The 55,964-nt window shown below is 55.2% G+C and carries 59 protein-coding genes and 1 other RNA gene (1 of these 60 running past the window's edge); 35 read left to right on the top strand and 25 right to left on the bottom strand.

The features are described from left to right. The 5 genes from truA to BUB60_RS18105 form a co-directional block, all read right to left on the bottom strand. A protein-coding gene (gene truA / locus BUB60_RS18125; RefSeq protein ID WP_073082583.1) for a tRNA pseudouridine(38-40) synthase TruA crosses the window boundary here: on the bottom strand, nt 1-150 show its beginning. The gene continues 618 nt to the left of window position 1, outside the view; 150 of the gene's 768 nt are visible here — the first part of the coding sequence; its start codon is at nt 148-150; its stop codon lies beyond the left edge, outside the window. Nucleotides 151-173: 23 nt separating this feature from the next. Continuing rightward, nucleotides 174-980, bottom strand: a complete 807-nt coding sequence (locus BUB60_RS18120; protein WP_073082580.1) for an energy-coupling factor transporter transmembrane component T family protein — start codon at nt 978-980, stop codon at nt 174-176. Further along, nucleotides 973-1,839, bottom strand: coding sequence for an energy-coupling factor transporter ATPase (locus BUB60_RS18115; protein ID WP_073082577.1), 867 nt, complete (start codon nt 1,837-1,839; stop codon nt 973-975). The genes BUB60_RS18120 and BUB60_RS18115 overlap by 8 nt, the downstream gene beginning before the upstream one ends. A 167-nt stretch (nt 1,840-2,006) precedes the next feature. Then, the gene (locus tag BUB60_RS18110) at nt 2,007-2,867 is read right to left on the bottom strand and encodes an energy-coupling factor transporter ATPase (RefSeq protein WP_073082574.1); all 861 of its coding nucleotides are present in this window, start codon (nt 2,865-2,867) and stop codon (nt 2,007-2,009) included. Nucleotides 2,868-2,886: 19 nt separating this feature from the next. After that, entirely contained in the window at nt 2,887-3,747 is an 861-nt protein-coding gene (locus BUB60_RS18105) for a class I SAM-dependent methyltransferase (protein ID WP_073082569.1), read from the bottom strand. 186 nt (nt 3,748-3,933) lie between these two features. Between BUB60_RS18105 and vanR the strand changes: the two genes are divergently transcribed. From vanR to BUB60_RS18030, 14 genes are all read left to right on the top strand, one after another. Next, complete coding sequence (gene vanR, locus BUB60_RS18100) at nt 3,934-4,632, top strand: VanR-ABDEGLN family response regulator transcription factor (RefSeq protein ID WP_073082566.1); 699 nt, start codon at nt 3,934-3,936, stop codon at nt 4,630-4,632. Then, nucleotides 4,625-5,713: a vancomycin resistance histidine kinase VanS gene (gene vanS, locus BUB60_RS18095; RefSeq protein ID WP_073082561.1), complete on the top strand. Its 1,089-nt coding sequence runs from the start codon at nt 4,625-4,627 to the stop codon at nt 5,711-5,713. Before vanR ends, vanS begins: the two co-directional genes overlap by 8 nt. A 152-nt stretch (nt 5,714-5,865) precedes the next feature. Continuing rightward, on the top strand, nt 5,866-6,918 hold the full coding sequence (gene vanG, locus BUB60_RS18090; RefSeq protein WP_073082604.1) for a D-alanine--D-serine ligase VanG: 1,053 nt from the start codon (nt 5,866-5,868) through the stop codon (nt 6,916-6,918). Beyond that, nucleotides 6,915-7,655 carry a D-alanyl-D-alanine carboxypeptidase family protein gene (locus BUB60_RS18085; RefSeq protein ID WP_073082558.1) on the top strand — a complete coding sequence of 247 codons (741 nt, stop codon included), beginning with the start codon at nt 6,915-6,917 and terminating at the stop codon, nt 7,653-7,655. The genes vanG and BUB60_RS18085 overlap by 4 nt, the downstream gene beginning before the upstream one ends. After that, nucleotides 7,652-8,881: a serine racemase VanT catalytic subunit gene (gene vanT, locus BUB60_RS18080; protein ID WP_084726602.1), complete on the top strand. Its 1,230-nt coding sequence runs from the start codon at nt 7,652-7,654 to the stop codon at nt 8,879-8,881. Before BUB60_RS18085 ends, vanT begins: the two co-directional genes overlap by 4 nt. A 97-nt stretch (nt 8,882-8,978) precedes the next feature. Then, complete coding sequence (locus tag BUB60_RS18075) at nt 8,979-9,470, top strand: hypothetical protein (protein WP_073082554.1); 492 nt, start codon at nt 8,979-8,981, stop codon at nt 9,468-9,470. A 237-nt stretch (nt 9,471-9,707) separates the two neighbouring features. Further along, nucleotides 9,708-10,178, top strand: a complete 471-nt coding sequence (gene smpB, locus BUB60_RS18070) for an SsrA-binding protein SmpB (RefSeq protein WP_073082550.1) — start codon at nt 9,708-9,710, stop codon at nt 10,176-10,178. 30 nt (nt 10,179-10,208) lie between these two features. After that, entirely contained in the window at nt 10,209-10,700 is a 492-nt protein-coding gene (locus BUB60_RS18065) for a peptidylprolyl isomerase (RefSeq protein WP_479725503.1), read from the top strand. Nucleotides 10,701-10,805: 105 nt separating this feature from the next. After that, nucleotides 10,806-11,164: a transfer-messenger RNA gene (gene ssrA / locus BUB60_RS18060) on the top strand. A gap of 423 nt (nt 11,165-11,587) precedes the next feature. After that, complete coding sequence (locus BUB60_RS18055) at nt 11,588-12,694, top strand: helix-turn-helix domain-containing protein (RefSeq protein ID WP_073082543.1); 1,107 nt, start codon at nt 11,588-11,590, stop codon at nt 12,692-12,694. Nucleotides 12,695-12,707: 13 nt separating this feature from the next. Then, on the top strand, nt 12,708-12,914 hold the full coding sequence (locus BUB60_RS18050; protein ID WP_073082538.1) for a PLD nuclease N-terminal domain-containing protein: 207 nt from the start codon (nt 12,708-12,710) through the stop codon (nt 12,912-12,914). Beyond that, nucleotides 12,914-13,831 (top strand): ABC transporter ATP-binding protein, encoded by a 918-nt coding sequence (locus tag BUB60_RS18045; protein ID WP_073082535.1) that lies wholly within the window; start codon nt 12,914-12,916, stop codon nt 13,829-13,831. The genes BUB60_RS18050 and BUB60_RS18045 overlap by 1 nt, the downstream gene beginning before the upstream one ends. Continuing rightward, nucleotides 13,828-14,592 carry an ABC transporter permease gene (locus BUB60_RS18040; protein WP_073082531.1) on the top strand — a complete coding sequence of 255 codons (765 nt, stop codon included), beginning with the start codon at nt 13,828-13,830 and terminating at the stop codon, nt 14,590-14,592. Before BUB60_RS18045 ends, BUB60_RS18040 begins: the two co-directional genes overlap by 4 nt. A gap of 422 nt (nt 14,593-15,014) precedes the next feature. After that, a complete protein-coding gene (locus tag BUB60_RS18030) occupies nt 15,015-15,638 on the top strand; it encodes a hypothetical protein (protein ID WP_073082503.1) in 624 nt (207 codons plus the stop codon). 26 nt (nt 15,639-15,664) lie between these two features. Here the strand turns inward: BUB60_RS18030 and BUB60_RS18025 are convergent, their stop codons facing one another. The 3 genes from BUB60_RS18025 to BUB60_RS18020 form a co-directional block, all read right to left on the bottom strand. Then, nucleotides 15,665-16,228, bottom strand: a complete 564-nt coding sequence (locus tag BUB60_RS18025; protein ID WP_143162413.1) for an ATP-binding protein — start codon at nt 16,226-16,228, stop codon at nt 15,665-15,667. Between the two features lie 154 nt (nt 16,229-16,382). Beyond that, a complete protein-coding gene (locus BUB60_RS19920; protein WP_143162412.1) occupies nt 16,383-16,970 on the bottom strand; it encodes a matrixin family metalloprotease in 588 nt (195 codons plus the stop codon). 87 nt (nt 16,971-17,057) lie between these two features. After that, on the bottom strand, nt 17,058-17,783 hold the full coding sequence (locus BUB60_RS18020) for a hypothetical protein (protein WP_143162411.1): 726 nt from the start codon (nt 17,781-17,783) through the stop codon (nt 17,058-17,060). Nucleotides 17,784-18,036: 253 nt separating this feature from the next. Between BUB60_RS18020 and BUB60_RS18015 the strand changes: the two genes are divergently transcribed. Then, nucleotides 18,037-18,468 carry a hypothetical protein gene (locus BUB60_RS18015; RefSeq protein WP_073082490.1) on the top strand — a complete coding sequence of 144 codons (432 nt, stop codon included), beginning with the start codon at nt 18,037-18,039 and terminating at the stop codon, nt 18,466-18,468. Nucleotides 18,469-18,620: 152 nt separating this feature from the next. Here the strand turns inward: BUB60_RS18015 and BUB60_RS18010 are convergent, their stop codons facing one another. After that, on the bottom strand, nt 18,621-20,135 hold the full coding sequence (locus tag BUB60_RS18010; RefSeq protein WP_073082486.1) for a B12-binding domain-containing radical SAM protein: 1,515 nt from the start codon (nt 20,133-20,135) through the stop codon (nt 18,621-18,623). A gap of 321 nt (nt 20,136-20,456) precedes the next feature. Here BUB60_RS18010 and BUB60_RS18005 point away from each other — a divergent pair, with 321 nt between their 5' ends. Together BUB60_RS18005 and BUB60_RS18000 are read left to right on the top strand one after the other, a co-directional pair. Next, nucleotides 20,457-21,263, top strand: coding sequence for a hypothetical protein (locus tag BUB60_RS18005; protein WP_073082482.1), 807 nt, complete (start codon nt 20,457-20,459; stop codon nt 21,261-21,263). 227 nt (nt 21,264-21,490) lie between these two features. After that, entirely contained in the window at nt 21,491-21,958 is a 468-nt protein-coding gene (locus BUB60_RS18000) for a hypothetical protein (protein WP_073082478.1), read from the top strand. A gap of 17 nt (nt 21,959-21,975) precedes the next feature. Here BUB60_RS18000 and BUB60_RS17995 read toward each other — a convergent pair whose 3' ends face one another. Then, nucleotides 21,976-23,301 (bottom strand): right-handed parallel beta-helix repeat-containing protein, encoded by a 1,326-nt coding sequence (locus tag BUB60_RS17995; protein WP_073082474.1) that lies wholly within the window; start codon nt 23,299-23,301, stop codon nt 21,976-21,978. A gap of 150 nt (nt 23,302-23,451) precedes the next feature. Between BUB60_RS17995 and BUB60_RS17990 the strand changes: the two genes are divergently transcribed. Further along, nucleotides 23,452-23,985, top strand: a complete 534-nt coding sequence (locus tag BUB60_RS17990; protein ID WP_073082471.1) for a cysteine hydrolase family protein — start codon at nt 23,452-23,454, stop codon at nt 23,983-23,985. Nucleotides 23,986-24,042: 57 nt separating this feature from the next. Here BUB60_RS17990 and BUB60_RS17985 read toward each other — a convergent pair whose 3' ends face one another. Further along, nucleotides 24,043-24,483: a lipocalin-like domain-containing protein gene (locus BUB60_RS17985; protein ID WP_073082467.1), complete on the bottom strand. Its 441-nt coding sequence runs from the start codon at nt 24,481-24,483 to the stop codon at nt 24,043-24,045. A 211-nt stretch (nt 24,484-24,694) separates the two neighbouring features. Here BUB60_RS17985 and BUB60_RS17980 point away from each other — a divergent pair, with 211 nt between their 5' ends. Together BUB60_RS17980 and BUB60_RS17975 are read left to right on the top strand one after the other, a co-directional pair. Next, a complete protein-coding gene (locus BUB60_RS17980) occupies nt 24,695-24,994 on the top strand; it encodes a DUF2089 family protein (RefSeq protein WP_073082463.1) in 300 nt (99 codons plus the stop codon). A 1-nt stretch (nt 24,995) separates the two neighbouring features. Next, complete coding sequence (locus tag BUB60_RS17975) at nt 24,996-25,316, top strand: hypothetical protein (protein ID WP_073082458.1); 321 nt, start codon at nt 24,996-24,998, stop codon at nt 25,314-25,316. Between the two features lie 19 nt (nt 25,317-25,335). Here the strand turns inward: BUB60_RS17975 and ku are convergent, their stop codons facing one another. Further along, nucleotides 25,336-26,157 carry a non-homologous end joining protein Ku gene (gene ku / locus BUB60_RS17970; protein ID WP_073082454.1) on the bottom strand — a complete coding sequence of 274 codons (822 nt, stop codon included), beginning with the start codon at nt 26,155-26,157 and terminating at the stop codon, nt 25,336-25,338. Between the two features lie 97 nt (nt 26,158-26,254). Between ku and ligD the strand changes: the two genes are divergently transcribed. Then, the gene (gene ligD, locus BUB60_RS17965) at nt 26,255-28,690 is read left to right on the top strand and encodes a DNA ligase D (protein WP_073082452.1); all 2,436 of its coding nucleotides are present in this window, start codon (nt 26,255-26,257) and stop codon (nt 28,688-28,690) included. Nucleotides 28,691-28,816: 126 nt separating this feature from the next. Here the strand turns inward: ligD and BUB60_RS17960 are convergent, their stop codons facing one another. Next, nucleotides 28,817-30,805: an acyltransferase family protein gene (locus BUB60_RS17960; protein ID WP_073082448.1), complete on the bottom strand. Its 1,989-nt coding sequence runs from the start codon at nt 30,803-30,805 to the stop codon at nt 28,817-28,819. Between the two features lie 413 nt (nt 30,806-31,218). On the opposite strand from BUB60_RS17960, the gene BUB60_RS17955 reads away from it, so the two are divergent. Further along, nucleotides 31,219-31,680: a GreA/GreB family elongation factor gene (locus tag BUB60_RS17955; protein WP_073082443.1), complete on the top strand. Its 462-nt coding sequence runs from the start codon at nt 31,219-31,221 to the stop codon at nt 31,678-31,680. A gap of 15 nt (nt 31,681-31,695) precedes the next feature. Here BUB60_RS17955 and BUB60_RS17950 read toward each other — a convergent pair whose 3' ends face one another. The 3 genes from BUB60_RS17950 to BUB60_RS17940 all read right to left on the bottom strand — a co-directional run bounded on the left by BUB60_RS17950 (nt 31,696) and on the right by BUB60_RS17940 (nt 36,884). Beyond that, nucleotides 31,696-32,850, bottom strand: a complete 1,155-nt coding sequence (locus BUB60_RS17950) for a YibE/F family protein (protein WP_073082439.1) — start codon at nt 32,848-32,850, stop codon at nt 31,696-31,698. Between the two features lie 147 nt (nt 32,851-32,997). Continuing rightward, complete coding sequence (locus BUB60_RS17945) at nt 32,998-35,007, bottom strand: metallophosphoesterase (RefSeq protein ID WP_073082435.1); 2,010 nt, start codon at nt 35,005-35,007, stop codon at nt 32,998-33,000. A gap of 218 nt (nt 35,008-35,225) precedes the next feature. Continuing rightward, nucleotides 35,226-36,884: a hypothetical protein gene (locus BUB60_RS17940; protein ID WP_143162410.1), complete on the bottom strand. Its 1,659-nt coding sequence runs from the start codon at nt 36,882-36,884 to the stop codon at nt 35,226-35,228. A 388-nt stretch (nt 36,885-37,272) separates the two neighbouring features. Here BUB60_RS17940 and BUB60_RS17935 point away from each other — a divergent pair, with 388 nt between their 5' ends. From BUB60_RS17935 to BUB60_RS17905, 7 genes are all read left to right on the top strand, one after another. Then, on the top strand, nt 37,273-37,992 hold the full coding sequence (locus BUB60_RS17935) for an acetyl-CoA carboxylase carboxyltransferase subunit beta (RefSeq protein ID WP_207650778.1): 720 nt from the start codon (nt 37,273-37,275) through the stop codon (nt 37,990-37,992). 8 nt (nt 37,993-38,000) lie between these two features. Continuing rightward, on the top strand, nt 38,001-38,810 hold the full coding sequence (locus BUB60_RS17930) for an acetyl-CoA carboxylase carboxyltransferase subunit alpha (protein WP_073082424.1): 810 nt from the start codon (nt 38,001-38,003) through the stop codon (nt 38,808-38,810). Nucleotides 38,811-39,054: 244 nt separating this feature from the next. After that, on the top strand, nt 39,055-39,978 hold the full coding sequence (locus tag BUB60_RS17925) for an SDR family NAD(P)-dependent oxidoreductase (protein ID WP_073082421.1): 924 nt from the start codon (nt 39,055-39,057) through the stop codon (nt 39,976-39,978). A 233-nt stretch (nt 39,979-40,211) separates the two neighbouring features. After that, complete coding sequence (locus BUB60_RS17920; protein ID WP_073082418.1) at nt 40,212-40,874, top strand: amino acid ABC transporter permease; 663 nt, start codon at nt 40,212-40,214, stop codon at nt 40,872-40,874. Further along, the gene (locus BUB60_RS17915; protein WP_073082414.1) at nt 40,855-41,532 is read left to right on the top strand and encodes an amino acid ABC transporter permease; all 678 of its coding nucleotides are present in this window, start codon (nt 40,855-40,857) and stop codon (nt 41,530-41,532) included. Before BUB60_RS17920 ends, BUB60_RS17915 begins: the two co-directional genes overlap by 20 nt. Nucleotides 41,533-41,553: 21 nt before the next feature. Then, on the top strand, nt 41,554-42,300 hold the full coding sequence (locus tag BUB60_RS17910; protein ID WP_073082410.1) for an amino acid ABC transporter ATP-binding protein: 747 nt from the start codon (nt 41,554-41,556) through the stop codon (nt 42,298-42,300). A 204-nt stretch (nt 42,301-42,504) separates the two neighbouring features. Then, on the top strand, nt 42,505-43,383 hold the full coding sequence (locus BUB60_RS17905) for a transporter substrate-binding domain-containing protein (RefSeq protein ID WP_200796652.1): 879 nt from the start codon (nt 42,505-42,507) through the stop codon (nt 43,381-43,383). 58 nt (nt 43,384-43,441) lie between these two features. Here the strand turns inward: BUB60_RS17905 and BUB60_RS17900 are convergent, their stop codons facing one another. Further along, nucleotides 43,442-43,807 (bottom strand): winged helix-turn-helix transcriptional regulator, encoded by a 366-nt coding sequence (locus BUB60_RS17900; RefSeq protein WP_073082402.1) that lies wholly within the window; start codon nt 43,805-43,807, stop codon nt 43,442-43,444. A 119-nt stretch (nt 43,808-43,926) separates the two neighbouring features. Between BUB60_RS17900 and BUB60_RS17895 the strand changes: the two genes are divergently transcribed. Then, on the top strand, nt 43,927-44,232 hold the full coding sequence (locus tag BUB60_RS17895; protein WP_073082399.1) for a pyridoxamine 5'-phosphate oxidase family protein: 306 nt from the start codon (nt 43,927-43,929) through the stop codon (nt 44,230-44,232). Nucleotides 44,233-44,430: 198 nt separating this feature from the next. Next, nucleotides 44,431-45,159, top strand: coding sequence for an S-methyl-5'-thioadenosine phosphorylase (mtnP, locus tag BUB60_RS17890; protein WP_073082396.1), 729 nt, complete (start codon nt 44,431-44,433; stop codon nt 45,157-45,159). Nucleotides 45,160-45,186: 27 nt separating this feature from the next. Here the strand turns inward: mtnP and BUB60_RS17885 are convergent, their stop codons facing one another. The 6 genes from BUB60_RS17885 to BUB60_RS17865 form a co-directional block, all read right to left on the bottom strand. Further along, nucleotides 45,187-45,672: a hypothetical protein gene (locus BUB60_RS17885; RefSeq protein ID WP_073082393.1), complete on the bottom strand. Its 486-nt coding sequence runs from the start codon at nt 45,670-45,672 to the stop codon at nt 45,187-45,189. 71 nt (nt 45,673-45,743) lie between these two features. Further along, entirely contained in the window at nt 45,744-46,556 is an 813-nt protein-coding gene (locus tag BUB60_RS19915; RefSeq protein ID WP_143162409.1) for a hypothetical protein, read from the bottom strand. 242 nt (nt 46,557-46,798) lie between these two features. After that, a complete protein-coding gene (locus tag BUB60_RS17880) occupies nt 46,799-47,872 on the bottom strand; it encodes an alanine/ornithine racemase family PLP-dependent enzyme (protein ID WP_073082390.1) in 1,074 nt (357 codons plus the stop codon). A gap of 13 nt (nt 47,873-47,885) precedes the next feature. Continuing rightward, nucleotides 47,886-48,485 carry a GNAT family N-acetyltransferase gene (locus tag BUB60_RS17875; RefSeq protein ID WP_073082388.1) on the bottom strand — a complete coding sequence of 200 codons (600 nt, stop codon included), beginning with the start codon at nt 48,483-48,485 and terminating at the stop codon, nt 47,886-47,888. Between the two features lie 382 nt (nt 48,486-48,867). After that, on the bottom strand, nt 48,868-51,219 hold the full coding sequence (locus BUB60_RS17870; RefSeq protein WP_073082385.1) for a heavy metal translocating P-type ATPase: 2,352 nt from the start codon (nt 51,217-51,219) through the stop codon (nt 48,868-48,870). Between the two features lie 22 nt (nt 51,220-51,241). Continuing rightward, nucleotides 51,242-51,607, bottom strand: coding sequence for an ArsR/SmtB family transcription factor (locus BUB60_RS17865; RefSeq protein ID WP_073082381.1), 366 nt, complete (start codon nt 51,605-51,607; stop codon nt 51,242-51,244). Between the two features lie 204 nt (nt 51,608-51,811). Here BUB60_RS17865 and BUB60_RS20255 point away from each other — a divergent pair, with 204 nt between their 5' ends. The 4 genes from BUB60_RS20255 to BUB60_RS17850 all read left to right on the top strand — a co-directional run bounded on the left by BUB60_RS20255 (nt 51,812) and on the right by BUB60_RS17850 (nt 54,020). Beyond that, nucleotides 51,812-51,970, top strand: coding sequence for a hypothetical protein (locus tag BUB60_RS20255; protein WP_159435462.1), 159 nt, complete (start codon nt 51,812-51,814; stop codon nt 51,968-51,970). Nucleotides 51,971-52,200: 230 nt separating this feature from the next. Further along, nucleotides 52,201-53,133, top strand: a complete 933-nt coding sequence (locus BUB60_RS17860) for an SDR family NAD(P)-dependent oxidoreductase (protein ID WP_159435461.1) — start codon at nt 52,201-52,203, stop codon at nt 53,131-53,133. A gap of 79 nt (nt 53,134-53,212) precedes the next feature. Next, on the top strand, nt 53,213-53,527 hold the full coding sequence (locus tag BUB60_RS17855; protein WP_073082373.1) for a carboxymuconolactone decarboxylase family protein: 315 nt from the start codon (nt 53,213-53,215) through the stop codon (nt 53,525-53,527). A gap of 100 nt (nt 53,528-53,627) precedes the next feature. Next, a complete protein-coding gene (locus BUB60_RS17850) occupies nt 53,628-54,020 on the top strand; it encodes a pyridoxamine 5'-phosphate oxidase family protein (RefSeq protein ID WP_073082371.1) in 393 nt (130 codons plus the stop codon). 70 nt (nt 54,021-54,090) lie between these two features. Here the strand turns inward: BUB60_RS17850 and BUB60_RS17845 are convergent, their stop codons facing one another. Beyond that, nucleotides 54,091-55,191: a mandelate racemase/muconate lactonizing enzyme family protein gene (locus BUB60_RS17845; protein WP_073082367.1), complete on the bottom strand. Its 1,101-nt coding sequence runs from the start codon at nt 55,189-55,191 to the stop codon at nt 54,091-54,093. Nucleotides 55,192-55,232: 41 nt separating this feature from the next. After that, the coding region (locus tag BUB60_RS17840; RefSeq protein ID WP_073082364.1) for an ABC transporter ATP-binding protein at nt 55,233-55,964 on the bottom strand (732 nt) is incomplete at its 5' end.

The raw sequence follows: 55,964 nt of genomic DNA, 5'->3' as shown, positions 1-55,964 counted from the left end.
CCGGCCGCAGCCGACGGCCTTCACGGGGTGGCCGCAGACGCGGGTCAAAGCCTTTTGCAGCGTCGCGGCGACGGTGACGTCGTTTTTCTGTTCCTGCCAGCCGTGGTATCGCGTCCCGTCATAGCGCAGGCGCAGGGCGATGTTTCTCATATCGTTTGCACTCCCGCCGTCTCTCAAAGCCCGAAGGACATTAAAACCATGACGCCGGCCAGGACCAGGGCCCCCAGAATCAGCGCCGTGACGTCCCGCCGCTGCAGCTTCAGCTGCTTCATGCGGGTCCGCCCCTCGCCGCCGTGGTAGCAGCGGCTCTCCATCGCCACGGCCAGCTCGTCGGCCCGCCGGAAAGCGCTGATGAAGAGGGGCACGAGGATCGGCAGCATCGCCTTGGCCCTGCGGATCAGATTGCCCGATTCAAAATCGGCGCCGCGGGCCTTCTGGGCGCTGATGATCTTATCCGTCTCCTCGATGAGCGTGGGGATGAAACGGAGGGCGATGCTCATCATCATCGACAGCTCGTGCACCGGCACGCGGATTTTCTTCAGCGGGTTCATCAGGTGCTCCAGCCCGTCCGTCAGGGCGATGGGCGACGTGGTGTAGGTCAAAAGAAACGTCCCGATGATGAGCATGACGAGGCGGATGATCATCGTCACGGCGACCCGGATGCCCTCATAGCTGATGTTGAATATCCAGAAATGGGCGATCGGATGCGCCCCGCTCGTAAACAGCATATTCAGAATAAACGTAAAGAGTATCACGATGATGAGAGGCTTCACGCTGCGGAGGATCGTTTTGAAGTTGATCCTCGACAGCAGGACGCTTGCCACAAGGGCGAAGAGCATCAGCGCGTATGAATAATAGCTCTTGGCCGAAAACAGCGCCACGATATAGACGAGCGTCAGGATGAGCTTCGTGCGCGGGTCGAGCCGGTGCACCACGGAGTCGCCGGGGAAAAACTGGCCGAGGGTGATATCCTTAAGCATGCTCCCGACCTCCCCTGAGCGCCGTCAGCACGCTTTTCAGCTGCTCTATGGTATAGATGTCGCCGGGAACAGGCAGCCCCAGCGCCCGCAGGCGATTGGCCACCAGCGTGACCTTGGGGACCGTGAGGCCGACGGCCGTCAGCTCCCCGCTTTTTGAAAACACCTGCGCGGGTGTCCCATGCATGAGGATGGCGCCCTTGTTGAACACCAGGAGCCTGTCCACGGTGCGGGCGATATCCTCCATGCTGTGGGTGACCATGATGACGGTGGAGTTCGTCGAGCGCTGGTACTGCCGGATATTCAGGATGATCTCATCCCGGCCCTTGGGGTCGAGGCCCGCCGTGGGCTCGTCCAGGATGAGCACCTCCGGCCGCATGGCGATGACGCCGGCGATGGCGGCGCGCCGCTTCTGGCCGCCGGAAAGCTCGAACGGGGACTTCTGGAGCACCTCGTCACCGAGCCCGACAAAGCCGGCCGCCTCGCGGACACGCCCGTCGATCTCCTTTTCGTCCAGCCGCATGTTCTTCGGCCCGAAGGCGATGTCCTTATATACCGTCTCCTCAAAGAGCTGGTATTCCGGGTACTGGAAAACGAGTCCGACCTTGAATCGGACGCCGCGGGTGAGCTCCTTTGATTCGTGAATATCGCGCCCGTCGTAAAAAACCGTGCCGGAGGTGGGCTTTAAAAGGCCGTTGAGGTGCTGGATAAAGGTCGATTTCCCCGAGCCTGTCTGGCCGATGATGCCGAGGTATTCGCCCCGTTCGGCCTCGAAATCAATATTTTCGATCGCGACATGCTCAAAGGGCGTGTCCACGCTGTAGATATGCGTCAATTTTTCTGTTTTCAAGAGTGGAGCCAAGTTGTACCATCCTTTATGGTTGGTGCATCTCGCCGTCGGCGGCGATGACGCCCTTAAAAAGCGAAGCTGCTTTCATCGTTATGTCAGGCGCCGGGTTAAAGCATATCAGAGCTTACGGCGGCCGCCTGCTTTTTCTCTACAATAATACGCTGCGCGGAATTGACCGGTCACTGCAGCGCGGCGTAAATCTCCTGCGCGCATTCCTCCACGGAGAGCGCGTCCAGCCGCAGGTCGAAGCCGCTCTGGTTGAGCTCGTACAGGAGGCTGACCGTCTCCGGGACGTCGAGCCCCGTCCGGCGCAGCTGTTCGACATTCTTGAAGACCTCGCGGGGGGCGCCGTCCATGATGATGCCGCCGTCGGACATGACCACCACCCTGTCGGCGTCGATCGTCTCGTCCATGTGGTGCGTGATCAGCACGACGGTTACGCGGCCGCTGTCCCGCAGCTGGCGGATGATGTTGACGACGCTCTCGCGGCCGATGGGGTCCAGCATTGCCGTCGGCTCGTCGAAAACGATGCACTCGGGCCGCATGGCCAGCACCCCGGCGATGGCGATGCGCTGCTTCTGGCCGCCGGACAAAAGGTGCGGGGCGTGGGTCTTGTACTCGTACATGCCCACGGTTTTGAGCGCCTCGTCCACGCGGTGCCGGATCTCCTCCGGCGGGACGCCGAGATTTTCCGGGGCGAAGGCCACGTCCTCCTCCACCACGTTTGCCACGATCTGGTTATCCGGGTTTTGGAATACCATGCCGACGCGGCGCCGTATCTCCAGCAGGAGCTCCTCGTCGGCGGTGTCCATGCCGCCCACCAGGACGCGGCCGCCGGAGGGCAGCAAAATCGCGTTGAAGTGCTTGGCCAGCGTCGTCTTCCCGGAGCCGTTGTGCCCCAGGACGGCGACGAACGTGCCTTTTTCGATCTCCAGGTCGACGCCGTTCAAAACGATTTGAGGGAGCTCTCCCTCCGCCGGCCTGTAGGCATATGTCAGTTTTTCCGTTTTTATGATCTTTTCGGAATATTCCGTATTCATTGTTCTTCCTTTAAAATATTCAGCGTTCCCAGCGGCAGGTGGCGCCGCAGGGCAGCACGAGTCCGCTTTCGGTGACGGGTAAGCCCAGCTCCCCGCTCTCCGCCCGTCCGCCGAAGCGCTTTGAAAAAACCGTCTCGGCGATATAGGTGAGCACCGACGGGGACAGGCCCGTGGTGTAAGCGTTGATGACGGCGAAGAGGGGATCGTCGCTGAGGGCGCCGGCGCAGAGGCTGACGAAAGCGTAAAGATCGTCCTCCAGCTTCCAGACCTCGCCGGAGGGGCCCCGGCCGTAGGAGGGCGGGTCCATGATAATGGCGTCGTACCTGCGCCCGCGCCGGATTTCCCTGTCGATAAATTTGGCGCAGTCGTCGACGATCCAGCGGACCGGCCTGTCCTCAAGGCCGGAGGCCTTTGCGTTTTCCCGCGCCCAGGCCACCATGCCGCGGGCCGCGTCCACATGGCAGACGGCGGCGCCGGCTGCGGCGGCCGCGACGGTCGCCCCACCCGTGTAGGCGAACAGATTGAGGACGCTCACCGGCCGGCCGGCCGCTTTGATCCTGCCGGCGATATAGTCCCAGTTGACCGCCTGCTCGGGAAAGAGCCCCGTATGCTTGAAATTCATAGGCTTTATGTTGAACGTCAGGTCCCCGTACCCCACCTGCCAGCTTTCGGGCAGGGAATTTTTCTCCCACTGCCCGCCGCCGGAGGCGGAACGCGCGTAGCGCGCGTCGGGTTTGCGCCAGCCGGGGTGCGTTTTCGGCGTGTCCCAGATCGCCTGCGGGTCCGGCCGGACAAGCAGATATTTCCCCCAACGCTCCAATTTTTCGCCGCCGGAGCAGTCCAAAAGCTCATAATCCGCCCATTTGCCGGAAATCCACATTGCGCCTGTCTCCCATGAAAGTACTATAAATTAATGCATTATATCATTGCCGGGCCATTCCGTCAATCTGACAGCCCGGCACGTAAAATACCATTTTTTGTCGATTTTGGGTTGTATTGCGGCGCTTTTTGTCGGATAATATGGTATAATGAATGTCGGGTATCAAATCATCGCGCGAGGTGGCTTATGAGCGCAAATATTCTGATCGTTGACGACGAGCGGGCGATTGCCGACCTCGTCGAGATTTATCTGAAAAACGAAAACTACAACGTCTACAAATTCTACTCGGGCAGGGACGCGCTGGACTGCGTTTACTCGGCGCCCCTGGACCTGGCGATCCTGGATGTGATGCTGCCCGACATCGACGGGTTTTCCCTGTGCCAGAGGATCAGGGAGAAGTACTTTTTCCCTGTCATCATGCTCACGGCCAAGGTGGAGGACATGGACAAGATCACCGGGCTCACCATGGGCGCGGACGACTATATCACCAAGCCCTTCAACCCCCTGGAGCTGTGCGCCAGGGTGAAGACGCAGCTGCGCCGCTACACGAAGTACAACCACGGCGAGGCCGCCCGGGAGGAATCGAAAGCGGAGCACGATTTCCGGGGACTGTATATCAATAAGGAGACGCGCAGGTGCGCCCTTTACGGGCAGGCACTCAATCTGACGCCGACGGAGTTCTCCATCCTCTGGCACCTGTGCGAGAACAGGGGCCGGGTGGTTCCGGCGGAGGCGCTGTTCGAGGCCGTCTGGGGAGAGAAATATCTCGACAACAACAATACGGTCATGGCCCATGTGGCGCGGCTGCGGGAAAAGATGAACGAGCCGTCCCGGAAGCCGAAGTTTGTCAAAACGGTATGGGGGGTGGGCTACACCATTGAATGACAACCGCTACCATCAAAAGCTGACGCGGCGGATTTTCACCCGGTTCTTCCTGGCCTTCGTCATCTACAGCATGGCGCTGCTCGTTTTGTTCGTGGCGGCGCGGTATTTTCTTTCGGGCTTCATCTGGCATACCTACGACGTTCTCTATCCCGCTTTAAAGCTCATCGACAACAACGCCGTCACCTTCCTGTTCGTCTGCTGGCTGATCGGCGCCCTCGTCATCTTCCTGCACTACTGGCGGAAGACGCTGAGCTATCTGGACACCATCGTGGACGCCGCCGAGATCCTGGTGGGGCCTGAGGAGGAGTTTGTCCATCTCGCCCCCGAGCTCATCGACATCGAGGAAAAAATGAACCGGGTCAAAAGCGGCGCCAGCCGGAACGCGCGGCTGGCCCGGGAGGCGGAGCAGCGGAAAAACGACCTGATCGTCTATCTGGCCCACGACCTGAAGACGCCGCTCACCTCCGTGATCGGCTACCTGTCGCTCCTTCGGGACGAGCAGGAGATCAGCGAGGAGCTGCGGGTGAAATACCTCTCCGTATCCCTTGAGAAGGCGCAGCGGCTGGAGGACCTCATCAACGAGTTCTTCGAGATCACCCGCTTCAATCTCAGCCAGCTGACGCTGGAGGCGGGCAAGGTCAACCTCTCCCGTATGCTCGAGCAGCTCACGTATGAATTTTTCCCCCTGTTCTCGGAGAAAAATCTCACCTGCTCCCTCAAGGTGCCGCCCGACTTTGAAATCAAATGCGACGTGAACAAGATGGAGCGCGTGTTCGACAATCTGATCCGCAACGCCGTCAGCTACAGCTATCCCGACAGCGTCATCAACATCATTGTGGAGCAGCAAAGCGATTTCATTACCATCTGGTTTATCAACGAGGGCAATACGATCCCCAAGGAAAAGCTGGACCGCATTTTTGAGCGCTTTTACAGGCTGGACACGTCGCGCGCGTCCAACACGGGCGGCGCGGGGCTGGGGCTGGCCATCGCCAAGGAGATCGTCCAGCTGCATGGCGGCACGATCACGGCGGCCAGCCATCAGGAAAAGGTCATATTTACGGTAACGCTGCCGCTAATGTAAGAAAATCGTCAGGTTTTTTTCATAATTACGTCATTTTAATTCAATGAAAACCGAAAACCCCGCGCTCTTTGTTCTGGTAGGCTTTAAGCACCGGAACAAAGAGCGCTCTTTTGTCCGTTAAAATATCACAAAAGGGGATCGGTGAGCTGCGCATGAAGAAAAAGAAAGTCGTCGTCGTTTTCGGGGGCTGTTCCCCGGAATACAGAGTATCCCTGCAGTCGGCCTACGCCGTCATGACGAATATCAGCCGCGAAAAATACGAGGTGCTCGCCCTCGGCGTCACACGGAACGGCAAATGGTACAGGTATGGGGGGCCGCCGGAGAGAATCCTGGACAACACTTGGTTTTCGGACCGTGAGCATTGCCGGCCGGCCCAGATTTCCACGGACAGGCCCTCCCATCACCTGCTGGAGTTTGACGGCGCCGCCGTCCGGAAGACCGCCATCGATATCGTCTTCCCCGTCCTGCATGGGAAAAACGGCGAGGACGGGACGATCCAGGGCCTGTGCGAGCTGGCCGGCATCCCCCTCGTTGGCTGCGGGACGCTCAGCTCCGCCCTGTGCATGGACAAGGACATCGCCCACCGGCTGGTGTCCGCTCTCGGCATCGCGGTGCCGAAATCCTTCCGCTTTGACGGCCTCCCGTCGGCGCAGGCGCTGGACGAGCGCACGGCGGCGCTCTCTCTCCCGCTGTTCATCAAGCCCGTCCGGGCCGGCTCGTCCTTCGGCGTTACCAAGGTCGCCGGCCGCGCGCCGCTGGCCGCCGCCGTGCAGCGCGCCCTGTCGTATGACAGCGCCGTACTTGTGGAGGAAGGCGTCGACGGCTTTGAGGTTGGCTGCGCCGTCATGGGCAACGACGAGCTCACCGTCGGCCGGGCGGACGAGATCGAGCTTGCGGGCGGCTTTTTCGACTACGAGGAAAAATATACGCTCAGAACCTCGAAGATCCACATGCCGGCCCGGGTGAGCGCTGAGACGGAAGCGCGCCTGCGGGAGGCCGCGGCGCGCATCTATCGGGCGCTGGGCTGCGCCGGCTTTGCCCGGGTCGACATGTTCCTGACGCCGGCGGAGGAGATCGTTTTCAACGAGGTGAACACCATCCCGGGCTTTACGGCCCACAGCCGCTTTCCAAATATGATGAAGGGCGCCGGCGTGGACTTCCCCGCGCTGGTGGACAGCCTGATCGGGCTGGGGCTCCGCCGATGAGAACGATCGCCTTAAGCGAAGAGAACGTCTATGAGGGACCGCTCCTGCTGGTGAACGCCGGCCATCCCATCAGGACGGGCGGGCACATCACTCTTGTGCCGCTGGAGGAGGACGGCGAGGTCTATCTCGAGAAGAAAGCCGCGTCGCTGCTGGGCCAGCTGTTCGAGACGCTCCGGTGCGCCGGCCTTATCGTCCCCGTCAGCGGCTACCGCAGCGGCGGGGAGCAGCAGCGCATCTACGCCGACGCGCTGCGCGACAACGGCGCGGCCTTCACCGAAAAATTCGTGGCGGCGCCCGGCTGCAGCGAGCACCAGACGGGACTGGCCGTGGACCTGGCGCAAAGCGCCGAAAGCATCGATTTCCTTCGCCCGTCGTTTCCCCGCGAGGGCATCTGCGGGGACTTCCGGAGCCGCGCGCCCAAATACGGCTTCATCGAGCGGTACGGCGAGAAAAAGGAGGCCCTGACGGGCATCTCCCACGAGCCGTGGCATTTCCGTTACGTGGGCTACCCCCACTCCCAGTTCATGCAGGACAATAACCTCTGCCTGGAGGAATACGTTGCCCATCTGCGCTTTTACCCGTATCGCGGCGAGCATCTCCATATCGGCGACACCGAGGTGTTCTACGCCGACGCCGGGCAGGCGGCGGCCGGCCTCCTCCTGCCCGAGGACTGCACACAGATTTCCGGCAACAACGTGGACGGCTTTATCGTGACAGTCTGGAGGCGGTCGGTATGACAGAGCGCCCCCGCGGCGCCGCCCTGGACTCCCTCCTCGCGTGCGCCATTTCCGCCGCGGCGGCCGGCGTGCTGATACATCTGCGGCCGACGCTCCGAAAGCCTCGACCCGCCCCCGACGCCCGGGCCTGGATCGAGGTCAGCCGTGCGGCACTCCGGCACAACGCCGCCGAGCTTCAAAACCTGCTGCCGACGTCCTGCCGCCTGATGGCCGTCGTGAAGGCCGACGCCTACGGCCACGGCGCCATCGGCGTGGCGCGAGAGCTCGAAAAGGCGGGCGTCCGCGCTTTTGCCGTCGCCACGCTCTCCGAGGGCATCGCCCTGCGCCGGGGCGGCGTCAGGGGCGAGGTGCTGGTATTGGGCTATACGCTCCCCAGCGAGGCAAGTTTCCTCCACCGCTACCGGCTCGCCCAGACGGTCGTGGACGGCGCCTACGCCGCGGCGCTGCACGCTGCCGGCGTACCGCTGGACGTCCATATCAAGCTCGACACCGGGATGCACCGGTTGGGCGCCGACTGGGGCGACACGGCGGCGCTGGAGGGCATCTTCGGCTATAACACCCTCACCGTCAAGGGTGTGTTTACCCACCTCAGCCAGGCGGACGACCTGAGCGATGAGGCCGCGGACTTTACCCTCGGCCAGATCGGCCGCTTTATCGACGCCGTCAACACGCTGAAGGCGAAGGGATACGATACCGGCGCCCTGCACATCCAGGAAAGCTACGGCATCCTGAATTATCCCGGCCTGCCCTGCGACTGGGCCCGGGCCGGCATCGCCCTTTACGGCGTGCTGTGCAAAAACGATCAGACCCGCCTCACGCCCGACCTCCAGCCCGCGCTGGCGCTGAAGGCCAGGATCGCCGAGGTGAAGCAGGTCGCCGGAGGTGAATATGTCGGCTACGGCCGCCGCTTTATGGCCAAGACCCCCATGAAGCTCGCCGCCGTCACCATTGGCTACGCGGACGGGATTCCGAGGAACTCCGTCCACCGGGACGCCTGGGTCCTCCTGCGCGGACAGCGGGCGCCCGTCGTCGGCCTCATCTGCATGGACATCCTGCTTATAGACGTCACGCATATCGACGACGCCGCCCCCGGCGATATCGTCACGCTCATCGGCAAAGACGGCGGCGGGGCCATCCGCTGCGAGGACGTGGCCGAGAGCTGCGGCACCATCACCAACGAGCTGCTCAGCCGCCTTGGGGCGCGCCTGCCCCGGATTTTCGTCTGAGCGCGGGGCGGGCATTTCCATTAATTTAGACTGGCACACGGGTGCGTCCGGAGTTATTATTTCTATATGCCCGAACCCGGGCAGGGGAGGAATTTTCATGGACGTACAACCGATCGGCGACGACAAGCTCGTTATATACCTGGACAGTGACGAGGTTAAAAATCTCCCGGCGCCGCCCTGTGAGATCACCACCGACGAGGCCTCGGATATTTTGCGACTGGCCCTCGGCTCTACATATGACCAGGGCTGGGAGAGCGTGTACTTTGAGCTTTTCCCGGGCCGGGATTCGCTGCTGCTTTTCGCCCTGCAGCACTCCGGGAACCCGTATTACTACGTATTTCCGGGCATCGAGCCGCTGATCGCGGCGGCGGCGGCCTGTCCGTCCGGCCTGATTTCCTATCTGACTTACATAGGCGACACGTACATCCTCATCGTCTATCCGTGGAACGGCGAATATCCCCCGCAGGTGCTGTACGAGTACGGGGAGGAGCTGACGCGCCCGGCCCACTACGCGCTCCATCTGTCCGAGCACTCCACCGTCATCGCCGGCCCAACCGCCCTGGACGAGCTCCATGCGGCGTTTAAATGACACGATTCATTCTTATAAGAATACGCTGGGCGGGATGACCTCATCCCGCCTTTCCTGTCGGCGCAGCGGCTATGTCCGGCAAGCTAGGTGCACGCCGCAGGGATGGCCATCGGCCATCTCCGCCCCGTCTTTGGCGGAGCCTTTTAACACCTTGACAATTGTGCTATAATACTCTCACGTACAGACAAGACGCGCCGGACCGGTCTCCGGCTCTTTTTATCGGAAGGTGGGTTCAGATTGTCGCCGAAAGCGCTCGGTATCAAGCAGATCGCTCAAAACAGAAAAGCGTTTCACGACTACTTTGTCCTCGAGAAATTTGAGGCCGGCATCGAGCTGTACGGCACCGAGGTCAAATCAATCCGCGCGGGCAACCTGAATTTGAAGGACGCCTTTTGCACCATTAAGGCCGGGGAGCTCTTTGTCCGGGGCATGCACGTAAGCCCCTACGAAAAGGGCAACATCTTCAACCGGGACCCGATGCGCCCCAAGCGCCTGCTCATGCACAAGCGCGAGATCATGAAGCTTTACGGCAGGATCAAGCAGGAGGGGCTGACGCTCATCCCCCTCTCCGTCTATTTCAAGAATTCCATCGTCAAGGTCGAGCTGGGCCTCTGCAAGGGCAAAAAGCTTCACGACAAGCGCGACTCCGAGGCCGCGCGTGACGCCGGCCGCGAAATGGACAGATCCATCAAAGAAAGGAATATGTAACAAGTGGCTAACCCGATCGTAACGTTTACTATGGAAAACGGCAAAACCATCACGGCCGAGCTCTACCCCGACATTGCGCCGAACACGGTGAACAATTTCATTTCGCTCATTAAAAAAGGCTTCTACGACGGCCTGATTTTCCACCGCGTCATCTCCGGCTTCATGCTGCAGGGCGGCTGCCCCCTCGGTCAGGGCTACGGCGACCCCGGCTACAGCATCAAGGGCGAATTTTCCGGCAACAGCTTTAACAACACGTTAAAGCACACCCGCGGCGTCCTCTCGATGGCGCGTTCCCAGAACCCCAACTCGGCGGGCAGCCAGTTTTTCATCATGCACGAGGATTCCCCCCATCTGGACGGCCAGTACGCCGCCTTCGGCAAGGTTACCGCGGGCCTCGACGTCGTGGACGAGATTGCGGCTGTCAAGACCGACTACAACGACCGGCCGGCCACGCCCCAGCGCATGGCAAAGGTCACGGTGGACACGCAGGGCGTGGACTATCCCGAGCCTGAAAAAGTTTAAAATTTCGTCATCATTATCGCTTGCTTTTATTGTATAATAAGCATTGAAAACATCCGGAGAAAAGCCTCCGCTTTTCTCCGGCAAACCTCGCACCGCCCTATATATGGGGCTGTACCGGCTTCGACGGGGGTGTGGAGGCGGGAATAGCGGGCGGAGGCGTCGCCCTCCTAAAAAACGGCATTCTTTATAAATTAAAGAACAACAACGAATCTTTACCGGTAGCCGCTTAAGGCTGCCCGTCCTGTCCGGAAGGTCCACGAGCCGGATTTGGGTGTGACTTAGTGGAGCCCGTGCGTGTATTAAGCTTTGCGTACACCATGAACAATGAAGCTACCGACCCATGCCGCGTGACGGCTTGCAGTATGGCGAGGAAATTGGGCTAGTCCCGCAATAACCGTCTGCGCCCGGAGAAGTTTGCGTCAAAGCGCTTTCGGACGGGGGTTCAACTCCCCCCAGCTCCACCATAAACAAAAGGTAATATAGATTTATTGGTCTCAAAGCCAGTAAATCCGCGCCTTTCGAGGGCTTTCACTGTGAAAAGTGGAAGCTCTTTTTTCGTAGATTTATTGGGGCAATAGCTTCACTCGGACAGGACTCAAACCTACAAGCAAAACAATCGGAAGCGGCGCTCTTTCTCAGAAGACAGCAAAATTTAAAAGAGCTCTACACAAAACCGCGTCAAGTGAACAAACTAAGGCTGCTAAAGAGCGCTGATTGCATGACTGGTTGAAAGCCAATTAAGCCAGCGCCCTTTTTCATATCAAATCAAAACAGAAAACGAAAGCATCAAAAGTTTCCTTACGGTTGATTTTATTAGCAAAATTCAACCACAGATCCATTGAAGTTGATTTTGTCAACTCATATAATAGTACTTAGAGGTAAAAAACATGAAAGAAATCAATATTGCACAGACGATTGTAAATAAGCGCAGAGAAAAAGGGCTGACACAGGAGGAGCTTGCAAGCCACATTGGAGTATCCAAGGCTTCCGTTTCTAAATGGGAAACAGACCAGAGCTATCCTGACATTACTTTTCTCCCACGGCTTGCGGCCTTTTTCAATATTAGCATTGATGAGCTCATGGGCTATGAGCCGCAAATGGGCAAGGAGGATATCCGTAAATTATATCTGGGGCTATCTGCCGATTTTGCTTCCAAACCATTCGATGAAGTATTGGAGCGTTGCCGTGAGATTGCAAAAAAGTATTTCTCCTGCTTTCCCTTGCTGTTCCAAATTGGCGCACTGCTCGTAAACAACAGCATGGAATCTGGTGACATGGATAAAACCTTCGCTGTGATTGGCGAAGCCAAAGAGCTGTTTATCCGGGTGAAAAAAGAAAGCGAAGATGCGGAGCTTAAGCAGCTCGCATTGAATTTGGAGGCCTTCTGCGCCTTGACGCTGGGTGATCCAAATGAGGTTATAGAACTGCTTGAGGGAACAAGCCGGAAGATCATTTCCACGGAATCGCTGCTTGCGCAAGCCTACCAAATGACCGGCAAACCCAGAGAAGCCAAATCGGCATTGCAAGTCGGTATCTACCAGTATATGCTTTCTCTTTTTGGAGCCTTCCCGGATTATCTCATGATTTGTATAGATGCGCCGGAACAGTTTGATGAAACATACAGGCGGGCGCTTACCGTCGCTGAGGCTTTTGGTTTAAAAAAACTTCACCCGTCGATGCTTGTGAAGTTTTATATCTTCGCCGCACAGGGATACACGCTGCTCGGAAATACAGACAGAGCCCTGGATATCCTTGAAGAATACGCGGAGCTTGTCACAGGAGATATTTATCCGTTGCAATTAAAAGGAGACGATTACTTCAATCTAATATGTGGGTGGTTTGATGAGCTTGATTTAGGAACCGCCCTGCCCCGAGATGAAAAAATCGTCCGCCAGAGCATGGCCGACGGGGTAGTAAATAACCCCGCGTTTACTGCGTTGGCTGACGAACGTCGTTTCCACAGGATTGTGGAAAAACTAAAAAATAATTGTTAGGGAGGCTTACATCATGGGCTTGGATATGCTGAAAGAATATTTGCCGTTTCTCATTCCGCTGGTTATCGCGCAGCTTGCGCTTGGTATTACCGCCCTTGTTCATGTGTTGCGGCATCCCCATTACCGTTTCGGGAATAAGGTGATGTGGGCTTTGATCGTCATGCTCGTGCAGATTATCGGCCCGGTCGTATACTTCGCCTTCGGCAGGGGTGAGGAATAATGGGTATTTTGGAGGTTCATCAGCTTTTCAAGCGTTTTGGAAACCATGAAGTGCTCCGTGGCTTTGACATGGATGTGCCGGAGCACTCCATATTTGGTTTTGTCGGGCAAAATGGCGCGGGTAAAACAACAGCGATGAAAATTGTTCTCGGATTATTGAAGCCGGATAGCGGAAGTGTGACCGTATGCGGGGAAAAGGTTGCGTTTGGCGAAACAAAAACCAACCGCAATATAGGTTTTCTTCCGGATGTTCCTGAGTTCTACGGATATATGAGGCCGATGGAATATTTGAAGCTATGCGGTGAAATAACCGGTCTGACGAAAGCGAGGACCAAATTGAAGAGCGAGGAATTACTCTCGCTTGTGGGGCTTAAAGACGAAAAAAAGAAAATCGCCGGGTTTTCACGAGGGATGAAGCAGCGCCTTGGTATCGCTCAGGCCTTGCTGAACGAGCCCAAACTTCTCATATGCGACGAACCGACATCGGCACTTGACCCAATCGGCAGGAAGGAAATACTCGACATCCTGCTTGCGGTGAAAGGAAAAACAACAGTTGTGTTTTCCACCCATATCCTGTCGGACGTAGAAAGAATATGCGACCGTATTGCGATATTACACAAAGGCAAGCTGGCGCTGCATGGCACGCTTTCTGAAATAAAGGAGCGGCACAGGCATAGTGGGTTTATCATTGAATTTGGCAGTGCGGAGGAAGCGTCTTTATTCGAGAACACGGAGGAGCTCAGGCAGCCGGCAATCAGTTTGTCACGCAAGGGAAACACCGTGTCGGTGCTTTTTGCCGATCACAATATGGACGGGCATTTTCTGCTGGGCGTGTTATCGCAAAAGCGGATTGTTCCATTGAAGTTTGCGGTTATGGAGCCGACGCTGGAAAGTCTGTTTGTGGAGGCGATCGGATGAAAAACTACTCTGCTTTTCTGAAAAAAGAGGTTCTTGAATACGCAAAAACCTATAAGCTGCTCATTATGCTGATGGTCTTCGCGGTTTTCGGAATCACAAATCCCCTTATAGCAAAGCTGCTGCCTGAAATACTTGGGAGCCTTATGACGGACGGCATCACGATGACCTTGCCGGAGGCGACTGCTTTTGACGCCTGGACGCAGTTTTTCAAAAACGCGACACAAATGGGACTGATCGTGATGGCGATCCTATTTAGCAGCGTTTTGTCCTCGGAGCTGTCAAAGGGAACGCTCATCAATATGCTGACAAAGGGACTATCCCGGACGGCGGTCATCCTTTCAAAATACACCTGTATGGTTCTGGTTTGGACGATCAGCATTGCGCTGTGCTTCGGACTGACTTATGGTTACACGGTATATCTTTTTCCGGCGGGCGAAATAACAAATCTATTGTTTTCCACGTTCTGCCTATGGCTGTTTGGCGTGTTTTTACTGGCCATATTATTGCTCTGCGCAGTTCTGACGAAAAGCACTCATGGATGCTTGCTCAGCACAGGCGCGGCAGTCGTTGTCTGTATGCTTGTGAATATCATGCCGGCGGCGCATAGGTATAATCCAATTTCGTTAACGACTGATAATTTGGGACTTATAACAAACTCCATAGAGGTATCTTCGCTCTACGGCACTATCTTTATCTCCTGTCTGCTTTCATTGCTTTTCGTGGTGTTATCGGTATTGATATTCAGAAAGAAGCAACTATAAATCGGGAATCAATAGCGCGGAGGAATTTTGCCTCATTCCGACAAAAAAATGGGGATTCTGCGGGTTCAATCCACATCGCGCGCATCACAATTTGTTTGAAAACCCTTGCACAGCAAGGGTTTTCAGTGTTACTCTCATGAGCAGGGCACAGCCCCTTGGCTGGACACAAAATACCGTCATACTGGAGTGCTGCGAAACCGATGAGCAGCGCTCTTTTTATATTGACCCTTGCGGCAGGTCCCTTAATACGGGCGTAGACACACGTTATGGAAAGCATGCTTTACATAGGCTCCTGTTTGTGGTATCCTTAAAACGGAAAGTTTACTTTCCGTTTTAAGGAGGGATGATGGTTTGAAAAATCTCACGGTGAGAAAATATCAAAAGGAGATGTAGACTTTATATATTTAAAGGAGATTTGCACTATGTCCTATTTGCGTCAGAAGCTCAGCAGTAATAGTTTAAAGGAACGGCTGTCTTTTACCATATTGCTGTTTATCATCCTGTTTTTTGGTATCATGACCATAAGCTATTTTCTGTTGCCGGAAGGGATTTTGAAAAACAAGAATCCTCTTCAGAACTGGGAAACCTCGGATAACACGGTCATCCTTACCATGCAGATATTCTTCTATAACATGCTTTCGGTGCTCATGATTGCGTTTGCCAGCCTTTTTGGCAAGAAAAAAGAATCGGATGCAAATTATCTGTCGATTGGCTATTTGGTTCTTTTTGCACAAATTTGTATAAATGGAATTGTGGTCGGAACCTGGTCTTTTTCTTTGGGAGGCGAGGCGATCCCGTTTCTTAACAGAATTACCCGCACTTTCGATCTTGTACATAGGGCCGGACTCTGGGAAATGATGGGGCAGCTGCTCATCACCTGTTCCCTTGCTCACATCTCTACAGTATTGACCAGTGGAAAAAATACCACAATACAGAAAATCACGGATATTCATCTGAAAAAAGACGAAATACTTGTATCGATCATTGGCTTTGCTTTAATGTCAGCAGGCGCTGTCATTGAAAGTATTGCAATTAACAGCCTGTGACTTGCCCTGCCGACATATTTACCGGTTCAATTGGCAGTATCACTGGGTATGCTCAGCACTGTTTGACCTTGATAGTCAACTTGGAAAATTGCGCCGCCGCCTGTGACTCGGACTGCGGTTACTGTTCCGCCGCCGGCCATGGAGTATGCCTTGTCGAACCTCATACCTTTTCCAGAACCGTCATGCTCATTCAAAAGATCGACAAGGGTCTTCCATTCGCTGATATCTGATTTTTGTTTATCTCCCGCATTTTGCTTTATTGTTTTTATGGCTTGCTCGTAAAGAGATTTCCTATCCGGCGATACAGAGGATACATATTGAATAAACAGGTTTTGAACTTGTCCCCATATCCTGTCTTTTTCCTGTTCACTTGCGGCATTCTCAAATTGAACAGCATAATCCTTTACAAGGCTTTTTATTTCATCTTGCGATAATGTCGTCATTCCTTTATGCGGGATTTGATTCCAGTTTGGGGATACTACACTGGACGCGTTGTTGGAACTCCAGCGTTCCGTTCTGCTGAGATTATTTATTGATGAAAGGCCCATATCGTTACCCACTTTCAATATTGATGCTAAAGCATTCGCCATTGTTTAATTACAATATCATATATCGGAAAAATCTGGTATATCTTTAGTCTTTAAGTTGATGTGAAACAGGCCGTAGAAAAGCCCCTGAAATGCAGTAAAAAAACTAACCCGGAGAGGATTGTTAGTCCTCTCCGGGCTTGTTGCAAGCTACGAATTACGGGTATAGGTTATCAACATCATCCAGATCCCCATCTAGTACTGTTGTAACGTAACCTCGCCTATCAGCATACGGCAGCATTATTGAGACTTGACCTATTGAAGCAACTGCATGGGTAAGGCCAAATGCGTGCCCCATTTCATGCATGACAGTTGCTGCTAATTCAGTTGCTGGTTCTGTCATGGAATTGAGCAGGGCTTGTGATATTCTTACCTCTGCATACGACCAGCTTGACGTTGGAGTGGTCATTGGCGATCCATCTATAGTATAAAATATGGTTTGTCCTCGTTCGCTTAACGATACGAGGCTGCTGACCGAAAACACAACTGCAGACGATCCTGAACCGCTGGCATAGAGCTGTACTTTACTCGCTGCGTTCCAAGCATTAACGGCAGTGCTGATCGCTGTGAGATACCTTGGATACGATGAGGCCGATGCGCCTATCACATATTGTCTGTTGTTGAGCCCAAAAATATTTTTATAATTGTTGGGATAGTAATTGGCCTCGGCATTTCCGCCCAAGCCTGTAAAAATAACAACTGTCATTGCGAGTGTCAGTAGTAGTGATATGGTTCTTTTTTTCATTGCATTAACATCTCCTTTAAACCCTATAAGCTTATATTTTACTTGACCCAGCAGATAATTTGCGCTGCTGCTTTGAAAAAAGCAGGGTTATATTTTCAAGGTGTCTGCAACTGCCAAACGTAACCCATCCAATGTTTCAGGATCTGCAGTATACCCTGGAACGTTGTATATGTCCGGATTATCCTCAGGCTTGTACCTGCTAACATTTCCGTTTTCAATAACATACCGTCCCATAAATTCGCCTACAGTACAATAGATGTTTTTTAACTCAGGCTCGTTCCATTCTGTCAGAAACAGAATATAACGCTCGCCAACTTCGGGCAGCGGCTCTCCGTAAACGAGTTCTTTAACCAGTTGATCTGCAGTAAGCGGCTCTTCACCCCATAGACCGCGCTGTTCCGAAAAAATGTCACCGCGAACATAACCGCTTGGCTGCATTACGGTTAGCGTGTCACCAATGCCAATTTCGCCTTTCCAAGATTCTTCAACAAGCACATCATAATAAGTAACCGCGAAGCCTTGCATATGAGAATAATGCACCGCAATCGTTTCAGCAACGATAATGCTATCTGTATCTTCAGTAAGGCTAACCGCGTTTGGGTAATACTTATCAAAGTCTGCCCGACCAACTCCAGTCATTACGACCTCTTTGCCAGAAATATCATATGAAACTATTTCTACAGTCCTGTCGATCCCAGCGATAGTTCCGGGAATCTGATCCGGAGAAATTGAGGAATTACCATTTAAGGGTTTGCATCCGGTGACACTAAATAATATCACTAAGAGTACCACAAAAGATGCGACTTGTTTCATATTAGCCCCACCCTTTATTCAAAAAACATATTTAATAGATTATTTTTAAATTCCACATTGGACTCACCTCTTTCTTCTAACTTTACAAAATTATACCAAAATCGTTTGTTATGCGTGTTAAAAATTGTCGAAAAATTAAAATTTATTGTAAAATAAAAAAGAAAACATGCCGCTGACCATCAGCGCGACAAGTGAAAGGCTATACCCGATTATTGCGAAATATCGGGGCATAATAATGCAGAGGTGTTTTGTCATGGATACAAACAGTGAGCTTTTGACGTATATCCACGTGAATTCAGAAATGGGTAAAAATATGCTCAATCAGCTTATCGGCATAACAAAGGATAACGATTTTAAATCCCTACTGCAATCACAATACAACGAGTACAACATGATTAACAGTATATCCGAGCAAAAGCTGAGTTCCCGCAATAAGGAAGCTATGAATGTCAACCCCTTTGATAAACTTGCAGTGTATATTTCAATCAACCTCAACACGTTAGCAAACGCAAAGCCGTCGCACATCTCGGAAATCCTTATTAAGGGCAGTACAACGGGCATTATAGACATCACAAAGAAAATCAATGATTACACATCGACCGCTGATCCTGAAGTGCTGGATCTGGCCAACCGTCTGTTAAGCTTTGAACAGAGCAACATCGAAGAATGCAAAAAATACCTTTAACGTGGTGCAATTTTGGGCCGCCCAGCTTGAAGAGGTATAAAGATGGTAGACACAAAAAGCGTGTCTACCATCTTTATATCACTCCGACCTTTGTCGCCGGTCTTTTGTTTCGCCGGGCTCCAGCGGGCTGCTTCCGTCAGTCGCGCCTGTTTTTACTTCATCTTATATTTCAGCTGCCGCAGCTTTTTGTACACGGCCGGGGCGCAGCGCGCGCTGAAGCGCTTTAAGCCGACGATTGTGTGGTGGCTCACGGAACGGAACGCGCCGATAAAACCGCGCGGGTGCACAGGGCTTAAGATACGCCTGTCGAGCGCCGCTTCCTTCCTCGCTGCTTTCCCGGGGTCGGGGTCCGAGTAGATTTTGCGATACGCCCTGACCAACCGGTGGAAGCTGTACCGCGCGTAGATAATATCCCGGCGGGGATAGTCCGGCATGCGCAGGTGCACCTTGCCGCTCAGCGGCACGCCGGGGTCCAAAAACCCGCCCGCCACGGAAATATCGCGCAGGGCCGTCGCGGGATAGGGGTAGAAGAAGCTCACAATTTCACTGTCCGCCCGCAGCCTCGCGTTGAGCTTGACGGTTTCCAGCGTCAGGGCCAGCGTTTCATAAGGCAGCCCGATGATGTTATACGTGTACACGGTGACGCCCGCCTCCCGCAGCCACTGCGACACCTTGACGATATGCTCGTTGTTCATGCTGCGGTGCAGGTATTTTTGGCGAAATTCCTCGTTGCCGTTCTCAAGCCCGATGGTGACGAGGTAACAGCCGCAGTCGGCAAGGACGCGGCACATCTCCTCGTCTATGTGGTCAAAACGGAGGTTGCAGGTAAACTTGAGGTTTACGCGCGCCTTATAAAGCTTCATGAACGGATAGAACCACTCGGGGAACATATTCAGAATCGCGTCGTTGAAATTCAGGTATTTGATATTCGGGTCGTTTTGCTTCACGCGCTCGAGGAGCCGGACCGCATTCTCCGGCGAGCGGAAGCGCGCGTAATTTTTTTTATCCTCATACGCGTTGCGTATATTCGCGTTGGCGCAATAGGTGCAGGCATACAGGCATCCGCGTGAGACGATGACCTCCGCGGTGCTCACGCGGTTGCTCTTGAGATTCCGGTAATCGAACAGGCTGAGGTCCGGAAACGGCAGTTCGTCCAAATCGCGCGGATATGGGCGCATAGCGTTCCGGAGCACCGTGCCGTCCGGCTGTTTGAACCAGAAGCCGAGCTCCCCGGTATTGAATTTCCCCGTCCTGTCGTAGCCGTTTATCAAATCGCGCAGAGGGAATTCCCCCTCGCCGCGGCTGACGATGTCCACGCCGGGGAGCGCGATGACTTCCTCGGGCGCGAGCGTGGGATGGTATCCGCCCGCGATCACGGGGATGTCCGGCAGCGCCTCGTCGAGCCAGCCGAGCATCGCCGAGGCGCAGTCCATGATCGTGGTGCGGAGGGAAAAACCGATGATGTCGGGACCCCATTCCTTGATTTTTGCGAGAAACTCGGCCTTGCCCGGCATGTATGTCTGATGATAGAGCGAAACGCGATGCCCTTCGCCCTTGAGCGTTGCGGAAATGGAGGCGATACCCTCGCTGTAGTTGCCGGGAATGCCCCGAACGTACCTGGTTTCCTCCAGAAAATCGGGATACACAAACAAAAAATGCAAGGACATACCTTTCAGTTAACCTCCAGCATCCAAAACCGTTTTATGCGCCGTATGCTGTCGAAGTCTGTCCCGTTGTTCCCGGCAACCTCAGCTTTCCCTGCAAACGCTTACATTTATCTATATTGGAATCCACAAAATGCAACAGCTTTTTTCAATCTTAGAGCAGGGCTTTTTTCAGCACACTCTTTAACAGTCTGCCCATTTTGTCTGCTTCATAATATGCCGCGTTCATATTTCCGGGCTCCGCGCTTCACCCGATTTATTGGACTTAGGACCTCACATATGATAAAATATCCAAATTGAGATATTCTTTATTGGAGGTTACCAATGAAAAAAGCAGCATTACTCCTTCTTGTCTTTGCCTTACTGTCAATAGCAGGCTGCAGCAACAGTGCCGCAGGAGCTGATTCAAAAATAACGCCGACACCGGAAAATACAGGCGCTTCAAATGCCGAAACGGCTTCACCCGACCCCACGCCGTCAGTATCCTTTTTAACGCCGGCCAGCCCGTCGGCGGCCGCACCGTCAGGGGACGAGCAGTCCCCCGCGGCGACGAACAATCCGTCGTCGTCTGACGGCGTGAGCGCAGCTTTAGGCGCCTATAAGGCCGTTTTGGAGAATAAATCCGAGTTTTACAGTACTGAAAGCAAAAAAAATGTTCTTTTTGATGATTTCCTGGCAAACAAAGAGATTTACGGCATCGTTTTTAAACCGGAGCGCTTTGCAATACTCGATATGGACGGCGACAAAGTACCTGAGGTCGTTATAGAATTACAGGCCGGGGAATTTTTTGAAGTGCTGCACTACGATAAAGATAGCGTCAAGGGATACCTTTATGGTATCAGACAGCTGGGACAGCTGAAAGCGGACGGCACGTTCAGCTGGTCAAACTCGGCGTCTAACTGGGGATACGGAAAATTAAGCTTTGAGGCAGCCGGCGATAACAAAATTGATAAGACAGGATATGTAGACGGAGACGTCAACAACAGCGCGTCCACAGCCTATTACGTTGATAATAAGTCTGTTACCGAAGATGAATTTAATTCTTTCTCCAAAAAGCAGGATGCAAAGCAGGACGCTCCCTGGCATGAGTTTTCGCAAAAGAACATCGACGCGGAGTTTCAGAAAAGCTGAGGCTCCTCTGAGGTCGCCGGCCATGAAAAGGGCCGCCACATTGCAAGATGTGGCGGCCCTTTTGTTTATTGCGGCGCTTTCATCAAGCCCTTACTACCAAAGTCCGAGGACAAACCCAGGTTAAGGCTTCGGATTCTAAAATCGAATGATACCGGCTATAATCAAGTCTGCAGATGCATTTGCGTCATGCTTGCCTGATGAGGCATCACGCGGAAAAGGTACTTATTATGTGGGATATCCGCTTCTGGCTTTTCTTTGCGGTGGTCGTCCTGATGACAGGGCTGATCATCGCAGTCAAAAAGCTTCGATTTATCGACGTTCAAATCATAATTATGGCAGCCGCGCTTGCCTTGGCCTGCGACATGCTCCTCTGCAAGCAATTCGGGCTATACAATTGGGGCCGCGACGAATACAGAGGCTGGTATAGCTTTTGGGCAAATTTATTCATCGTTCCCGCGTGGGGATTTATTTTTATTAAATTCCTTCCGAAAACTATTAAAAGGGTTATCGCTTATATCTTTGCATGGACGGCACTCAGCACATTATTCGAGCTATTTATCGCAAGGCCTCTGGGTATCGTATTTTATCACGGGTGGAATATCGCGCTTTATTCCACTATCGGTTACTTTTTGTTTCTTATATGCATTTACGCTTATTACCGGGTGATGCTGAGGCAGTACGGCAGATTACAATGACAACGGCATCAGGGCTCTTACAGCGCCGGAGAAAAGCTGACGTTCGTTTCGGAGCCTTCCGCGAAGATTCCGGCGGCAAAGGTATTATCCTGAATCGTATTGTCCTTAAATGAAACGGCGTTGCTGTTGAAGACCTTAAGGAAGGACGTCATTCTGTTGCCGGAGATCGTGCAGCCGTTAAAGGTCACGGTGTCACAGGCGGAGAGGGAAACCAGGCTGTCCCATCCGGTGTCGGAGGTGTTGTTTTTTATCGAGCAGGTATTGAAAGCGACGTTATCGCAATTATCCAGTGTTATCATTGTGAATTCCACGCAGTCATAGAAATTGCTGTTATTAAAGGACAACGACGAGGATTCGCTGGCCGTCATGATGCCATACGTACATTCCTTGATATCGGTATCGCTCACGGTCAAGCCGGTGACTTTATCCATAATGATGCCATATGTACCGCTGCCGTACAGCACGCAGGCTTCAACGCCGATATCTTTCGAATCGGAAAAATGCAGGACGCCGCCCGTGCAGTAGCCGGGCTCTTCCGTATGCCCGACCGTCAGGCCGTTTAGTGTGATATTGGCGCAGTCGGAGAAGTTTAAAACATTGGCGTAGCGCGGCTTAACAACGACGGTTGTGGCTTCCGCCCCGGCGGCGCCGGAAATCGTGAGGTTTTTGACGCCGGTGATGACGACCTGTGTGCCGTCGTACACCGTCTCCCACGAGACATAATTATTTTTTACGGCGGAGATGTTTACCGAGGATAAATCATATGTACCGGCAGACAGGCTTATTTTCCTGTTGGGCCCGATGGCGTTCAGCAATTCCGCGGCCGTGGAGACATCTATAGTGGTCATGCTTTTGCTTTGGATAATCACCGCATTTGCCGCGGCGTCATAGTCCACACCGAACCCGAGGGCGTCACCCAGCTCCCGTATCTTGAAATAGTTGCTGCCCTCGATATTATATACCGTGAGGCCCGTCACGGTTTCCCCGTCAAGCTGAATCTTTTGGCTGCTCACGGCAGCCGTCGAAGAATTATCCGGGCCCGGCGCTGTAAGCTCGCTGCCGTTTGCTTTGTAGAGGTCTCCCGTATTGATAGCTACCGTATTCGTCGCGCCATCCCAGTCTACGCTGAACTGGGAACCCGTTCCGTTCAGGATATACGCCAAATCGCGCAGGCGGATATAATTAGAGCCGTCGATAGCATACAACTCACAGGCTATCGTCCTGCCGTCGGCGACAAGGCCCTGCTGAGACAACGTGACAGACGGCGCGGCCAACGCGTTCATCTGCCCTGCCAGCACCGTGATCAAAGCGGCCAAAACGACCGCGGCAAAGCGCTTTTTCATGTAAAATACCCCCTATCAAAATACAGGCAATGCCAATTGTTATAAATTATTCTAATATGTACACTCCGCCGTTGTCAACACCATGGCCCGCAAACTTGCATTTATGTGGTAAAATATATCTATCATGTGCTATGGAAATGAGGGGCAAAAATGAACTATGACGCGCTGATCGTGATAGATATGCAAACGGCTCTTATCGAGGAGCATCCCTATAACGAAGCTGCCGTTATTGAAAATATAAAGAACTTACTGGGGGCCTGCAGGGCAAAAAAGATTCCGGTCATCCATGTTCAGCACGACGGCGGCGCCGGCGACGCGCTGGAGCACGGCGGCAAAGGGTGGGAAATCTGGAGTGCGCTCGCGCCCATGCCCGGCGAAAAGATTTTTGAAAAGCAATACAACAGCGCTTTCCGCAATACGGGGCTGCATGACTATCTCAAAACGCTCCCCGCGAAAAATATTATCCTGTGCGGCATGCAGACGGAATATTGCATCGACGCTTCCTGCAAGGTGGCTTTTGAATACGGATACAATGTAACGGTGCCGCGGGCCGCGGCGACGACGTTTGATAGCGCGTTTGCCAGCGGAAAAGCTTTGTCGGAATACTACGAGGATAGGATATGGAACAACCGCTATGCCCGGGTCATTCCCATGGAGCAAACGATTTCCGAAATCAATGATTAATTATTCCCGTAACGAGAGCCGGTCAGAATGAAATGACCGGCTCTCGTTATATTTGCTTTAGCCTCTGACCCAGCGCAGGGCGGTGTGGCGGCGCTTGCCGTCCTTGCCGATGCGCACGGGGTCGGCGGTCAGGACGAGGGCCCCGTCGTCCTCGAAGCGGACGTAGCGCTTTTGGGTGCTGCCGATCCAGTTCGGGATAAGGCTGAACTCAAGCGCGTGATAGACGATCTGATTTTCCTCGTCGACGGTAAAGCGCCCGGCGTACGCGAACATGCCTCGGGCGGCGGCCAGTGTCTGCTCGTCGGTGCCGAGCTCCGTGTCCGGGACGCTGTAGCGCGGCCTGTTTGCTCGCAGTATCTGGACGGACACCCACCCGTCCTGCGAATAGCAGATGAACCCGGTCGCGTCCTCTCCCATGATGTGGACGGTCCCGCCGTCCTCATCCGTCCCCGTAAACGAGGCCAGCTTCCACGTACCGAGCAGTTTTTCCTTCAGCATGAGTTCGTCCTCCTAATGACGCATTTCTTGTAATTGGCTACTTATATTATCCAGAAAATCGGCGTTTCCGCAAGACCCCCGGGCAATTTTTCATTTTATACCACCGGGCTATTACAGAAAAGAGATTATTTTAAATTATAATTATATTTAATATTGACTTTAATAATATTGCACTTTATATTTAATATAATTAAGCAGCGGAGGTCCGATCATGTCAGTAGACGTAATTCCTGAATGGATGGCAAATCTCGACGACGAGGATATGTCGTTTATTAAAAAATTTATTACGGCGTCGGGCTCACTGAAGGAAATTGCCCATCAGTACGGCGTTACTTACCCGACGGTGCGCCTGCGGCTCGATAAGCTGATACAAAAAATCCAAATCGGCGACGATGCCGCAAACGAACCGTACATCGCCCTGATCAAGCGCCTTGCAATCAATGAAAAGCTTGATTTTGACACGGCGAAAATATTGATATCCGAATATAAAAAGGCAAGGAAGGACAAATAAAATGCGCAATCTTATCATTATATTATTCATTGGACTTCCAGTGACGGCCGGCATCATATGGCTTCAGCTGTTCCTGTCAAAAAAAGCAAGCAAATGGCTGGGCCTGATTATGCCGCTTATCATCTTTGCTTTTTCGCTGCTTATCGTGGTGGGAAATATTATGTATACGGGCAGCCCATGGGAAACAGCGTTATTGATCGTTACAACGCTCCTTCTCTCGAACATCCCCACCGCGATCCTGCTGGCGATATATTTTGCCTGCAGAGAACAAAGAAAGAAAAGAGCGCAGGTTGAGAAAATGAACATTCAAGATCTGGGATAAAGCAGAAAAAAAGGCGCTGTTACGCGCCTTTCTTTCTGCTTGTCCGTTTCGCAGGGGGCTTGTCCTCGGGGGTTTCCTTGCCCGCGTTCTGCTTGTCGATGCTGGCTTTCAGGGCATCCATCAGGTTGATGACGTTGCCGGCCTGCTCAGGCTTGGCGGCAACGATCTCTTTTCCGGATATCTTCGATTCCACCAGCTCCTTGAGCTTGCCCTGGTATTCGTCCTTGTACTGGGCCGGGTCAAAGGGCGTGTCCATGGAGCCTATCAGCACCTGGGCCATTTTCAGCTCCTGCTCCGTCGGCTCCGGTATCTGGTAGGACTTTTGCAGCTCCTTGATATCGTCCTGATAAAACATGGTCGAGATCAGCACGCCGTTTTCCCGGGGGATGATCGCCATCAGCGTGTCCTTGGTGCCCATGACGGTCTTGCCGATGGCGATTTTCTGCTCCTTCATCAGCGCGGAGCGCAAAAGCTCAAAGGCCCGCTCCCCGCCCGTATCCGGGACGGCCTGGTATGTCTTGTCATAATAGACCGGCGATATCTGATTTAACTGCGCAAAGTGCAGGATCTGGATCGATTTGTCCTTTTCGGTTTTGATCTTCTCTATTTCCTCGTCGGCTATGACCACATAGCGGTCCTTGTCGTACTCGTAGCCCTTGATGATATCCTCGCTCTTGAGCTCTTTTCCGCAATGGGCGCAGGTCTTTTTGTACCGCACGCGGCCCTGGTCGTCCTTGTGCAGCTGATTGAAATGAATATCATTGTCCTGCGTGGCCGTGTACAAGGAGACGGGGATCGCCACAAGTCCGAAGGAAATTACTGTTCGATGTGCTACCGGCATAAAACGCACCTCCGGTAATATTGTGCCCTAATAATCCGCAAAAAATTGGGCTTATTAATAATGATGCTGCCGAGTATCTCAAAAAGGTCGTGAGACAATGCCTGCGAAACTGGAAGAATACAACCGGAAAAGGAATTTTGAAAAAACCGGGGAGCCGGAGGGCAACGCCGAGCAGCCCGAAGAGTGCCTGCGGTTTGTCGTCCAGCACCATATGGCCCGCCGGGATCACTACGACTTCCGGCTGGAATGGAACGGCGCTCTTTTAAGCTGGGCGGTGCCCAAGGGTCCCTCCTACGACACCCGCGACAAGCGCCTTGCCGTTCAGGTGGAGGACCATCCCCTGGAGTACAGGAATTTTGAGGGGACGATCCCCAAGGGCGAATACGGCGGCGGTGCGGTGATGCTCTGGGACGAGGGCACCTGGGAGTCCCAGACGGACATGGACGAGGGGCTGCGCACGGGCGCGCTGAAGTTTGTGCTGTACGGAAAGCGGCTCAAAGGGAAATGGGCCCTGGTCCGCATGAAGGCGAAGCCGGGCGAGACAAAAAGCAACTGGCTTCTTCTCAAGGAAAAGGATGCGTACACCCAGACCGGCGACGGGATTTCCGCCTTTGCCACCAGCGTCAGGACCGGCCGCACCATGGCGGAAATCGAGGCGGGTGCGGCGGATAAGGTCGCGAAAAACCCCTTTGACAAAACCGGCGTGCAGCTGGCAAAGCTCGTTAAAACGGCCCCCGAGGGCGAGGACTGGCTCTATGAGCTGAAATACGACGGCTACAGAATCCTGGCGTATCTGGAAGGCGGCAGCGTCCGCCTCGTCACCAGAAACGGCAACGACGATACGGGGCGGTTCCAGCCCGCCGCCGATGCTCTGGCGGACTGGGCCGGCGGCAGGGCCATGGTGCTGGACGGGGAAATGGCGATCACCGACGCGGCGGGCAGGACGGATTTTCAGGCCCTACAAAACTACATGAAAAATCCCCAGGGCAAAAACCTCACCTATATCGTCTTCGACCTTTTGGCGCTGGACGGGACCGACCTGCGAGGCCGCCCCCTGACCGAGCGGAAGGAAACGCTGGAGACCCTGATGGCCGGCGCGCCGAAAAGCCTGTATTACAGCTCCCACGTCAGAGGCGGCGGCAAGGAGAGCTTTGGCGCCGCCTGTCAGGCGGGGCTGGAGGGGATCGTGGGCAAAAAGGCCGATTCCGTCTACAGCGGGACGAGAAACGGCGACTGGATCAAGCTCAAGTGCGATACGCGGCAGGAGTTCGTCATCGGCGGATATACGCTGACGGATAAAAAAACAAGCGGCGTCAGCGCGCTCCTCCTCGGCGTCTATGAGGGGACGGAGTTCATTTTTGCCGGCCGGGCCGGAACAGGCCTGACCGGGCGCAGCATGACGGAGCTCGAGGAAAAGTTTCAAAGCCTCCAAAGGGAGACGCCACCCTTTAAAGAGGCGCCGGCGCCCAGAAAAAACGAGAAGGTCACCTGGCTCGAGCCCCGGCTTGTGGCGGAAATAAAATTCGCCGAATGGACCAAGGACAACCTGTTAAGGCAGGCCAGCTTCAAGGGCCTGCGCGCGGACAAGGACCCCGTGGATATAAAAAAGGAAGACGCGGACGACGCGGCGCAGCCGCCCGCGAGGGAGGCGGAAAAATCAATGAAAGCAAGCGGCGACAGCATCACGATCGACGGCGTCAGAATCTCCAGCCCCGGCAAGGTCCTGTTTGAGGACCCCGTTGTCACAAAGGAGGACGTGGTCCGGTACTACGCCGCCGTGGCGGCGCGCATGCTGCCCTATGTGAGCCAAAGGATTCTCAGCATTGTGCGCTGCCCCAAGGGCATATCCCAGTCCTGCTTTTACAAAAAGCACCCCGGCCCCGACAATAAGGGCATCGTCACCATTCCCATCCTCACCAGCGGCGGGGAGACGGAAGAGTACTTTTATATCGAGAACGCCGCCGGACTTCTTTTCGAGGCTCAGATGGGCACGCTGGAATTCCACACTTGGGGCAGCCGCGTAGACATGCTGGAAAAGCCGGACATCATGGTGTTTGACCTGGACCCGGACGAGGGCATGGCGCTTGACCGCGTGCGCCAGGGCGTGCGAGACCTCAGGAGCCTGCTGGACCAGCTTTCGCTGACTTCCTATCTCAAGACCAGCGGCGGCAAGGGCTATCATGTGGTCGTCCCCTTCCAGCCATCCGTCCAGTGGGACGCGTTTCACGATTTTGCCCGGCACACCGCCGAGGCCATGGAACAGCAGTGGCCGGACCGCTACACCAGCAACGTCAGAAAAGACAAGCGGAAAAACAGAATCTTTATCGACTGGATCCGGAACGGCCGCGGCGCCACCAGCATCGCCCCCTACGCCATCCGGGCGCGGAAAGGAGCCAAGGTCTCCATGCCCATCGCCTGGGAAGAGCTCGACACGGTGGCCCCCGACGGCGTCACCATGGGAGACGCGCTCAAAAGAATTGGGCGCAGCGACCCGTGGCAGAATTTTTTCCAGACCGTCCAGCGGCTGAAATAAAAAGTCACGCAGGAGGACATGCGCCTCCGGAGTGACTTTTCTCATGCAGCGCGCGGCTGAGCGCGCTGCGTGCAGCCCCTTGTCGGATAAAGCCGCCTGTTTCTGAAACAGGCGGCTTTAGGCTCACTACATATTATGGAGGTTTTCGATGGCATCGGAAATCACCTTTGCCAGGACGAGGGAGCCGGCTTTATTCGGATGGACGTCGTCCTTATAAAAATACTCGCTTTTGTTCACGCTGGCGCCGTACCAGTCCGCGACGACCGTATTGGCGTACTCCTCCGAAACCTTGGACAGCGTGCTGTTCACGGCCGTACACCAGGATTTCGGCACCTGGGTGTTGACAAAAACGATCTTTCTGTCGCTGCCGATCAGGTCGATGATATCGCGCAGACTGGATTCTTTCACCGTGCCGTTGGACCCCAGCTCGATGATGACGGTTGGGGCCAGCTGGTCGTTCTGGATTAATTCGGTGATCACCTTTTTGGCCTCATAGAACTGCCGGCCCACCTTTGCCTCGGCAATCATATTGGGATAATACTTTTTTAAGTACGGCGCCACGTCGATGCCGATGGAGTCGCCGATCAAGGTCACGCTTAAGTCGCTTGATACGATGGGCGCGCTGTCCGTCGGGGAAGCGGCGGGCGGCGGGCTGGGGCTTTGCGCGGGGTCCGTGCCTTCCGGAGACGGCGGGGGCGACGGCTTATCCGACGGCTTGACCCCCGGCGGTGTCGGGCTCATGTCCGGGCTGTCGTCCGGGGTCGCCGGAGCCGACGGCGACACCTCGGCGGACGGCGGCGCCGTTGAGGTGTCTGCCGGCGGCGGCGCGGTATCCGGATCGTTCGAGGGGTCCATGTGGAGCTCCGAGGGCAGGGCGCTCAATTCCTCGTCGCGGTTGTCCACCGGGCGGGCATAGAGCAGGCCGACGCCAGCGACGACCACCAGGGCGACCGCCAGCGCTCCCGCCGTTTTTTTCCACCAGCGCGCATGCAGTATCTTCATGTAAATATCATTCCTCAGCAAATCGTCGATGCGGTTTTTGCGGATCGGCCGCTCAACGGCGTAATAGGAGAACGCCGCCAACAAGACCGTCGCGGCAACCTGGCAGATACTCAGCGGCACATTCACCCTATCCGACCCGAAAACGGTGTTCGAAATCACGATCACGGGGAATTGCCACAAGTAGATGCCGTAGGATATGTTCCCTATAAATCTTAGCGGCTTTATGCTGAAGAATTTGCCGATAATCGTCGACGGCGTCGCGGCAGCGGCGATCAGCAGCAGAGAAACGACAGAAAACAGAAACATCCCGCCGCGATAAAGTATATCGTCGTACTGCGTGAAGTAAATCACGGCAAACAAAATGCCCAGCAAGGCGGCAAAGCCCGCAACGTCGAGGACAATGCGCGCGGTCCTGCTTCGCCCGGCCTCCATGATTTTCCGGCTCGGGCAGGCCAGCGCCAGACAGGCGCCCAGCAGCAGGGAGAAGACGCGGGTGTCGGTGCCGTAATAAATCCTGCTGGGATCGACCCCCGGCTGAAACAGCACCGCCATCAAAACGGCCGACGCGGCGGCGGCCAGCGCCGTGAGCGCAATCATCAGCCACTTCTTTTTGATGAACCGCTGCCCGGCGATCAGCAGGAGCGGCCAGATAAGGTAAAACTGCGCCTCAACGGCCAGAGACCAGAAGTGGGTCAGCAGCGAGGGGGTGGCAAACGAGGCGAAATACGGCGTACCGTTGAATATATACCACCAGTTGCTGAAAAAAAACAAGGCCGGCAGAAACGCGGATTTCAGGTTCGATAAAAGATCGGGGCGAAAGAGCGAAACGTACGCCGAAACGCACAGCAGAAGGAAAATAACAGCCGGCAGGAGCCTTTTACCGCGCCGGATAAAAAAGTTTTTCAGGCTGATTTTTGACTCCCGCGCCCATTCCGACATCAAAATATCCGTGATCAGATAACCGGACAGCGCGAAAAACAGCGTCACGCCCAGAAAACCGCCGGGCAAAAACGGCAGTCCCAAATGATATCCGATGACCGCGACCACGGCCAAGGCCCGGAGCCCATCCAGTCCGGGCATATAAGAACGCTTTTGAATTGTATTGTATCTCATGAGATATTTCCCTTTTATGTAAACCGCTCACGCAAGTCGCGGCGTTATTCTTTCCCACTAATTTTAATCGACATTTTTCCAAAAAAAAAGCCTTCTTTTGCAAAAATTTTAAATATCCAAATTTTTCTTTGGAAAAGCTTTACCCGGCGCCTGCCGCCGGCCTGAATTAACGCCCCCGGCCCCCGGCTACCCATTATATGATGGCCGAACCCGTCCTGCCATCAGTGATACAAAAAATCCCGCCTCACGGCGGGATTTACTGCGGGCTTCAATGCGGCAGCTGGAACAGGTTGACAATTATTTTTTATATGTTAAACTTAGATTTAATATGGTGTTTCGCTGTTCTGGCGGGGCACTTTTGTGCTGTTATAAGGATTTTCAATAAAATGCAACAAAATGGAGGTTTTTGGAAAATGACAAATTGCGCTTCACTGAAGGACCCCCTGTTCGAGAAATTGAACAGGCAGCTCACGGATATCGCGAACATAACCGCCCGGGTGGACCGCAATGTCCACAGCGCCGATGTGGTCAAGGAAACAGAAAGCCTCAGCGATTACGCCGGAAGGCTCAGCGAGCTTCTGAAGCATATGGCCCAGGCAGGCCAGGAGATCGGCGTTCCTTTTGTCATCATCAACTGCAGCGTCGAGGTCTACGACACATCCTGCGACGAGCTTATCGAATACCATATCGTCAACTCAAAGGTCTTTGAATTGGAGGGCAATGACGTGACATTTTCATCTCCCATCGGCAGGGCCCTGTTATTCAGGAAGGTCGGAGATACGGTGGAATTCACGATACCCGTGGGCAAAATTACTTATATCATCAAGTCCATCCGATTTGACGACGACTTAAGCATTGAATACGAAATAACATGAGAGTCCGGCCGCCCCTTATTCCGCCGGTCCCTCACCGACCGGCGGCGTTTTTTGCCTTTTGAACAGCAGCGTGGCCAGCAGGACCGTGGCGGGGGCGCTGAGGACGATGCCGAAGCTGCCGGAGAGGCCCTGCATGATGGCAATGCCAATGTTGTTGGAATTGATGATCTGCAGGTACGGCAGGTCGTAGGCGTAGTCCAGGAGCAGCATCGACACGCTGGCGCCGGCGAAGGCCAGGATGAGCGTGTTGCTGTCGGTGCCCAGCATATCGCGGCCCACGTTCATGCCCGCCTTGAACAGCGCCCCGCGGGATATGGCGGGGTTATGGGCGGTCAGCTCGCACATGGCGCTGCTGATGGACATCGCCACGTCCATCACCGCGCCCATGCTGGAAATCAAAAGCCCCGAGAACAGCAGGCCCCCCACCTGGACGCCGTTGGTGTTCCAGAGCGTCATCAGGCTTTCTATGTCCGAGACGTTCCAGCCCGTTACACCGGTAACGGCGGAAAAAGCCGTGGCGGCGATCCCGGCAATCACGATGCCGGTGATGGTGCCGGCCACGGCGGCCAGCGTTTTCAGCCCGGGCCCGCCAATCAGATACAGCGTCACCACCGTCGTCGCCACGCAGATCAGCACCGATATCCAGAAGGGCGAATACCCCCGGTAAACCAGCGGCAGATAGACGAACATGATGCAAAGCCCCGTAAAGACAAGACCCAGCGCGCCCCGGAGGCCCTGCCGGCCGCCCACCAGGCACAGCACCACCAGGTACACCCCCGCGAAAATATAGATGGCCGCCTCCCTGCTTTGGGAGTAAACCGTCGTGACGGAGGAATCCCCGGCCACGCTCTGGATGACCACGACCTTCAGCCCCACCCTGCACGCCGCGCCGAACAGATAGCCCGACGCGCTGGTGGTTGTGACCTCCCGCCCCTTCAGCGCGCCCGTCAGCATCCTGACCTTTACGGTCTGCTCCCCTACCCGGCTGCCGTCCGGCTGGAGGTTGTCCTGCAGTATCTGGGTGACGACGCCCTTTTCAAACGTCTGGCCGGCCCGGGACACCAGCGGGGTCTTTTCCATCTGATTGAGCCGGACGACAAAAATGGCCAGCAGCACGAGGCACAGCGCCGGTATTCCCCAGCGTATCAGCGGCTTGACTTTCTTTCGCACGCGGTTTTCACTTCTTTCTGAAATAAAAAATTGCCATCCTGAGGCGCCGTCAAATGGCCGGAGAATCTTCAGAAACCGGGCGTTCGGCCCGGTTTCTGATGCTCAGGATGGCAGGCTGTCTTGAGACAACCTTATTTTTTGCCGGTGTTATTCGCCCAGCTTCGTCAGGGCGTAGTCCACCGCGGACGCGGAGACCGTTTCCTTGGGGCTGAGCGCCGCGCCGGTCAGCAGGCCTTCGTTGACGGCGAACTTTACCGCGTCCTGCGCCCAGGGCGCCACGGCGGCGGCGTCGGGATAGGCGGCGTATTTCGTCCCGTCCACGGAGACAGGCTTGCCTGTCGCGGCGGCGTAATTGTACATCATCACGGCAAGCTGCTCGCGCGTCACGGCCGCGTCCGGATTGAAGCTGGCGGCGGAGACGCCGCTGACGATGCCGCCGGCCTTGGCCCACGCCACGGCGTTGTAGTACGCCGCGCCGGTGGACACGTCGGAGAAGCCCGCGCCGCCTGTCACGGCCGGAGCGCCGGCCCCGTTATACAGCCGGAGGACGGCCTCGCCGCGCGTCATGGCTGCGTTTACTGCCTCGGGCGCGCCCGTTTTTTGGATGGTAAAGGTATCGTCGATCTTCTCCGTTTTGCCCTCCGCGGTGATCTGGTAGGTGTCGATGGAGAAGCTCGCGGCGGTCATGCTGATCACGGAATAGCTGGGCAGCCAGTTCTGGCTCCGCTTTGCAATGTAATCCTGCTGGGGATTGATGAGCTCGTAGAACTTGGAGCCGGAGGCGGAGTTGGCGGTGATATACAGCGTCCCGTAAGGATTGACCACGGTGCTGCCGGCGACGCTTTCGATGTTATAGCACCTGTTGTCGGCCCCGAACGCCGCGCGGTCCGCCTTGCCCTGGGTGTCGGTGTCCGCCGGATTCAGGGGGATTTTCGCGCTGTTCGTATTGTTGTAGGCGTTGTTCCAGTCATAGTCGGTCTTGGCGTCGTTGAGCTGGAACTCGTACGCGCCGTGGGCCTGGCTGTCGCCGTAAAGAATCTTGCTGCGGCTGTAGGTGTGGTCATGGCCCTGAAGCACCACGTCGACGTCGTATTTGTCGAAGACGGGGGTCAGCTGGGTGCGGAGGATCATGCCGTCCGTGTCGGAGTGATCCAGGCCGGAGCCGTAGATGTCCTGATGGATCGTGACGATCCTCCACTTGGCGCCGGGGTTGGAGGCGACGGCCTCTTTCAGCGTGGCCTCGTGCTCGGCGACGTTGTAGTTGTTGGTGTTCAGGACGACAAACAATCCGTCGCCATAGGAGTAATAGTAATCGCCGCCGGCCTGCGTGGCGCCGTTGGCGGTGGCGTTGGGGTTATAGAAGTGATAGGCATAGTCGGGATTCAGGGAGTCATGGTTGCCGATGGTCGTGGCTACCGGCAGGGATGCCAGGGCACTGGGCGACAGGTAAGCCGCATACTCCTCCTCCTTGGGCTTCGCGGTCCTGTTGACCTGGTCGCCGGCGGAGATGACGAAATTGAGGTCGGGATTCTGGGCCAAGGCGATATCCAGCGTGCGGTCCCAGGCAAAGCCGTCGTTGCGGGCGGCCGTATTGTCGGCGCCGGTGCCCTCGGCCAGCTTGCCGCTGCCCTGCGGCTGGCCGGTGGACGCGCCGATCTGGGGATCACCCACCAGCAGGATCTTGACGTTTTCAAAGCTGCCGGTCTTATACGTCTGGGCGGCGGTTTGGACGCCGTTTTTCTCCACCGTATAGTAATAGGTCGTGTTTTCCTTCAGGCCGGTCACGGCAACGTGGTTGTAGTCATACGCCGCGTCGCCGGTCAGGCTCTTGTCGACCGCGGCAGAAGTGCCCTTATACGTCTGCAAATTGTTCTTGTCCGTGCCGAAATGCACCACCGGGGTGGCGGCGCTCCCGTTGGACGCGCTGTACCAGGCAAAGTTCAGCGCCGTGGCGTCGGTGCCCGGCGTCAGCGATACCTTGGTGAAATCCGCCGCCGTCTGCTCCCAGGCGTCGGTCCAGGCGGTCCACTCTGCCGAGCCGCCCGTCTGGCTGGCGTCGTTATAATGTACTGTGGCTGCCGAGGCCAGCGGATAGGCGCCGAGAAGCAGCACGGCCGCCAGCAAAACGCCGATCATCAGTTTCCGTTTTGTTTGCATCGTATTTCCTCCTTTATAGATGCCGGATATTGAAGTCCGGGTTCTGTCCGGCAGGGCCAGTATATCCCCACAAAAATCCAGTCTCAATAGACTTTTCCAACTTTTTTCTAACATTTTACACAGCCTTAACAGGCGGCAAACAACGCCAAAACAGGCCATGACAAAACCGCCGTATCGCGTGATACGGCGGTTTTATTATAGTTATTTCCGGCTTTCTTTTAAAAATCCACGGCTGTCTTGGCATAGGCCTTGACAACGTTGCCGGCGGCATCCTTGATGCCCTGGCCCAGGAGCTCTGCGCCGTAGGTTCCGTCCGTCGCGCCGGAAATGGCTGCGGTGAGCGTCGTGAAGCTGCCCACCGTCCCCCGGGCGCCGGAGAAGGTGTAGGTGGCGGTCAGAGGCATCCCGTAGGCGTCCGTGATCCGGAAGGCCGAGGAAATCGCCGCCGCGTCCGCGGCGCCCACAGGCTCGGTGAAGGTCACAACGACTGTGTAGGGGTCCGTCCCTTTAACGAGAGAAGCAACGGCGGGGACAATCCCGTCATGGATCGTGACTGTCGCCGGCGTCGCGCTGCTGACGACGGGAACGGCCACGGCCCCGGATACGGCGTTGCCGTAAATATCCTTCGTTTTCGTCGCCGAAATCGCCAGCTTCGCGGGTGCCGTATCCGTGTCGGACGCCATGGCCGACGCCGTCAGGCTGCCGCCCAGCGTGATCGTCACCACTTTGCCGGTCGTGTCAAGCACGTAGCTTGTGCCGACGGAGGCGAGCGTCACACCATCCGCCCTGTAAAGCCGGAATTCCGTGGAATCGATGGTCTTCATCGGGTTGCTGAAGGTCACCTGCAGCTTGTTGACGTCAAGGGCGGCGGCTGTCAGCACCGTCAGCGGAGTCGAGGCGGACGTTCCCTGGACAAAGCATGTCACGGGCTCGAGCACATTGCCGGCCTGGTCGGCAAGGCCGCTGAACGTGATGTTGGTGACACCGGCGCCCGCTGCCGTCCCGCCGTTCAGCACGTTGTGGGGAATTGTCAGCGTCACGCTCTTCAGGTCGGCGGCCGGGACGGCCGCGGCGCCTGTCATCTGGGACAGGGGCGTGCTGGTGTACGTCCCCAGCGACCCGTCCAGGTCAATGGCATAGTTGGCGAGATTCTTCACCGTATCGGCTTTCATCGCTTCGGAGAAGGAGACGGCGACCTGTCCGTTGGCGGCCAGCACGACGCTTGTCACAGTGGGTTTCGTCGTATCCGTCGTGCCCGGCGTCGTGCCGTTTATAAGGGCCGCCAGCTTCGCCGCGAAATCGGGATTGACGGAGGCCAGATAATCGGCAAGCGTCTGGTCGGAGTCTTTCATTGTCATCGCCAGCGCCTCGACCGTCATCGTCGCCAGCGCGGCGAGGTCGAAGTTGCCGTCGATCGGGATGGTCAGGCCGAGTCTTTCGGCGAATTGCGCTTCATTGAGCCAGTTGAAATCGACGTTGTACTCGTAACCCAGCGCCGTCAGCATGATTTTCGCGTAATCCTGCGCGGCGAGATAGCCCATGGGATTGAACTTGTTGTCGGAGCCTATCCAGTTGAGCTCCGGATGCTTTTTCGCATAGGCCATCTTTTGCTGGACATAGCTCGAGCAGCCGTGATAATCGCTGAAGTTTGCGTCGCCGGAGCGATAGCTGAAGTTATCGGAGTCCTGCTCCTTGCCCATAAGCCTCAAGTCCAGAACAAAGCCCTGGATGCGGGTCGGCCGTGAATGCATGTACGCGGACGTCAGGCCCTTGGAGCCGTCACCCTGCAGCAGGCCGAGGGCGTAGAGCGTCTGGGCGTCCAGGCTCAGGTCGTTTGAATCCTTTGACGCTGTCTTTGAGCCTGACCTTGAAGCCAAATAGCCGCCAAATGAATTGCCCCTGTTTTTATTGTCGTGATTGTCATGCTTAAATGATGCTGCGGAGGCAACCGAAAAAAGTGAAAAACCAAATGCCATGATCAGAACTAACGCCAATATTTTTCTGATTTTCTTCACTGTAAAATGCTCCTTTCATACTTGAAAATCAACTGCTCGTCCGGATTTACACAGACAATGCGAAATATATCCGCCCGGCCGGCATATTTCGTTTGTCATCACATCAAATACGATTCACCCAAGGAAATCCTTGCATCCGGAGTGAAATTTTAGCAGTCTGCCTTCCGGTCAATTTTGTCGGGCGGTCATATTGCTTTTTCCGATACAATAATATAAAATTGCATGACTCATAAAAACTAAAGGAATGCTGATGCCATTTATGACAGAATCGACGGAACCAAACAGCCAGCCAAAGACGGATATAAAAACGGCGCGGGAAAAGCTTAAGAGAATCGTTGACGACAACAGCTTCAGCGAGCTTGACAGGAACCTGCTGCCGATCAACATTTTAAGATTTCCCGGCTACGACGAAAAGCTTAAAAAAGCCCGGGCCAGCAGCTCGGAGAACGAAGCCGTCATCAGCGGATTCGCCGCGATCAACAAGCAGCCCTGCATCATACTGATTTTCGAGCCGCTGTTCATGATGGGGTCCATGGGCTCCGTGGTGGGCGAGAAAATAACCCGCGCGTTCGAGCTGGCGATAAAGAAAAAGCTGCCGGTCATCACGATCACCGCTTCCGGCGGGGCCAGGATGCAGGAGGGCGTTTACTCCCTGATGCAGATGTCCAAAACGGCTTCCGCCGTTTACAGGCACAGCCAGCAGGGGCTTTTGTACATCTCCGTTTTAAGCAACCCCACGCTGGGCGGCGTCACGGCCAGCTTTGCCTCCCTGGGCGATATCGTCATTGCCGAGGAAAACGCCCAGATCGGTTTTACCGGCAAGCGTATCATCGAGGAGACGACGCGCACAAAGCTTTCCGATGATTTTCAGTCGGCCAGGTTCATCAAGGAACACGGCTTTGCGGATATGGTGGCCCAGGAGGAGGACCTGCGCCCGATACTCGCCAAGCTCCTGCAACTACATGCGTGAGGTTTTAAATGACAGCTATTGAAAAAAGCCTGAAACTGATCCGCCATAAGGACCGCCCGAACGCCGTCGATTATATCAATCACATCTTCCCGGATTTCGTGGAGCTCTGCGGCGACCGCCTGTCGGGGGACGACCCCTCTGTTGTGGGGGGCATCGCCTCCTTTCTCGGCCGCCCGGTGACCGTCATCGGTCAGGTCAAGGGGCGCACCCTGGAGGAAAATATAAAGTACAACTTTTCGATGAACAGGCCCGAGGGTTACAGGAAGACCCTCCGGCTCATGAAGCAGGCGGAGAAATTCCACCGCCCCGTGATCTGTTTCGTCGATACGGTGGGGGCTTATCCCGGCATTGAGGCGGAGGAAAACGGCCAGCACATCGCCATCGCCAACAACCTCATGTTGATGATGAATCTCCAGGTGCCGATCATCAGCGTGCTCATCGGCGACGGCGGCAGCGGCGGCGCCCTGGCGCTGTGCGCCGCCAACGAGATCGCGGCGCTGGAAAACGCGGTGCTGAGCGTGATTTCCCCAAAAGCGTGCGCGAATATCCTGTGGAAGGATTCCAGCCGCGATATCGAGGCCGCCCAGATGCTGAAGATGACGGCCAACGACCTGAAAAGCATGCGCATCATCGACGAGGTCATTCTGGAAACAAACCAGGGCGCCCACGATAATCCGTTCATCGTGGCTGAAAATATCCGGATGTATCTTGAAAAATGCCTCAACAAATATAAGAACATGCCGGTCAAAAAGCTTGTGGAGCTGCGGAACGAAAAATTCCGCAAAATCGGCGAATACGCCACGGCGTCCGAGCTGTAGCTTATCAATATAAATAAAGGGCTGCCCCAAATAGCTCCTGCGCCGCGCTCAGGTTGACAGGCTATTTGGGGCAACCCTTTTTACTTTCCCGCCGCGCCTTCCTGACCGGCGTCTTTTCTTTCACGATATTAAATGTATGACGACATGCATTATCCGAATCGATATTTTCATCGCCCCGTAGTGCGCCGGACGGCGCGCGATGCTATAATGGCTTCAACAGCCAAACAACGACGGAGGGATACATATGACAGACTTCAAGGGCAAAACCGCCTTTATCACGGGCGGGGCAAGCGGCCTGGGGCTGGGCATCGCCAAGGCTCTGGCCAAAGAGGGCATGAACATTGTGCTGGCCGATTTCCGGCAGGAGGCCATCGACGAGGCGCTGCCGGTCTTTAAGGAAAACGGCTGGCCGGCCCATGGGATTCTGCTGGACGTCACCAACCGCGCGCAGTTTGCCAAGGCGGCCGACGAGGCGGAAGCCGTGTTCGGAAAGCTCCACGTGCTGGTCAACAATGCCGGCATCGGGCTCCGGGAGGGCAAAATCTGGGAAGCCAGCTACGAGGATATGGACTTTGCCATCGATATCAATTACAAGAGCATTTTAAACGGCATCAAGACCATCGTGCCGCGTATTTTAAAGCACGGCGAGGGCGGCCACGTGGTCACCACCTCGTCCAAGAACGGGCTCATCCCCGTGCCGGGCATGGTGCTGTACAATTCAACGAAGCGCGCCGCCATGGCCATCATGGAGACGCTGGCCATCGACCTTGAGGGTACGGGCGTCGGCGCCAGCGTGTTCTGCCCCGGGCCGTACGCGACGAACCTGAACACGACGACGAACGCGCTCCGCACAAAGGTCCTGGGCGCGCCGTTCAAGCCCTTCAGCCCGTCCAAGCTGTCGAACGTCGACTTCCGCGCGCTGGAGCGGTCCCCCGACGAGGCCGGCGCGCGCGTCGTGCGCGGGATAAAGCGCGGCGACCTGTTCATCTTTACCCACGCGGAGTGGAAGGCGGGCTGGCTGGCCCACGCCAACGCCATCACCAGGGCGCTCCCCGACGAGGAGCCCGACGAGACCTTTATGCAGGTCTTCAGCCTGAACGTCCAAAACCCGATTTACGACACGCAGACCCAGGTGCCCGCGTATAAAAAAGACACCGAAAAAGCCTGAAGCTTTTACACTCAAAACAGCCGACCCGCGACGCCGCGGGTCGGCTGTTTTTTTGTTTTAAGCAAATCGAACAAAATAATATAAAACCTATTGACATTGTATGAATTAGGCGATATGATACGGAAAACATATTAAACATGTATGATTAGTCTTATACAATTGAAGTCCATTCCCGGGCTGCCGAGCCATCGGCAGCGCCGGGAAGCTTTCAAAAGGATGTTGTTGGGGGGCCTATGGGGATAAACAGTATTCTGGACCTGGTCGTCATATTCACCAAAGCCGCGCTGGTGACGCTGGAGGTGGCGCTCGCATCGATCGCGATCGCGCTCGTCATCGGGCTCGTCTGCGCCATCGTTTTGTACTTTGGGGTGCCGGTACTCAAAACCCTGATCAGGGTCTACGTCGTGTTTTTCAGAAACACGCCGTCGCTGATCCAGGCGTACTTCATATTTTACGGGCTGCCCAAGATTTTTATGGTGCTCGACAGCTTTACCTGCTCCGTCATCGTGCTGTCGCTCCTGGGCGGGGCGTACATGTGCGAGGCCATTTTCGCCGCCGTCAAGGCGATTTCAACGAACCAGAAGGAGCTGGCGCTGGCCATCGGGCTGTCGAAGCTCGATACGGTAAGGTATCTCATCCTGCCCCAGTCGATCTCCATCTCCATCGCCGCAATCAACAACAACGCCATCTTCCTGACCAAGGAGGTTTCCGCGATGAAGCTGATCCTGCTGCCGGAGATCGTATACCAGGCCTTCAGCATCATCAGCCTGCGCCCTGACCTGATCATCCCCGTCGCGCTGTTCATGGTCCTGTCCTATCTCGTGATCCTCATACCGATGACCTATGCTTTTTCCAGAGTGGAAAGGAGAATACGCTATGCAGAATTTGGGAATTGACAACATCCTCAAATCCTTCCCCCGGCTGCTGGACGGCATAGCGGTCACGCTCAAGATATCATTGATCGCGCTGGTGCTCTCCATCATCCTGGGGCTCATCCTCGGCATTGCGATGACGTCCAGAAGCAAGGTGCTTCTCGGCGTGCTGCGGACGTTTCTGGAGGCTTTCCGGCTCATACATCCGCTCATCTGGCTGTTTGTATTTTTCTTTGGCTCGGCCAACATCTTTCATATACAGATAGACAACGTGGCCGTGTCGATCCTGGTTTTCACGCTGTGGGGCGCGTTTGAAATCGGCGACCTGGTGCGGAGCTTTATCACCAGCCTGCCGAGGTCCCAGTACGAATCGAGCATGGCCCTGGGCCTTTCAAAAATACAGATGTACATATTTGTCCTGCTGCCCCAGATCATCGCCAGGACGACGCCCTCGATTGTCAACCTAGCCACGCGCCTCATCAAAACGACCACGCTCGTTTACCTGATCGGCGTGCCCGAAGTGCTGAAGGTCTCCCAGAGCATCATTCAGGTGACATATCTGAGAAATCCAAATAGCTACATTTCGTTTACGATGTATCTTTTCCTGCTGATCGTCTATTTCATCATCTGCTATCCCCTGTCGCTGTTTGAAAAATATCTGGAGAAAAAAGTTCTGGCGTAACGCCGGAGTTAGGGTGAATATATGCTTTTAAAGGTACAGCATCTTAAAAAATCGTTTGACGGCAATACCGTTTTAAAGGATATCAGCTTTGATGTGAAGAAAGGCGAGGTCATCGCCATACTGGGCCGCTCCGGCTGCGGCAAATCCACGCTCCTGCGATGTCTGAACGGCCTGGAGAAGATCGACAGCGGCGAGGTCTGGCTGGACGACGCGCTGATCACGGGCCCCGGCATGAGCTACAGGCACTGGAGCGAGGTGCGGAAAAAGATCGGGATGGTATTCCAAAGCTACGACCTCTTCCCGCATATGAACGTTTTGAGCAATATCACCCTGGGCCCCATGCGGGTGGAGAAGCGGAGCAAGGAGGAGGCCTCGAAGGAAGCCCTGAAGCTGCTGGAAAGAGTCGGCCTGCTGGAAAAGCAGTCGGCGTATCCGCGGGAGCTCTCCGGCGGCCAGAAGCAGCGCGTGGCGATCTGCCGGGCACTGTGCATGAATCCGGAGATCCTTTTGTTCGACGAGGTCACCGCCGCGCTGGACCCGGAGATGGTCCGCGAGGTGCTGGACGTGATCCGGGGCCTCCGCGACCAGGGGCTCACCATGCTGATCGTCACGCACGAGATGGCCTTTGCCGAAAAGGTGGCCGACGAGATCATTTATATGGAAAACGGCACCATCGCCGAAACGAACACGCCGGAAAGATTCTTCAGCGCCCCGAGCACCGTGGACGCGAGAAAATTCCTGAACCTGCAGGACGATTTCACTATTTGACCTTCACAAGACATTTTCTTCAGCCCTGTAAACCTGATTCACACATAAACGATCCGCTTCACGGCGGCGCCGGCAGGAGGGGGGATGGCAATCCGGTCGGGCGGATCGATCGGCGCCGCGCGTCAGGTCTGCGGTGTGTAAAGTCGTTATATCGAGCTCAGCGCGTTACTTATATTGCATTGTTATATTGAAAGGATGAAAAAAATGAAAAAGCTTTTAGCATTGGCTCTCACTCTCGTTTTAGCCGCCGCCCTGTTCGGATGCGCTTCAAGCACGCCGCCGGCCGGCGCATCGGCGTCCGCTTCCGCGCCCGCCGGGGGCTCGGGCTCCCTCGCCGCGATCAAGGCCGCGGGCACCATCCGGATCGGCATCTTCTCGGACGACGCGCCGTTCTGCTATCAGGACGCCGACGGCTCCTTCAAGGGCTATGACGTCGAGCTCGGCAAGCGCGTGGCGAAGGAGCTGCTCGGCGACGAGAGCAAAATCACCTGGGTGACGATGAACCCCGGCGACAGAGTCGCCTATCTGCAGTCCGACAAGGTCGACCTGATGCTGGCGGACTTTACGGTGACCGAGGAAAGAGCAAAGAGCGTGGACTTCACGCTGCCTTATGAAAAGGTCTCCATCGGCGTCGTCTCCAGCGAAAAAGCGCCCATCAATTCCGTCGACGACCTGAAGGGCAAAACCCTGGCCGTCAACACCGGCACCACGGCGGACGCCTATTTCACCCAGAATTACCCCGACGTCAAGCTGGTCAAGGTCGACGCCATCACCGACGGCTATCAGGCCCTCACCACCGGCAGGGCGGACGCCTTCGCGCAGGACAATACGCTGCTGCTCTCCTGGGCCAAGCAGAACCCCGGCTATGTGGTCGGCATCGACGAGCTGGGCAACAAGGACTACATTGCCGGCGCCGTCAAGCAGGGCGACACGGAGCTTTTAAACTACGTCAACGACCTGATCGAGGGCAAGCTCAAGGATGAGCAGTTCTTCCACAAGATCTACGACACCACGCTGAAGGACAGCTTCCCGGAGCAGTTCACCGCCGACCAGATCGTCGTCGAAGGCGGCGTCACACAATAACACCAACGCACAAATCGTCAAGAAAGGCTCGGGCGCACGCAAGCGCCCGAGCCTTTCTTTATATTTCCTCTTTATGTACCCTGACGCCCCATTGCGCCAGCTCCTTCAGTATCGGCATCAGATCGTCGCAGACGCCGGTGAGCGCGTATTCGACGCGCACGGGCATCTCCATATACTGCCGGCGGACGATAAGCCCGTCCTCCTCCAATTCCTTTAAGGAGCTGGCCAGCATGGTGTTCGTAATGCCGAAGATTTTGCGCTTCAGCTCGTTGTAGCGCGTGGTGCCGTCCTGATGGAGCGCGCATAATATGGGCAGCTTCCATTTCCCGCCGATGATCCTCAGCGCGCTCCCCAGCGGGCAGCGGTCCATGCAGGGGCACTTGTTTTTACATGGGACGGCGCACCGCACATCCTTATCAGTCATATTTTCCGCACCTGCTTATAATTTTCTGCGTACTTGAATCTCTTTTTTTGTGGTAGTAATATCGTACCAGATAGTTATTTGAAAGTAAATAGCTATCAATTACTTAAGGAGATGTAAAAATGATTATCAACGACGAAATCAAGGCTGTCATCGAGGGGTCGGCATTTATCACGCTTGTCACGGTGGGCGCGGACGGGACGCCGCATCCGATCATCGCCGGCAAGGGCGAGGTCTCGGGCGATCAGGTCATTTTCGGCATTTACAAGATGGAGGTCACGCAGAAGAACCTGAAAACAAACGACAAGGCGTGGATCGTCGGCGCCATGAAGGACGGCGGCCCCAAGGGCTATCGCCTCGCCGGCACGGCCAAAGCCGCCGGCAAGCAGCTCATCTTCACCGCGCAGACGGCGGACGCGATGATATAACCGCCACCGGAAAGCCTTGCGAGGCTCCCTTGGCTTTTCGGCAAACATTAAGCGGAGGATAACGTGGGTCGGCGTTATCCTCCGCTTGCGCTGTCTTATTTCCGCCATACCCCCGCCGATATGGCCTGTCTTGCAATTTGGCGGGCGGCGTGATATGTTTTTTAATAAATACGATTATTTAAAAAGCAGGTGTTTGCGGTGAAGAAAATCGGGATTATCGGCGGCAGCGGTCTGGACGACCCTAAAATTTTGTCAAACCCCAAGGAGCTCGCGATGGATACCCCCTACGGCAAAACCTCCGACAGGCTCGTCTGCGGCGCTATCGGCAATACGGAGGTCGTCATCCTGGCCCGGCACGCCAAGGGGCACAGCATCTCGCCCACAAGGGTGCCGTACAGGGCCAATATCTGGGCGCTGAAGGAAGCCGGGTGCACCGAGCTGCTGGCCACCACCGCCTGCGGCTCCCTGCGGGAGGAGCTCATGCCGGGCGACCTCGTTTTTATAGACCAGTTTATCGACTGGACAAAGCTCCGGACATTGACCTTCTTTGAGGACGAGGTGGTCCACACCGCCATGCCCGAGCCCTTTGACGCGGCGCTGCGGGCAAAGCTCGCCGCGGCGGCAGAAGCGCTGGGCTATAAATATCACGGCAAAGGGACCATGGTCACCATCGAGGGCCCCCGATTTTCCACCAGGGCGGAATCCAACATGTTCCGGCTCATGGGCGCGGACCTGATCAACATGTCCACGGTGCCGGAGGTGTCTCTGGCCAATGAGCTGAAGCTCCCCTACCAGTCCATCGCCATGGTCACCGACTACGACTGCTGGAAGGAAAACGAGGAGCCGGTATCGTACGAAATGGTCCTGAACAGGATGCGGGAAAACGCCGAGAAAGTCAAAAAGCTCCTCATTAAAATGGCCGAATGACAAGCAAACAGCCGGCTAGCTGTTGATTTATATCTGATTTTGTGTTGCAGCTTGATCATTTTTATTTTGTTTTCTCCAAAGGAGTAATTTATAAAGGAATAAAAACAGCTCAAATACCATGACAATCGCTGCGAAATCATGCGCAGCAAGAGCTCTGCTATACATCTTACCCCATAAAGACAAGGGAGATCCGGTAACAAACGGAAAATACATCATGACCTGGTATGGGAATACATAAATAAAGCTATTTAAAAAAATTAACACAAACTCCACGATAGTATATACGAGCGAAAATTTTAATTTATTGATATAAACAAGCGCTATCATAAGTGCAAGAAATAAAAGGCTGATCATCAGCGTATCAAGGAAGCCGAACCGTATGCTCAACCCAAAGAGAGATGTGAGCATATTGGCAGCAGTTTTGTACACATCATAAAATAAATACCATAAGTTTATTAAAACAACCCATAAGACCAAAAGTAAAACTTGTATTGAAATGACTTTTTTATTCATATAAGTATCCTTTATCAAAATTCATAACCTGTGGTGAAATTTCACCACAGGTTATCTTAATTTTACATTTACTAAGTTGTTGATGGATGTACATAAAAATTGATATTATTATTTGTTGTACCTTTTTTCTCAGTTATATAAACATTTGTTTGGATATAAGTTGATGAGACTGAAAGATTATAGTAATGATCGTCATAGCAAACTACTCCATATTGCCCTCCTATTTGCAGAGGTGTCGGTTCAAAATCATTTTGATAACCAGTATTATAACCATTGATAGAAGTATTATCAGGATTATACCATTTACCAAGTGCAATAACACTAACTTTTAAATATGTAAGACTTACGCTACTATCTGTAGTATCATATTCAGCAGTACCAGTATATAGTCTATAAAGATCACCAACATCGCTAGAACGAACACCGACATATATAGTACCTATTCCATGGCTTGAAAACGCACCAGTTGCTATACCGGTATTTGTAAATTTAAATTCGCCGGTTCCATATAGTACAATCGTGCTATAAATAGCTTCCGTTGAGCCATTTAGATAAGTTAATGTTTCAATAGGTTGCCTATCTTTAATTGTAAATTGAGTATATCCATTGTCTAATTTCTCAGCAGAAAAGTCGGCATATTGTTCGATCTCATGCAAATCTTGTTGTGTAAAAACAGACTTGTTTTTTAAGCTGCTATTAAATGAAAGTACGTCATTATGGACAGTACTTGATGCAACATTTTTTATATTATATAATGTTGCTATGGATGAATAACCCTCAATTGTATTAGATGCGGCATATGCAGGTAGCACTGGTATAAGGAAAATGAACGTAATCAACGCGATGGCTTTTTTTAAAGACTTTGCATTTAGTAAATTCTTCATCGTAATACATACCTTTCTTATATGTTTTATATGATACTTACAATATAATCCCATTGGATGAAAATGTCAACATCAAAATGTAAAATAGTTACATTAGCTTTAAATCGATTAAAAAGTATAATTCTAACCTTACTGAAGAATAGCGACTTTGCTTTGGTTGGCAGGACACATTAATCACATATATTAATAAATAACAAACAGCCGCCGTATCGCAGGATACGGCGGCTGTCCTTATTGCTTATCTACTTTACATAAACCTTTTTTATGTATTTCGAATTGCTGGAGGTCAGCAGGCCCTGATAATTGAGCCGGAAGGTGACCAGGTCGCCGACCTTGACGCGGTCCTCCGCGTTTGTGACGTCGATGATCAGATGGTCGCTGCTGCCGCCCAGGATACTGATGTTCGGGTCGGCGGGGATCAGGCCCTCCAGATTGACGTCCTGCTTCCCCAGGGCCAGGATCGCCCGGTCGCATAACCCCTTGTCCACGAAAACAGGCGTGTTGCCGAAAGCATCCTTTCCCGTTTCTCCGATAGGGACCGACGGCTTTGTTTTCACCTCGATGACCTCCGTCCTGAGCAGGAACGCGTCCTGATGCAGCCAGGGAATTTCGCGGTCATGTGTCGTATCCGTCCCCAAAAGGATGCCCTCGCCCACCCGCAGCTGGTTGACGCCGGCGGGCATGTCCCCGCTTTCCACCAGCTTCAGGGAAGATGTGCCGCCGCCGGAGACGATGTCGATAACGATGCCCGTTTTCTCCTCGATCTCCCGTTTCGTTTCAAGCAGCAGGTTGAGGTTTCGTATCGTGGGCAGAATACCGCCGTAGCAGCCCATGTTCGTGCCGATCCCGCGAATAATGACGCCGGGCAGCCCGGCCACCTTGACGGCCATGTCGGCCGCCTCCTCCGGCAGCACCCCTTCCCTGAGATCGCCCACGTCAATCATCAGGATGATATCGTGGTGGATGCCTTTCGTCACCGCCTTCTCCGACAGGGCCTTGATGACCTCGTACTCGGAATTGATGCTGCAGTCGGTATATGTCAAAACATCGTCGATAGAACTGAGCTGCGGGATTCTGAGGAGGGTTATGCTTTGTGAAAAATGCTGTTTTCTCAGGGCGATGACATGCTCCAGGCGCGAGTCGGCCAATTTTGTAATGCCGCCGAGCTGCATCGCCTTGACAATGCGCGGCAGCGCCGCAAAGCCTTTTGTAACGCCGAGGACCTCGATGTCCATCCCGGCGCATTTCTCCACGGTCCGCCGCGCGTTCTCCTCTATTTTGGTCAGATTGATTTCCAGGCAGGGCATATGCTTCATCACATTCACCTGCCTATTCCGTAACGCTTTTGCGGAGAATATATCTTTTCAGTCCCCCATACATCTTCTTCTCGCCGGCCAGCTCAAAGCCGCTGGCTTTCAAATTATTAATGCTCGCGGCATTGTCCGGCGAAACCGTGGCCAGCGCCTCCCGGGCTCCCAGCTCCCGGGCGATGGCGTCCTTCATGGTGATGAACAGCCGCTGCAGGCCGTAGCCCCGGTATTCGGGCGCAATAAAGGTCGTGTCATAGGTGACGCATTTCAGGCACTGCTCCCGGCTGTAGTCCAGATATAACCCCAGATTCCTGAGGCTGTTCGGATTGACGACCATCAGCGTAAACGCGATGAGCTTGCCGAAAAGATACGCGCCGATGCACACGTCGGTTTCCAGCGACTCGGAAAGCTCGTCCTCCGTCGAAAAGACGAAGATCTCTTTTGCGGTAATATTTTCATAAACCTCGCTCTGCAAAGCCATGATCTCTTCAAGATCGTCTTTTGCGCATAAACGAAATTTGATCGGCAGTTGCACCTTTTTATCTTTTTCAATGATAAAGGCCGGTTCTGAATAACGCTGCAGCAGCGTATCGAAGTTCTGGTTAAAATTTAACGCCATAAAATCCTCCTTTTCTTCTGTAAGTTCTGCTCGGTCACCGCCGGCGGCAAAAAGCAATAAGTGTAAGGTCAAACAAAAATAGGCAGCCCACTTCTTGGACTCCCCACCCCTGATAGCATAACTTAAATCCGGCATTGGCCGCCCAACCGAAGCAAAAGATTTTCTTAAATTTTATCACGCCGGCCGGGGGGGTGTCAATTAACACAGTATTGCAGATGTGTTAACTCGAAATTAATATTTTTTACATTTTACCATTTTATCACTTTTTACCAGAATCAAAATGTCGAAAACAGTCGTTATCCCGCAGGCTATACCGCTGTTTCCGACATTTTGCGCGAGCGCGGGCCCGGGAAGACCGGGTCCGCGGGTATTTTACAGCAATTTACAGATTTTTTGTTTTCAGCGCCCGCATCGCGTTCAACACCGCCAGAAGTGCCACGCCCACGTCGGCGAAGACAGCCTCCCAGATGCTGGCGAGCCCTCCGGCGCCCAGCGCCAGGACGACCGCCTTGACGGCCAGCGCAAAGATGATGTTCTGCCAGACGATCCGGCGCGTGCGCCGGGCGATTTTGATGGCGGCGGCCAGCCTGGACGGCTCGTCGTTCATGATGACGACGTCCGCGGCCTCGATGGCCGCGTCCGAGCCGACGCCGCCCATCGCCACGCCCACGTCCGCCCTGGCGAGGACGGGCGCGTCATTGATGCCGTCGCCGACAAAAACGAGCTTGCCGCCCCGCGCCTTGGCGGCCTCCAACCGCTCCAGCTCCGCCACCTTCCCGTCGGGCAGCAGCTCGGCGTGCACCTCGTCCAGACCCAGCTCCCTGCCGATCCTGTCCCCCACCGCCTTGCTGTCGCCCGTCAGCATCACGAGCTTTTTAACGCCGAGCTTTCTGAGCGCCGCAATGGCGCCCTTGCTGTCGTCCTTGACCTGGTCGGAGATGACGATGTAGCCCGCGTAAGCCCCGTCAACGGCCACATACACGATTGTGCCGGGCTCGCCGGCCTGCTCAAAGGGGATCTGCTCGCGCGCCATCAGCTTGTCGTTTCCCGCCACGATCAGCCGGCCTTTGGCGGCGGCCTTGATGCCGTGGCCGGAGATTTCGTCAAACTGGGAGATTTCTCCCCGGTCGATGTCCCTGCCGTAGGCCTTTACAATGGACAGCGCGATGGGGTGGGTGGAATAGCTTTCGGCATAGGCCGCGCTTTCCAGCAGGTCCGCCTCACCGACATTTTCCGCGCATTTGATACCGGTGACCTCGAACCGGCCTTTCGTCAGCGTCCCGGTTTTGTCGAACACCACGGTGTCCACACTGTTCAGCGCCTCCAGATAGTTGCTCCCCTTGACGAGGATGCCGCCCTTCGAGGCGCCCCCGATGCCGCCGAAGAAGCCCAGCGGAATGGAGATCACCAGCGCGCACGGGCAGGAGACCACGAGGAACACCAGCGCCCTGTTAATCCAGTCTGAAAAGGTCGCCCCGGGAACCGCCAGCGGGGGGACGAGCGCCAGCAGGACCGCCACGATGACGACGGCGGGCGTGTAATATCCGGCAAACTTGGTGATGAAATTTTCGGTTCTGGCCTTTTTGCTGCCGGCGTTCTGCACCAGCTCCAGGATTTTCGATACGGTGGACTCCCCGAATTCCTTTGTGACCTCTACGGTCAGCAGGCCGTTTTTGTTGATGGCGCCCGACAGGATATCATCGCCCGGCGCTACCTCCCGCGGGACGGATTCGCCGGTCAGGGCCGAGACGTCCAGCGCGGAGCGGCCCTCGGTCACCCTGCCGTCCAGCGGTACCTTTTCGCCCGGCTTTACAACGATCGTGTCGCCGATATGCACCTCGTCGGGGTCTGCGCGCACGAGCTCTCCGCCGGCCTTTAAATTGGCATAGTCCGGGCGGATATTCATCAGCGCGGCAATGGATTTTCTCGAACGGTTCACCGCCAGCTGCTGAAAGAATTCCCCCACCTGGTAAAAGAGCATCACGGCGACGCCCTCCGGGAACTGTCCGATGGCAAAGGCGCCGATGGTCGCCACGCTCATCAGGAAATTTTCGTCAAAAAGCCGCCCCCGGATAAGATTCCTGCCGGCCTTTAAGAGGACCTCCCCGCCGACCAGCAGGTAGCTGGCAAAAAACACGCCGAATTCCACCCAAAACGGGAAACTGAACAGCAGCGCCGCGGCGAACAGCACGGCGCCCACGCCGGCAAGATACAGCTTTGTCCTCTCCGTTTTTTCAGCTTCGGCCCGCGCGGCCGGCTGCGCCTCCGCAACGACGTCGATGCCGGACTCGACCTGCCGGGCAATCTCCGAGGCCTGCTGCACAATGCCGTCCAGCTCGCGCCTGCTGCGGGCGTTGATTATCAGCTTTTTCGAGACAACGTCCACGGAGGCGTCCGTCACACCGGGCAGGGCCTTAACTTTCTTTTCTATCAGCGCCGCGCAATGGCCGCAGTCCAGGCCCATCAGCACCAGCGCCTTCCGCGCCGGCTTCGAGATGACCTTTTCCTGCACCGTGACGGTCGGCTCGATATTCCTGATGATCTCGCCCGTATGGCGGACGATGCCGTCGATATCGTCCGCCCCGTCGGCGTCGATCGTCAGGGTCTTGGTGGCAAAATTCATCGCCGCCGCCCTGACGCCGCTCAGCTTTCGAACGCTGTCCTCAATGGCCGCGGCGCAGTGAGCGCAGTCCAACCCCTCGAGCAAAAGCTCTTTTCTCGCCTCGTTTGACATTTCCTCACGTCCTTCCGCAGTTTTATTCTTTGATATGCGTCAGTCCCTGGTCCAGAATCTGCCGGATATGCTCGTCGTCCAGCGAGTAATAGACGACCTTGCCGTCCTTTCGGTGCCTGACGAGCCGCGTCTGCTTCAAAACCCGGAGCTGATGGGATATGGCCGACTGCGACATACTGAGCAGCGCCGCGATATCGCACACGCACATCTCCGCCTCCGTCAGCGCCCACAGGATTCTGATTCTGGTAGAATCCCCAAAAACCTTAAAAAGCTCCGCCAGCTCAAAAAGATCCCCTTCCTCCGGCAGCTTGAGCCGCACCGCGCCGACAACATCCTCGTGGATGACATTGGAGGCGCACTTGTAAATATCGTTTTTATTGTCGTCCATCACTTGACCTCCACAGCTTTAATGAATATATGAGCAATTGTTCAACTGTTCTATTGCAATTATATGTCTCCGTCGGTGAATTGTCAATATACATATGAACAATTGTTCAAGTGTTGTTCTTATACTTGGTTATGTTTTTCACAAGAATACTGTTATAAATCGGCCGCCGCGCCGCATGCTAGATGCGAGAGGCGGTGATATAACTTGGCCGATTTTAAAAACGACCCGCAAGCGACGGGCTTCAGGTACAGCGATTTAACCGACGAAGATCTGAAAACGCTTTCAGACGCGGAGCAGAAGATCAGCAGAAACAACAGTTCAAATCGCGTTTTGATCGCCTATGATAACGTGTCCGCCACATAGCGGCACGCTTTCGGACATCGGCAGAACAATACAGGCGGCAGAAATGCCGCCTGTATTGTTCTGCTTTTCATCCGATCTGCTGAAATCTTACTTGAAAATCTCGCGCGGAAAGCTTATATTAGCAATTACAGGAAAGCTCGGCATCCGGGCGGGGAAAGCAAGCGCCGCAGCGGACAGGCATTCCGGAAATGTGTTATTAAAACGCGCTCAGCGCGGGAATGAGGATAACAATGGATAACTTAAAAGGAAAAGTCGCATTTATCACAGGAGCGGCCAGCGGCATCGGCCTCGGCATCGCCAAGGCCTGCGGCAGGGCCGGGATGAAGGTCGTCATCGCCGACATCCGCCAAAAGGCTATTGACGAGGTCCTTCCGTTCTTCAAGGAAAAGGGCTGGCCGGTACTCGGCGTTCAACTGGACGTGACGGACCGCGAGGCCTATGCCAAAGCCGCCGATGAGGTGGAAAGGATCTTCGGAAATATCCACGTGCTCATCAACAACGCGGGCGTCGAGGCCCCGATGGGTCCGGTCTGGAACAACACCTTCAAGGACTGCGATTTTATCTTCGGCGTCAGCTTTATGGGCGTTCTTAACGGCATCATCACCATCGTGCCGCGCATCCTCAAGCACGGAGAAGGCGGCCACGTGGTTTCAACGGCGTCCCAGTCGGGCCTTTATGTGGTCCCGGGCGCCGCTTTATACTGCGCGATAAAGGCCGGCATACTCGGCCTCATGGAGACGCTGGCGTCGGACCTGCGCGGCACCAATGTGGGCGCGTCGGCGTTTTGCCCCGGCCCCGTCGTCGGCAACCTCAGCGCCACGTCAAAAGAAGTCCGCCCGGACATCCTCCAGAACGACGGTCCGGCGGCCCCGCCCCTGCAGCGGAAAACCGAGGCTCCTTCCGGCGAGGCCCCCGATTTCAGCAAGCTGCTGATGTCGGCCGAGGAGGCCGGCGAGCGCGTTGTGCGCGGCATCAAGAGAGGCGACCTGTATATCCTCACGCACACCGAATTCAAAGAGAGCATGCAGCAGAAGACGGACGCGATCCTGCGCGCGTATCCCGATCAGCCGATGAACCCCGATTTCAGAAAGGCCTTCAGCTTCCTGACATACAACCCGGTCTATGAATCGCAGACCACGCCCGGCGCCCCGGACTGGGAATAACCGGAAAACAGTTATCGACAAACGCCCCCGGACGTGCTAGACTTGACTTAATAAATTTATAACTGGAGGAATGACCGTTATGGCACAGCCCAACTTTTTCGAGGTTTGGGGCAAGGAATCCCCGGAAACAATGCAGGCGTTCATGGACTTTGCGGGCAAGGTCCAGAACCAGGGCGGACTCGACGCAAAGACCTTCCAGCTCATCTACATCGCCCTCCAGGCCCAGAACGGCGCCGTCGGGTCGGTGGCGGGACACACGGCCTTTGCCAAAAAGGCGGGCGCCACCCGCGAGGAGGTCCGCGGCGCCGTGCTGACGACGCTGATGCTGGGCATCAACGGCGTGGCCGACTGCCTCACCGCCGCGCTGGAGGCCTACGACAACGCGCCCGCGTAAGCGTTTTTTATCAATTTGCTCTTGAATATTGCGCCGTCCCGTGATGTAATAATATCAAATCTGGATTGGCAGACAATCCCATAAAGTGGAGGTTTCACAAATGAAGGAAGTATGCGATTTTTTGAAAAAGGCCGGAACATATTATCTGGCGACAGTAGACGGAAATCAGCCCAAGGTCCGCCCCTTCGGCACGGCGGAGATTTTTGAAGACAAGCTGTACATCCAGACCGGCAAGGTCAAGGACGTGTCCAAGCAGATGAAGGCGAATCCGAAAATCGAGATCTGCGCCATGTTCGAGGGCAAATGGATCCGCATCGCCGCCACTGCCGTCGAGGACGACAGGGTCGAGGCCCGGCAGCACATGCTGGACGTCTATCCCTCCCTGCAGGGCATGTACAAGGCCGACGACGGCAATTGCCAGGTGCTCTACCTGAAGGACGCCACCGCCACCATCTCCTCCTTCACCGAGGCGCCCAAGGTCATCAAGTTCTGATCAAAATCCATCCATACGAAACGAGGCCCCGCGTTCGGCGCGGGGCCTCGTTTTGCTTATATTTGGCGCCTCAGGGCGCCTTGTATTTTCCCAGATACTCCATGTCGTACTCCAGGCCGAAGCCGGGCCGGTCGGGGATCTCATAAAACCCATTCGTCACGGGCGGCTGATTTGTGATGATCCTGCCCCCGGCCGGCGCGCCCTTCGATGCCGGAAAGACCTCCAGGTATAGTCCATGGGGCGCGGGGCTCAAAAGATGCGCGGAATACTGGGGCCAGAAATGCGGCGCCAGCTTCAAATTCCAGGCCTGAGTGAGCGCGGAGATTTTCAGCATCTCGGTGATTCCGCCGGCCCGGGTGACGTCAAACTGCAAAACGTCCGCCGCCTGTGCCAGCAGCAGGTCCCGGCAGCCGAACTTCGTATACTCGTTTTCGCCGGTGGCAATAGGTATGCCCGACGCTTCCCGCACCCGGCGGAGCCCCGGGATGTCGTCGGCATGGGTCGGCTCCTCAAAGAGGGCGAGCTTCAGGTCCGCCGCCGCGCGGGCAAAGCGGATGGCCGTGGCGGCATCGTAAATGCCGTTGGCGTCCACGATCAGCTCGATCTCGTCTCCAACGGCGCGGCGAACCCTTTCGACGCGGGACACATCCGCCCGGATGTTCTTCCCGCCGTCGTACCCGACCTTGATTTTCAGCGTTTTGTACCCGTCGGCCACGTACTCTATCGCTTTCTCCGCCACCTCAGCCTCCGGCATGGACAAAAAGCCCACGCTGGCATAGGCCGGGATTTTTCTCCTCGCGCCGCCCAACAGTCTATAGACCGGCTGCCCGAGAATTTTGCCCTTCAGGTCCCAGACCGCGATGTCGATGGCGCTCATGGCCAGCAGCGCCGCGCCCTTGCGGCCGGAGGACCGGATGGCCGCGAACATGCCGTTCCAGATATCCTCGCTGGCCAACGGGTCCCTGCCGACGACTTCCTCCTTCAGATTCCGCTGGATGTACTCGGCCACCGGCTCCGGAAATGTCATGCCGAAGCCGTCCAGCCCGTCCTCGGTTACGACCCGGACCACGACGTTGCCCGACGTTTTGAGGACAAAGCTCGAGTCGTACATCGGCGTCTCCGGGCGAAAAAGCGGCAGATATATCTCGATATCCCTGATCTTATGCGCCATGAACCATCCATCCTTTCCAATTCCTATATAATATCGTCCCCTTACACGCAGTGGCAGGCGACGAAATGGCCGTTCCCCACGTCGCGCAATTCAGGCGGGACCTCGGCGCATTCCTTTTTCGCCATGGGGCACCGGGGATGGAACGCGCAGCCGGACGGCGGATTCAGCGGCGTCGGCACGTCGCCGGTGAGAATGATCCGGCGGCGCGTCTCCTCCGCCACCGGGTCCGGCAGCGGCTGGGCCGACAAAAGCGCCCGGGAATAGGGGTGCAGCGTATTGGAATACAGCGCCGATGCGTCCGATAGCTCCACGATTTTGCCCAGGTACATCACAGCCACCCTGTGGCTGATATACTGCACGGCCAGCAGGTCGTGGGAAATAAACAGATAGCTGAGCTGCGGGTTTTTCGACTGCAGCTCCATCAAAAGATTTAGAATCTGCGCCTGCATGGACACATCCAGGGCCGATATCGGCTCGTCGCAGACGATGAGCGTCGGGTCCCCCGCCAGGGCGCGGGCCACCGCCAGCCGCTGCCGCTGCCCGCCCGAGAACTCGTGCGGATACCGGTCCATCATGTCCGGGCTCAGGCCGGACATGGTAAACAGCTCGGCGACCCTGTCGCCGTACTCCTTCTTGCTGCCGGTCAGCCGATGGATCTTCAAGGGCTCCCCGACGATGTCGCCGGAGTTCATGCGCGGGTTCAAAGAGCTGTAGGGGTCCTGGAACACCAGCGCCATCCTCCGCCGGAACTGGCGCAGCTGCGCTTCCGACGT

The sequence above is a fragment of the Sporobacter termitidis DSM 10068 genome (genome assembly GCF_900130065.1).
GTDB lineage: Bacteria > Bacillota > Clostridia > Oscillospirales > Oscillospiraceae > Sporobacter > Sporobacter termitidis.
The sequence above is the reverse complement of the archived record's forward strand: the minus strand, read 5'-3'. Positions and strand labels throughout refer to the sequence as shown.

What these genes read in the sequence shown, in the direction of transcription:
- BUB60_RS18120 (WP_073082580.1), bottom strand. Translation starts at nt 980, where the DNA reads ATGCTTAAGGATATCACCCTCGGCCAGTTTTTCCCCGGCGACTCCGTG.
- BUB60_RS18110 (WP_073082574.1), bottom strand. Translation starts at nt 2,867, where the DNA reads ATGAATACGGAATATTCCGAAAAGATCATAAAAACGGAAAAACTGACA.
- BUB60_RS18105 (WP_073082569.1), bottom strand. Translation starts at nt 3,747, where the DNA reads ATGTGGATTTCCGGCAAATGGGCGGATTATGAGCTTTTGGACTGCTCC.
- vanR (WP_073082566.1), top strand. Translation starts at nt 3,934, where the DNA reads ATGAGCGCAAATATTCTGATCGTTGACGACGAGCGGGCGATTGCCGAC.
- vanG (WP_073082604.1), top strand. Translation starts at nt 5,866, where the DNA reads ATGAAGAAAAAGAAAGTCGTCGTCGTTTTCGGGGGCTGTTCCCCGGAA.
- BUB60_RS18085 (WP_073082558.1), top strand. Translation starts at nt 6,915, where the DNA reads ATGAGAACGATCGCCTTAAGCGAAGAGAACGTCTATGAGGGACCGCTC.
- vanT (WP_084726602.1), top strand. Translation starts at nt 7,652, where the DNA reads ATGACAGAGCGCCCCCGCGGCGCCGCCCTGGACTCCCTCCTCGCGTGC.
- BUB60_RS18075 (WP_073082554.1), top strand. Translation starts at nt 8,979, where the DNA reads ATGGACGTACAACCGATCGGCGACGACAAGCTCGTTATATACCTGGAC.
- BUB60_RS18065 (WP_479725503.1), top strand. Translation starts at nt 10,209, where the DNA reads ATGGAAAACGGCAAAACCATCACGGCCGAGCTCTACCCCGACATTGCG.
- BUB60_RS18055 (WP_073082543.1), top strand. Translation starts at nt 11,588, where the DNA reads ATGAAAGAAATCAATATTGCACAGACGATTGTAAATAAGCGCAGAGAA.
- BUB60_RS18050 (WP_073082538.1), top strand. Translation starts at nt 12,708, where the DNA reads ATGGGCTTGGATATGCTGAAAGAATATTTGCCGTTTCTCATTCCGCTG.
- BUB60_RS18045 (WP_073082535.1), top strand. Translation starts at nt 12,914, where the DNA reads ATGGGTATTTTGGAGGTTCATCAGCTTTTCAAGCGTTTTGGAAACCAT.
- BUB60_RS18040 (WP_073082531.1), top strand. Translation starts at nt 13,828, where the DNA reads ATGAAAAACTACTCTGCTTTTCTGAAAAAAGAGGTTCTTGAATACGCA.
- BUB60_RS18030 (WP_073082503.1), top strand. Translation starts at nt 15,015, where the DNA reads ATGTCCTATTTGCGTCAGAAGCTCAGCAGTAATAGTTTAAAGGAACGG.
- BUB60_RS18025 (WP_143162413.1), bottom strand. Translation starts at nt 16,228, where the DNA reads ATGGCGAATGCTTTAGCATCAATATTGAAAGTGGGTAACGATATGGGC.
- BUB60_RS19920 (WP_143162412.1), bottom strand. Translation starts at nt 16,970, where the DNA reads ATGAAAAAAAGAACCATATCACTACTACTGACACTCGCAATGACAGTT.
- BUB60_RS18020 (WP_143162411.1), bottom strand. Translation starts at nt 17,783, where the DNA reads ATGAAACAAGTCGCATCTTTTGTGGTACTCTTAGTGATATTATTTAGT.
- BUB60_RS18015 (WP_073082490.1), top strand. Translation starts at nt 18,037, where the DNA reads ATGGATACAAACAGTGAGCTTTTGACGTATATCCACGTGAATTCAGAA.
- BUB60_RS18010 (WP_073082486.1), bottom strand. Translation starts at nt 20,135, where the DNA reads ATGTCCTTGCATTTTTTGTTTGTGTATCCCGATTTTCTGGAGGAAACC.
- BUB60_RS18005 (WP_073082482.1), top strand. Translation starts at nt 20,457, where the DNA reads ATGAAAAAAGCAGCATTACTCCTTCTTGTCTTTGCCTTACTGTCAATA.
- BUB60_RS18000 (WP_073082478.1), top strand. Translation starts at nt 21,491, where the DNA reads ATGTGGGATATCCGCTTCTGGCTTTTCTTTGCGGTGGTCGTCCTGATG.
- BUB60_RS17995 (WP_073082474.1), bottom strand. Translation starts at nt 23,301, where the DNA reads ATGAAAAAGCGCTTTGCCGCGGTCGTTTTGGCCGCTTTGATCACGGTG.
- BUB60_RS17990 (WP_073082471.1), top strand. Translation starts at nt 23,452, where the DNA reads ATGAACTATGACGCGCTGATCGTGATAGATATGCAAACGGCTCTTATC.
- BUB60_RS17985 (WP_073082467.1), bottom strand. Translation starts at nt 24,483, where the DNA reads ATGCTGAAGGAAAAACTGCTCGGTACGTGGAAGCTGGCCTCGTTTACG.
- BUB60_RS17980 (WP_073082463.1), top strand. Translation starts at nt 24,695, where the DNA reads ATGTCAGTAGACGTAATTCCTGAATGGATGGCAAATCTCGACGACGAG.
- BUB60_RS17975 (WP_073082458.1), top strand. Translation starts at nt 24,996, where the DNA reads ATGCGCAATCTTATCATTATATTATTCATTGGACTTCCAGTGACGGCC.
- ku (WP_073082454.1), bottom strand. Translation starts at nt 26,157, where the DNA reads ATGCCGGTAGCACATCGAACAGTAATTTCCTTCGGACTTGTGGCGATC.
- ligD (WP_073082452.1), top strand. Translation starts at nt 26,255, where the DNA reads ATGCCTGCGAAACTGGAAGAATACAACCGGAAAAGGAATTTTGAAAAA.
- BUB60_RS17960 (WP_073082448.1), bottom strand. Translation starts at nt 30,805, where the DNA reads ATGAGATACAATACAATTCAAAAGCGTTCTTATATGCCCGGACTGGAT.
- BUB60_RS17955 (WP_073082443.1), top strand. Translation starts at nt 31,219, where the DNA reads ATGACAAATTGCGCTTCACTGAAGGACCCCCTGTTCGAGAAATTGAAC.
- BUB60_RS17945 (WP_073082435.1), bottom strand. Translation starts at nt 35,007, where the DNA reads ATGCAAACAAAACGGAAACTGATGATCGGCGTTTTGCTGGCGGCCGTG.
- BUB60_RS17935 (WP_207650778.1), top strand. Translation starts at nt 37,273, where the DNA reads ATGCCATTTATGACAGAATCGACGGAACCAAACAGCCAGCCAAAGACG.
- BUB60_RS17930 (WP_073082424.1), top strand. Translation starts at nt 38,001, where the DNA reads ATGACAGCTATTGAAAAAAGCCTGAAACTGATCCGCCATAAGGACCGC.
- BUB60_RS17925 (WP_073082421.1), top strand. Translation starts at nt 39,055, where the DNA reads ATGACAGACTTCAAGGGCAAAACCGCCTTTATCACGGGCGGGGCAAGC.
- BUB60_RS17920 (WP_073082418.1), top strand. Translation starts at nt 40,212, where the DNA reads ATGGGGATAAACAGTATTCTGGACCTGGTCGTCATATTCACCAAAGCC.
- BUB60_RS17915 (WP_073082414.1), top strand. Translation starts at nt 40,855, where the DNA reads ATGCAGAATTTGGGAATTGACAACATCCTCAAATCCTTCCCCCGGCTG.
- BUB60_RS17910 (WP_073082410.1), top strand. Translation starts at nt 41,554, where the DNA reads ATGCTTTTAAAGGTACAGCATCTTAAAAAATCGTTTGACGGCAATACC.
- BUB60_RS17905 (WP_200796652.1), top strand. Translation starts at nt 42,505, where the DNA reads ATGAAAAAGCTTTTAGCATTGGCTCTCACTCTCGTTTTAGCCGCCGCC.
- BUB60_RS17900 (WP_073082402.1), bottom strand. Translation starts at nt 43,807, where the DNA reads ATGACTGATAAGGATGTGCGGTGCGCCGTCCCATGTAAAAACAAGTGC.
- BUB60_RS17895 (WP_073082399.1), top strand. Translation starts at nt 43,927, where the DNA reads ATGATTATCAACGACGAAATCAAGGCTGTCATCGAGGGGTCGGCATTT.
- BUB60_RS17885 (WP_073082393.1), bottom strand. Translation starts at nt 45,672, where the DNA reads ATGAATAAAAAAGTCATTTCAATACAAGTTTTACTTTTGGTCTTATGG.
- BUB60_RS19915 (WP_143162409.1), bottom strand. Translation starts at nt 46,556, where the DNA reads ATGAAGAATTTACTAAATGCAAAGTCTTTAAAAAAAGCCATCGCGTTG.
- BUB60_RS17880 (WP_073082390.1), bottom strand. Translation starts at nt 47,872, where the DNA reads ATGAAGCATATGCCCTGCCTGGAAATCAATCTGACCAAAATAGAGGAG.
- BUB60_RS17875 (WP_073082388.1), bottom strand. Translation starts at nt 48,485, where the DNA reads ATGGCGTTAAATTTTAACCAGAACTTCGATACGCTGCTGCAGCGTTAT.
- BUB60_RS17870 (WP_073082385.1), bottom strand. Translation starts at nt 51,219, where the DNA reads ATGTCAAACGAGGCGAGAAAAGAGCTTTTGCTCGAGGGGTTGGACTGC.
- BUB60_RS17865 (WP_073082381.1), bottom strand. Translation starts at nt 51,607, where the DNA reads ATGGACGACAATAAAAACGATATTTACAAGTGCGCCTCCAATGTCATC.
- BUB60_RS17860 (WP_159435461.1), top strand. Translation starts at nt 52,201, where the DNA reads ATGGATAACTTAAAAGGAAAAGTCGCATTTATCACAGGAGCGGCCAGC.
- BUB60_RS17855 (WP_073082373.1), top strand. Translation starts at nt 53,213, where the DNA reads ATGGCACAGCCCAACTTTTTCGAGGTTTGGGGCAAGGAATCCCCGGAA.
- BUB60_RS17850 (WP_073082371.1), top strand. Translation starts at nt 53,628, where the DNA reads ATGAAGGAAGTATGCGATTTTTTGAAAAAGGCCGGAACATATTATCTG.
- BUB60_RS17845 (WP_073082367.1), bottom strand. Translation starts at nt 55,191, where the DNA reads ATGGCGCATAAGATCAGGGATATCGAGATATATCTGCCGCTTTTTCGC.